At 44.7% G+C, this 57671-nt stretch carries 29 protein-coding genes (1 of these 29 running past the window's edge); 11 read left to right on the forward strand and 18 right to left on the reverse strand.

Translation table 11 applies throughout. The annotated features are described in order from the left end of the window. Positions 1-334 precede the first annotated feature (334 nt). The gene (locus D9603_RS13090) at positions 335-3013 is read left to right on the forward strand and encodes a leucine-rich repeat domain-containing protein (protein ID WP_128731640.1); all 2679 of its coding nucleotides are present in this window, start codon (positions 335-337) and stop codon (positions 3011-3013) included. A gap of 354 nt (positions 3014-3367) precedes the next feature. Then, positions 3368-3904: a YaeQ family protein gene (locus D9603_RS13095; protein ID WP_128731641.1), complete on the forward strand. Its 537-nt coding sequence runs from the start codon at positions 3368-3370 to the stop codon at positions 3902-3904. Between the two features lie 133 nt (positions 3905-4037). Here D9603_RS13095 and D9603_RS13100 read toward each other — a convergent pair whose 3' ends face one another. From D9603_RS13100 to D9603_RS22145, 4 genes are all read right to left on the reverse strand, one after another. Next, a complete protein-coding gene (locus D9603_RS13100; RefSeq protein WP_128731642.1) occupies positions 4038-5315 on the reverse strand; it encodes a hypothetical protein in 1278 nt (425 codons plus the stop codon). 12 nt (positions 5316-5327) lie between these two features. Next, positions 5328-5822: a hypothetical protein gene (locus D9603_RS13105; protein WP_128731643.1), complete on the reverse strand. Its 495-nt coding sequence runs from the start codon at positions 5820-5822 to the stop codon at positions 5328-5330. A gap of 406 nt (positions 5823-6228) precedes the next feature. After that, a complete protein-coding gene (locus tag D9603_RS22300; protein ID WP_277750222.1) occupies positions 6229-6363 on the reverse strand; it encodes a hypothetical protein in 135 nt (44 codons plus the stop codon). A 48-nt stretch (positions 6364-6411) separates the two neighbouring features. Beyond that, positions 6412-6504, reverse strand: a complete 93-nt coding sequence (locus tag D9603_RS22145) for a carbohydrate-binding protein (RefSeq protein WP_241651657.1) — start codon at positions 6502-6504, stop codon at positions 6412-6414. Positions 6505-7397: 893 nt separating this feature from the next. Between D9603_RS22145 and D9603_RS13115 the strand changes: the two genes are divergently transcribed. From D9603_RS13115 to D9603_RS13125, 3 genes are all read left to right on the forward strand, one after another. Continuing rightward, on the forward strand, positions 7398-7874 hold the full coding sequence (locus D9603_RS13115) for a DM13 domain-containing protein (RefSeq protein ID WP_128731644.1): 477 nt from the start codon (positions 7398-7400) through the stop codon (positions 7872-7874). Between the two features lie 424 nt (positions 7875-8298). Next, positions 8299-8673, forward strand: coding sequence for a winged helix-turn-helix domain-containing protein (locus D9603_RS13120; protein WP_128731645.1), 375 nt, complete (start codon positions 8299-8301; stop codon positions 8671-8673). A 232-nt stretch (positions 8674-8905) separates the two neighbouring features. Beyond that, positions 8906-9106, forward strand: coding sequence for an MbtH family NRPS accessory protein (locus D9603_RS13125; protein WP_128731646.1), 201 nt, complete (start codon positions 8906-8908; stop codon positions 9104-9106). A 120-nt stretch (positions 9107-9226) separates the two neighbouring features. On the opposite strand, the gene D9603_RS13130 is transcribed toward D9603_RS13125, so the two are convergent. From D9603_RS13130 to ahpC, 13 genes are all read right to left on the reverse strand, one after another. Continuing rightward, complete coding sequence (locus tag D9603_RS13130) at positions 9227-10165, reverse strand: CPBP family intramembrane glutamic endopeptidase (RefSeq protein WP_128731647.1); 939 nt, start codon at positions 10163-10165, stop codon at positions 9227-9229. Positions 10166-10278: 113 nt separating this feature from the next. Next, entirely contained in the window at positions 10279-11148 is an 870-nt protein-coding gene (locus D9603_RS13135; RefSeq protein ID WP_128731648.1) for a cupin-like domain-containing protein, read from the reverse strand. 12 nt (positions 11149-11160) lie between these two features. After that, positions 11161-14286: an efflux RND transporter permease subunit gene (locus D9603_RS13140; protein ID WP_128731649.1), complete on the reverse strand. Its 3126-nt coding sequence runs from the start codon at positions 14284-14286 to the stop codon at positions 11161-11163. Next, the gene (locus D9603_RS13145; RefSeq protein ID WP_161972743.1) at positions 14247-15407 is read right to left on the reverse strand and encodes an efflux RND transporter periplasmic adaptor subunit; all 1161 of its coding nucleotides are present in this window, start codon (positions 15405-15407) and stop codon (positions 14247-14249) included. The genes D9603_RS13140 and D9603_RS13145 overlap by 40 nt, the downstream gene beginning before the upstream one ends. Next, a complete protein-coding gene (locus D9603_RS21660; protein WP_161972744.1) occupies positions 15400-16485 on the reverse strand; it encodes a hypothetical protein in 1086 nt (361 codons plus the stop codon). Before D9603_RS21660 ends, D9603_RS13145 begins: the two co-directional genes overlap by 8 nt. Continuing rightward, positions 16485-17795, reverse strand: coding sequence for an MFS transporter (locus D9603_RS13150; protein ID WP_128731651.1), 1311 nt, complete (start codon positions 17793-17795; stop codon positions 16485-16487). Before D9603_RS13150 ends, D9603_RS21660 begins: the two co-directional genes overlap by 1 nt. Continuing rightward, positions 17795-21880, reverse strand: coding sequence for a type I polyketide synthase (locus tag D9603_RS13155; RefSeq protein WP_128731652.1), 4086 nt, complete (start codon positions 21878-21880; stop codon positions 17795-17797). The genes D9603_RS13150 and D9603_RS13155 overlap by 1 nt, the downstream gene beginning before the upstream one ends. After that, on the reverse strand, positions 21874-43035 hold the full coding sequence (locus D9603_RS13160) for a non-ribosomal peptide synthase/polyketide synthase (protein ID WP_128731653.1): 21162 nt from the start codon (positions 43033-43035) through the stop codon (positions 21874-21876). Before D9603_RS13160 ends, D9603_RS13155 begins: the two co-directional genes overlap by 7 nt. 36 nt (positions 43036-43071) lie before the next feature. After that, entirely contained in the window at positions 43072-44220 is a 1149-nt protein-coding gene (locus D9603_RS13165) for a retropepsin-like aspartic protease (RefSeq protein WP_161972745.1), read from the reverse strand. A gap of 40 nt (positions 44221-44260) precedes the next feature. After that, positions 44261-45559 carry a hypothetical protein gene (locus D9603_RS13170; RefSeq protein ID WP_128731655.1) on the reverse strand — a complete coding sequence of 433 codons (1299 nt, stop codon included), beginning with the start codon at positions 45557-45559 and terminating at the stop codon, positions 44261-44263. Between the two features lie 5 nt (positions 45560-45564). Next, positions 45565-46938: a diaminobutyrate--2-oxoglutarate transaminase family protein gene (locus D9603_RS13175; RefSeq protein WP_128731656.1), complete on the reverse strand. Its 1374-nt coding sequence runs from the start codon at positions 46936-46938 to the stop codon at positions 45565-45567. Positions 46939-47436: 498 nt separating this feature from the next. Next, a complete protein-coding gene (gene ahpF / locus D9603_RS13180; protein ID WP_128731657.1) occupies positions 47437-49005 on the reverse strand; it encodes an alkyl hydroperoxide reductase subunit F in 1569 nt (522 codons plus the stop codon). Between the two features lie 106 nt (positions 49006-49111). Next, entirely contained in the window at positions 49112-49681 is a 570-nt protein-coding gene (gene ahpC, locus D9603_RS13185; protein WP_125251725.1) for an alkyl hydroperoxide reductase subunit C, read from the reverse strand. A gap of 228 nt (positions 49682-49909) precedes the next feature. Here ahpC and D9603_RS13190 point away from each other — a divergent pair, with 228 nt between their 5' ends. The 5 genes from D9603_RS13190 (at position 49910) to D9603_RS13210 (ending at position 54550) form a co-directional block, all read left to right on the forward strand. Then, a complete protein-coding gene (locus tag D9603_RS13190) occupies positions 49910-50332 on the forward strand; it encodes a DUF3429 domain-containing protein (RefSeq protein WP_125251726.1) in 423 nt (140 codons plus the stop codon). 67 nt (positions 50333-50399) lie between these two features. Continuing rightward, entirely contained in the window at positions 50400-51242 is an 843-nt protein-coding gene (locus D9603_RS13195) for a GGDEF domain-containing protein (protein ID WP_241651658.1), read from the forward strand. 148 nt (positions 51243-51390) lie between these two features. Then, entirely contained in the window at positions 51391-52473 is a 1083-nt protein-coding gene (locus D9603_RS13200) for a methyl-accepting chemotaxis protein (protein ID WP_128731658.1), read from the forward strand. 261 nt (positions 52474-52734) lie between these two features. Then, a complete protein-coding gene (locus D9603_RS13205; protein WP_128731659.1) occupies positions 52735-53523 on the forward strand; it encodes a class I SAM-dependent methyltransferase in 789 nt (262 codons plus the stop codon). Positions 53524-53701: 178 nt separating this feature from the next. Continuing rightward, a complete protein-coding gene (locus D9603_RS13210; RefSeq protein WP_128731660.1) occupies positions 53702-54550 on the forward strand; it encodes a DMT family transporter in 849 nt (282 codons plus the stop codon). A 320-nt stretch (positions 54551-54870) separates the two neighbouring features. On the opposite strand, the gene D9603_RS13215 is transcribed toward D9603_RS13210, so the two are convergent. Next, positions 54871-57321, reverse strand: a complete 2451-nt coding sequence (locus D9603_RS13215; protein ID WP_194086968.1) for a prolyl oligopeptidase family serine peptidase — start codon at positions 57319-57321, stop codon at positions 54871-54873. A gap of 303 nt (positions 57322-57624) precedes the next feature. Between D9603_RS13215 and D9603_RS13220 the strand changes: the two genes are divergently transcribed. Further along, positions 57625-57671: the start of a LacI family DNA-binding transcriptional regulator gene (locus tag D9603_RS13220; RefSeq protein ID WP_128731662.1), read on the forward strand. The gene runs 982 nt beyond the window's last position; the window shows 47 of its 1029 coding nt (coding positions 1-47); it begins with the start codon at positions 57625-57627; the stop codon falls past the right edge of the window.

Raw genomic sequence — 57671 nt, forward strand, 5'->3', positions numbered from 1 at the left:
TTCTCGCCTCAAAATAGACCACGTCATTAAGCAAATTGGTATTAGCTGAACAAACAGAGCAGCTAAAAATCCTCAAAAAGGTGGCCACCTATTTCGAGAAAAACCAAAAGTAGCTATATAGAAGACCTCAGAGATGAACATTTAAACATTTTAAAATACGAAGTCGAAAGCCATGAGGATTCCGGCCACTATGACCCGGCTAACACTGGCCAAATAAGCCTCACTTCCTCTTGATGGCCCTCATTAAATTGTGCACTTATTGGAAACATTTACCCTAATCAAGTACACTACGCCGGATAAACAATTTAACAATAACACTAAGTAAGATATCAAGATGATAAAAAGCTCTATATACAAAGGGATCTTCGCTTCTCTCCTAGCATCTACTCTCGCAGCCTGTGGCGGGGGCAGTAGCGATAAAAATAATGCAGATACCACTGTACCTCCGCCAACAAACAAAGCCCCTGTTATTGCAAGTCTAGCCCCAGTCACCGCCATGGAACGAGACAATATCACCGTTGTAGCGAGTGCAAATGACGAAGATGGCAGTATTGCAACATTTCTATGGGAACAAACAGCAGGTACAACTGTTGAGCTAGAAAACAACAATAGTGAGACGTTAGAATTTAGAGCTCCTGATATTGATGAATCAACTACGCTCACGTTTAAGCTAACAGCTACCGACGATAAAGGAAGCGCAAGCTCACAAGAATTAACGGTCAACCTAAGTGCGTACGCTCCACTTTCAAGCTTAACGATTTCAGACGCAGCGCTGGCGCAATGTTTATCAGATACACATCAAGACGTGGGTATTTCTGTTGTTGATTGTACAGACTACCCAATTGCAACATTAGTAGGGCTCTCTGGTATTAGTGGTTTATCTAAGGTGGCGATTAAAAACGCAGAGCTGAATAATCTTGAAGAGTTAGCTGAAATTTCTACGCTCACCACGTTAAAGCTCGATAACGCGTTTGCCGCGCCCCAGCACAGCTCAAATAATGATGCACATTTAGAACAAATTAGTAAGCTCAATAAACTTGAGTCATTGTCTATTGTTGAAGCTCAAGGAAGTGATAATTATAGTAAACGCCTAGATTTTTCTTTGTTAGATTTATCAGGCTTTGCACAGCTTCATACGCTTGAAATAGACAACGACAGTAACCAATATGAAACGATACAGCTTAGTCAACTTCCAAGTGATAAGCTCACTCGTTTGGCATTACGTACTCTAGACATTGATGATAAAAATACTCTAAAACGCTTTAGTAACTTGCAAAGTTTATCTTTGACATATATACACGATCTGAGCTCGCTGTCATTTTTAAACTCTATACCTAACCTCACAGCATTAACACTTAATAATATCGAAGCCGCTGACTCAACGGCAATAGAAGCTAAAACAAATCTGACAACTCTTGAACTCAACAGGACGCAGATTGAAGATTTCTCATTCTTAGAAAAGTTTAGTGAGTTGGAAAAACTAGATCTTCGTACTTATTCCGACAATGTTAAGCTTGATATCGCGGACATCAGTGGTAATGCGAAGCTGACATCTCTGTCATTAGGCAATTTAACCGTTGATAATGCCGGCAAGCTTTCAACTTTTACGGAACTACAATCCTTATCTTTGGAGAGCCTGAACCTTTCTTCTCTTCGGTTTTTGCAAATGATGCCGAAGCTAACATCATTGAAGCTCAATCAGTTACACAGTGTTAATGACCTAGGCTGGCTAAGTTTCACACCAAACCTAATCGAACTGTACATTCGTAGACTGGATAATAACACAGATTTTAGCGCATTATCTGAGCTTGAAAATATGCGCGACCTGACCGTCTACAACGATTACTCAAGCTTTGCACTAGATACGTTAAGTAAAATGCAAGCATTGGAGAAGGTTAACCTGAACGTTAGTTTCGTTGAGGCTTCAAATGCGGCAACATTACCGAACTTAAAGACATTAAACGTAAAAGGTAACAGCTATTCAAACATGGTCAACTTGGCTAACTTTCCTGCGCTCGAATCAGCTGAGTTATTAAAAGTATACCATTATAGTAATAAAACCAAAATCACAACACTTGACGCTTTAGGTGTAAACACAAGTCTGAAATCGCTAAAGATCGGCGGCTTTACAGAACTAGAAGATATAACCCATGTATCTCAATTTGAAAATTTAGACACTCTCTTTATTGACTATGCTCAAGCGGCTGATATCTCAGAAATAGCATCACTAACTAAACTTAAGTCATTAACACTAAGCAACTTTTCTACGTTTTTTAGAGCTGACATGCTTGCCAGTTTAAACACACTGGAAAGACTTGAAATAAACAGTAGTGCCATTTATTGTGATGATCAGGAGCTATTAAAATCTCTTGATGGTGTCACAGCAAGTGTTTCTAACTATAACTGTATTATGAAGCCGGTCGATTTGAGCTTAATTACCGATGAAGCATTTAAGCAATGTATTGAAAAGCGCGGATACCAAGATGCTGTACGTAATACCTCACTCTCTTGTGATGGTTCAGCAATTGAATCATTAAATGGAATTACACAGTTTGAAGCTATTAATAGTTTAACACTAAGTGGCTCCGTGAACAGTGCGTTGTTGCGGGATCCTAGCTTAGCTCAGCTACACACCTTAAAAAGTCTAGATATCTACAGACTCACGGGTGAACTAACGGCTAAGGCTACACTCCCTCCATCATTGACCTCCTTTGAGTTAAATACAAATCGCCAAACCGTATATGACTTCGCGCTTTTTGGCTTGCCTACTACCTTAATTTATTTAGACTTGGATAGCACCAAGCTGACAAACTATGGCTCACTTAAAGATTATGCCGAACTTACCCGCTTAGAGTTGAACTATACCAACGTTTCAGATCTGTCGCCGCTATTCAAGTTGACCAATCTGAATTATTTAAGTCTATATGGAAACCCAAATATCGACTGTGCTCAAGTAAGCACACTAAAAGCGTCGTTACCCAATATTTGGAATATCTCAAGTAGCTGTAATTAACTGCTAGGACGTTAGGTAATTCAAACAAACACAGTCTCATTGCGAGGCTGTGTTTCATATCCACAATCGCATTCTGTAGTGTTGTTATTTCGAGCCCAGATTAAATACCAATTGAATTAATTCTCTAATCAATTTGAAGGGTTAAATACCCTCTTAGCTTCGTTAAAATTGCTCATTTGGAACAACTAAACAGCAAAATTTTTACCTTGCCTATATGGATATAAGTAACTTGGCGATAGCAGGACGCGAGAGCGGTGCTACTTAAGCTATTGCCCTGCCTCAAAATAACGCATTTACTTAATACAACTGGTATAAAATCCGCTATACTGGCGCAAAAATTTTTTAAGCAAGTTTATGGCGCTCAAATCTACAATTATCAAAGCCCAACTATCTCTCAGTGATATGGACAGGCATGTTTACCAAGATGTTAATTTAACACTGGCTCAACACCCCTCTGAAAACGAGCAACGTTTAATGATCAGGCTACTTGCTTATGCACTAAATGCCTGTGAAGGACTTGAGTTTACAAAGGGCTTATGTGCTGATGATGAACCTGAGCTATGGGTTAAGAATTACAGCGAAGAGATTGAGCTTTGGGTTGAACTAGGGCTACCTGATGAAAAACGCCTTAAAAAAGCGTGCAATAAATCAAAGCGAGTGATCCTTTATACTTATGGTGAGAACAATCAAGCAATTTGGTGGCAAAAACATCAGCCTAAGTTATACGACTTCAACAATCTGAGTATTTTCAGCTTGGATTATAGTGCGACTCAGGCTTTAGCCCAGTTAGCAGATCGCAGCATTAAGCTTACTATTACCATTCAAGATGGCGAGGTATGGGTAAGCTCTGATAGCGCTAATATTGAAATCAAACCACAGCAGTTAATGTAAGCTCCGGCCACAAAATTACGACTAAGAATATGTGGTGCTGACATTTGTACCTGAATTTTATGCTGGGTTTGCACAAGTAAAAATCCTCCCTCATCAAGCCAAAGGTGACATTTGATGAGGGAAAAATCAGCACTTACAACTGCTTAGCAACGTCTCTTAACAAGCTTGAGTAAACAGAGCTATCACCCAAGCGTTTCGCCTCTGCTCGCAAACGCTCACTGATCTGCAACCGGGTATATTCATCAGGTAACAATGTGTTTAATTCATAAGGTGAGCGGCTTAATAGAATAGCTTGCTCAAGTAGGTTAGTGGTATTATTTATTTGCTTTTTGTATAAGCTCTCACTGCTATGTAAGTCGTTTCCTTGCAACTTTGCCATGGCTATTGATAAATCTGCATATAGCATAACCGCATCGTAATTAAACTCAGTACTTTCAACTTCAATCTTTGGTAATTCGGCCACTAAGAAATCTTTTACCGTATTTTTAAACTCTTGTGGTGCTTTAGCAATAAATCTATCTATTTTAATAATATTAAATAAATCCTGACGTAAAGCTTCCTTTTCTATCGCCTTTTTAGGGTCTGCACTTAACGATTCAATATATTGCGGTAAAAACTCATTGCGAGAAACAGGGTTAGCCAAAGCGAGTCGATTGTAAATTCCAGCTTTTGTTGCTCGTGAGGTTTCACCCTGTTCACCTGATAAAGTCATAAAGTGGTCATCAATCAGTAATTTGGCTTGGTCAAATGGAAGATATCCAACCACAGTTTCTAAAATTGAAAAACCGAGTTCAACATTATTGTCTACATTGACTAATTGAGCACTGATAGTATCGAGCATTTGCTGCTTAGCTTGGTCTAAATGTTCAGCAGAGACTTTTGCTGCAGTGTTGTCCAAACGTAAAATGGACTCCATCACGTAAAGAAGGCCTAGCTTTGCTCGCGCAGAGGCATTTGTGAATAGCACCGCAAGCTCTTCGGACAACTCAATTGGCGCTAACGTAGCCATATATTCAAGTACATATAGACCTTGTTCTGTTTCCACTCCGAGCTGGTGAACCATCATCCACAAAAGGTTTATTTTATCTTGTCGAGATATTGTCGGATCTTTCAAAATTGCAATGAGCTCAGCTTCAAAATCAAGCATGTCTTTTTTCCCGAAGCTTTGCTTAATCTTAGATACTAAATTATTTGCCAATATTTCTTTATTTTTGTCGCCATCACTTATTTCTCTATCCATTACATAAAAGTCAGGTAAAGTTTCAATAAGCTCAGACTGGCTTATAAAAGGAGTAGTCGGCTTATCTAGCGAATTTATATTGTTCTCATCAGTTGATGTAGATATGAAATAAAGGACAACCAAAATAACAGCCAGAGATATACCTAGTAACAATCTTGCATTTAATTTCATATCCACTCTCACTTATCGACTGCTAGGGAAACTATTATATAGATTTCTAGGAGTGAAGACGGTAACCAAATTACTACCAGTTACCTTTTTAAAAGAATAGTTCACAAATGTATCACAGCGGAACTTTGCTTTTATTTTAACTAGGCGACCATTTACTTCATCCCATTCACCTTCTCTATATTGTGCAGTGATAGTGTATTCAGGATCGAAATCTTTTTGAGCCCACCCAGCATTAATTATTTTATCATGCTGAGAGCCACGACCATATTTTGCTCCCCAGTATGATGAAGCGCTTTTAAAGCTACTCAATGTATTTTTATGAATCACTTTGTCATCATTCAATACTTCCAATACTTTTGAACCATCCCAAATGCCAACATGCCCAGCCCAGCCTAAGCCACTAATTGACAAGTCTCTTGCTACAACATCTCCAACACTCTTCGGGTTACCTGCAAACGCAGAGCTGCTTGCCACTAAAAGCAAGGTACTAAGTGATACTAATTTCATAAAATTTCCTTTTATTAGAAAAACCAACAAAATAATAACACCAAAACAAAAACGTTCAATAACTATATAAACCATGAAATTTAAGATACAAAAAAACAGAGATTCAACATTGTGAAATATTAAAAAATAAAATAAGAAAATACATAAAATATAGATTTTTATTTTATTTTTTATTTTATTTTTTTTTGATGGTGACTTGCTTGATTAAAAATTAATTTTTTATTCACACCAAGTGACTGATATTTTTAAGACTTTAATTACGTACTAGATGTTTCGCGCCAAGCACTCGCCCATGGTGCCTAAAGCAGCATTTCTAAAATACTCGCTCAGAATTACACTAAGTGTAATCAATCATGTTTTACTCTATTTGAACTGGCAGGATATTTTCATGACACCCAGTCTGCATTCAAGATACTGATAGCACACCTACCAGTACCTTAAATACCACCAATTGGTTACAGTTTACGCCAAACAACTTAGTGCCTAGCTGCTGACCACACGTCCACCAGTGAGCTTGGTATTCAGCGCCTTGATAAGTCACTTTACCTCCGCCGGTATACGCCTTATTGGCATTTCATTCGTTACTTACCTATGACTTATCAACTAACTCCCACGCATCACTTTGATCAGGCTTCTGGTCTTTTACCCACCATTTAGCGCAATAGCTTTTACCTTGATACACCGCCGTATCGCCAGCTGTATATATTCGCTCGGCACGTCATATGCCACCATTTGGTGATGTGCTTTGATTGGTAACTGTAATGGTGAAGCTCACTGCTTTGTCAAGTGAGCCATCAGAGACGGTTACTTGCCCTTGATAGTCGATATTTTACTGAACCTCAGACGCAGTCAACGTGATAGTTGTACCGCTACCGCTGTTGATCAGTGGCGCAGGGATCTGCCATGCAAAGGTGAGCGGTCTTGTGGTTTAGCTAAAATGAAAAAAGTGACGTGTGTTGGGGCTCACTGACAATTAGCTGATTAGTAGCTAGTTGTACAGCATCGAATACAATACTATCGTCACTTTGTTGTAAGCCACTCAGATTTAGATTAGGGTTGGCGAATGTTGTCTATCGATGCTTCCCACTAGAAAGTTACTCCTGTCTTACGAATTCCAATGCAATAAACACAAGCTCGATAGGCCATTGCACGCCTATGGCACACTCGCCTTCATCTTTGTGTAATAAAAAAGTATCTAGGTTAATTAAACTGTGCATTTTGGAGGGGTTTTATCCACAGAAAAAACAATAACAATAGCCGAGATTATTAGTTACATTTAGTACTTTAAAACTAACTTAAAGGTATCTCTGATCACAATGATGGCTATAGTCAGCTGATTACTATAACTATTACAATAAAACAAATAATTAAAATATTTTATTCTAGAATGGTTAACAATTAGAAAAACCAACCGTTTGTAAACATTTTTATGCATAAAGAACTAGATTACATTCAGTAAAAATCCTTTAAACAATCAATAAATATAGAAATTAAAACTTTTTAATTAGATACAGCCAATAGCTAAGTATCGCTATTTGACTATACTTCTGGTTTACGATTCATTTGGAGACGACTTTGCGAGCATTTCTTACCCTACTATTACTCATTGTGGTGTTTGTCACCGGCTTTGTTGCTGGTGTGTATACCTTACCGATAATGACGCAACCTCCAGCAGCCAGCAACGCTGAAATTCAGGCAATTAGTAAAGCCGCGACTCATAAAGGCCAATTTATGAAAGCACTTAAAGACTCTGATGCGTTGCACTATGCCATCGGTGAAATATATTTCTCAGACAAGCATATTGCCTTTGCAGGTGAAATAGCCCCTGGTCCAGATTATCGGCTATACCTTGCCAAGACTTTTATTGAAACTGAAGCAGACTTTAAAATGCAAAAGCACACGATGCTCGAAGTTGCAAGAATAAATCAATTTTCACAATTTGTGCTACCAAGATATCTGCAGGCAGACTTAGCAGAGTTTCAAAGTGCTGTTATTTGGTGTGAACATTTTGAACAATTTATTTCAGCAGCACCGTTAAACGCTCTAAAATGAATGCAGTAACCTACTCTTTTTTAAACTTATATCTAGGAACTTTGTGACAGCAAGAAGGCACAAGATAGCAATAAGGTTCACGAATAATATTCATATCACACCTGTTACATTACTAATGCAGCTAAAACCACCACGCTAAAAAATTAACTTATGTTGCTTAAATGAGAAAAACAAACTTGTAGATTATTTCATTTCGTCGCATATCTGTTGTATTAATTTTGATACAGCAGTATTATAAAACCACTACTTTATGGAGTGGTTCGTGTTTTTGGTCAGCCATTGTTATCTCACTTTTCACACAGAATAAGTAACACAATTTGTTTACATAACGAAGCGATACAAACTATAAAAGGGTATGATCCTAAATCTGTTCCCCATCAATAAAGTAGATGCTGGAAGTCGTTTTCAAAGAAGGAGTTAATAGATGAATACGGTAGCCGCAAATTCGTCTGACAACGCGATGGAATTAAACAAAGGATTCATTTTTTATCATGGTGAGGATTATATTCTCTCTGAGAACCAAGAAGTCGTTAAACTTGAACCTTTAGCATCCAAAGCTTTGCTTTATTTAATAGAGCATTCAGAGCGCGCAGTATCAGTCGAAGAGTTGTTGGTCAAAGTTTGGGGAAGTAAATTTAAATCGATGAAAGTCGTAAACCGCTGTGTGTGTTTGGCACGAAAAGCGTTAGCAGATGATATGCGTAATCCTAAATTTATAAAAACGATCCCAAAACGAGGGTATAAATTTGTTGGACACTGCATGATTAAAAATCATTGTTTAGAACTAACGGCCCATTAATACCAATTTTTCTTAATACTTGCTCAATTTGAAGAAGTACACCTGACGCTAACTCCGTTAGAAATTACTTATTTAGAACAACTAAATAGCAAAATTTTGGCTTGCCGATATGACCGTTAGTACCTTAGCGTGCATAAGATGCAGTAGTGGTGTTATCAACAAGGTTTTTTGCTTCAAAATAGATCACTTAATTAAGCAAATTGATATAACAAGCAATAGATAAGGAGACACGATGCTAAACACAATAGAAACGTATACGGTACTCATTAATGCTGAAAAGCAATATTCAGTTTGGTCCGCAACCAAAGCAATACCAAAGGGGTGGAGCCAAATTGATATTCAAGGCAGCTTAGAAGAGTGTAATGCCTATATTAACGAGCATTGGAAAGATATGCGTCCAGAAAGCCTACGAAAAGAAATGGAAAATAGTTAATAGCAAACCGCTCAAAAGTTACCATTAACAATAACCATATAACCTTATGTTGGCAGGTTAACTACGAAAGCAAAAAGCAGAATATCAACATTTTGCTTTTTGCTTTTTATTATTTCGCTCCTAAAATTGCATATTTACTTGCAACAACGGCACACTACCACCATGTTCTAACTCAGCTATTCCAGCAATAACATTTATCCAATAATGAACAGCAACTGATTGTTCTAGGTCATAGTTATTACGTTGATGTAGCCAGCCCAGATAACCACCGATCGCCGTCGCAGCACCAAAGCTTGCTTGGTTACCACTGCCGCTGTGCAAAGCACCAAATAAAAGGGATGACACAACGAGGCCTGAGCGTTGTCCCAGTTGATGGCTTAGTTCAGTGTTGAGGTAACCACGGAAAAACGCTTCTTCGCCCACCGCAGTAAACAGGTTGCCAGCAAGATTTGCACTGTGTGCCTCAAACAAACTAACACTATCATCTCTTTCTATGGCATAGACGTTATCGCGTGAAGAAACATAAGCCGCAACCAATAACAATGGAATATAAGTACTTGGTTTGGATAGATTCTCCCACTTGAATGGGGCTTTCCATAATTGTGATACTGGCGTGGCTGACACGGTGACGTCATGATCAAATTGCCGGTATTTGGCTCGACTTTGATACGCGTCGTAAGATGACATAAACATGCTGTTTAATGCCACATTTGAGGTGAAATCGGCCTTTAGCGTAGTGGCATTTAAATATTCAATGTCTAATACGTCGTTATCTCGATCATCATCATCGATATAATCATCTTGATCAGAGTAGTGGCCATATCCCGCAAAACCGACCAAAGTCGACGTGGCATACCATGTGGTTTTTTGGTATTGCCCATCCAAACCTTGGATCACTCCTGGAAGGACAAATCCTGATAGTGCCCCTAAATTAGGGCTATCACTTAATATATTCGGCTTAAAATCAAAATCATAGGGGTCATTATCAGAGACTTCAGCATTTGCTGTATAAGAAAATAGCCATAACACAATGACCCCACCAATGGTCGAAAACTTCATGCTCTTATTCCTTTAACGTTAACTAGTTGCGCCACTTGCTTAGAATAAAAATTGCGCAAGTGGTGCTGCTCCCAATGCCACTTTTAGGTAGATTGGCAGTCCCTCTTGACTACCTAAGAGACATAATTGAGGTAGCCTTTGTACAATCGGAAAAACACCCGCTCTGGTAACAGCTTCATCAACCTTAATAAACATAAAAAGTTGTAATAAAAGTTAGTTACTGGTATGCCCTCATATAGCGCTTTAACACCACGCCACGCGCTATGTTGATTATGAAAATCAATATTAAAAGACACGCAGGTATCCATAGAGCGAACATGATGCAAAGTACCGCTTGGCATAAACAAAATATCACCGGCTTCCACGTCGACGACTACCGCTTTGTCCTTATCGTACTGAGCATATTGCTGTAGATCAGGTTGCTCGGGGTCAAGTTTGAACCAACGCCAGCCATATCTGCCACAATGACGACTATCTTCATATGGCAGTAGCGTAAAGCGTTTAGTCCCCTTTATTTGGAAGAACAAATTGTGCGTCAGTAAGCAGTCAAAATGTAGCGGTGTGACACTTTGCGAGGGGCCAAGAAAAAATTGGCAATATTTCCACCAATTACTATAAGCAATTGGCATAAAATTACTAGGAAAATCATTTATATCCTGTTTCAATTCCGGTAAGGCATGAAATATTGGAATATCGTGACAATAAGCTGGAAACTCCCCTTCACCTCGCTCATACGCATCTAATTGGTCGCAATAATCTCCAAGCGGCATTGCCTCTTTAATAATATTGCCTTTTTCAAACCGCTTTACTGGTACTTGCTGATCTGGAAAATGCTGCTTGAAATAGTGGGTACCCCACCCTTGGGTTGCTTGCCAATGTTTGATGGCCCCCTTAATCAGTACAGGGCGGCCTGGTTTTAAATAATTGCGCTTAAACTCAGAAGCTGTCAGCGAATCTACAATGTCAACTTTATACTTATCCATGAATTTTCCTTATTAACCCAAGTCAAAATTTGCAGCAGCGATAGTCGATTTATTGTGTTTTACTGCCGCGCTTTTTAGTAGTACAGGCAACATAAATAATGTTGCAAAAGAACTGGCTATCACCCCAAATGCTAAAGACACCGCCATTGGGATCACCATGTGTGCTTGTAAATCTGTCTCAAACATTAACGGCAATAGGCCGATAAATGTCGTCAACGACGTTAAGGTAATGGCCATAAAACGCTGACTAGCCACTTGCACAATGCGACTACCCGGTTTTGAATGGGCCACCAACAAAATTAAGGCATCATTGACCGCGACACCAAGTGCTGCAATCACGCCAAATAGCGACATCACGCTCATACCTAGTCCCATTATCCAATGCCCAAATACGGCACCAACGAAGCAAAATGGCAAGACACTCAAAATCAGTAGAGGCTTTTTGTAGGAGCGCAGTGGAATGGCCAATAATGCGTAAATACCAAAAAGCGATAATAGGAATAGCACCGCTTGACGAGACATTCTGCCTTGTTGCTCTTTGAGCTCACCGTTTAGGTTAAATGTCAGCCCTGGAAACTCAGCTGATAGCTCAGCGAGAATGCTCTGCTCTAACAAATCAGAGATATCATCAGGGTCCGCAAGCAGCGGGTCCACTGACGCCATTAAGACAACATTTTGTCTACCATTATCGGAGCGAATTTCTGTGGGCGCTTGGATCAACTGATAGGTGGCTACGTCCGTAAACAACAATTCAGTCCCATCATCTAGGTGAATATATATGTTATCGAGCTGATGTAGTTGAGCACGATAGTCTTGCGGATACTTGAGCATCACCTTGACTTCAAAGCTATCTCTTAGTACTCGCTGTACCTCAATACCATAAATTGCTGTGGTAACCTGAGACATCAACATCTCTGGTGTGAGACCTAGGTTCTGTCCCATTTCATTTAATGCTAACCGAACCTCTATATCCATGTTGCTCTGACTGTTTGTCACATCATAAACCGCAGACAAGGCGTTTAGCTTTTGCTCTAGTTGCTTAGCGGCAGCATCAACTTGTAAAGGGACTTCCCCCACTACATTGATCTGAATATCTCGCGATTCAGGGTCACCATCTAGTGTTTCTTGGATCCGATACTCTTTTAACCCTGGCATGTTAGGAAGCGCTTGCCTCCAAAGCTTTGCCAATGCAAAAGTGTCTAATTTTCTCGCCTCATCATCTACCAACTTAACGTATAACTCCGCATTTTGCGGACCATCAAGGATCACCGCAGTGTGGGCAACCATACCTTGGCCATATTGTGAAGCCAGCGATTTATCAACATCTAACACGCTTTGTTCAAAAGCTCGTATCGCCTCTACCGTCATGGCTTCAGAGGCTGTACTTTCCATCCGAAGTTGAATTGAAGGGAAATCATGAGGAACACGGGCATCTCCAATCCACTTTACATGACCACCTGAGAGCATACCCATTGCAACCATAAATAACGCAAAAAATGCACTGACTACTGGCCAACGTTTTGGTAGCAAAGTTCGCAGCACAGGTTCATATACGCCACGAATAAACGACTGCATACCAAGCGCAATGGTGTTGCGTAGTTTATCTAGCACAGGAGTCACCCGCTTCTTTGGGCCTATCGCAGCAAGGTGAGCCGGTAAGATCAATTTAGATTCGATGATTGAAAACAACATCGCGAACACCACAACAAACCCAATACTGCGAAATAACTCTCTTGATTCCCCTTCTACAAACAGCAGCGGTAAAAATGCAGTAACTGTGGTGAGTACGCCAAATACCGTCGCGACTGACACTTTTTCAACTCCTTTTATTACGCTGGCTTGTTGATAGCCTGTACGCTCACACTCATGATAGACACTTTCTGACACCACGATGGCGTCGTCTACTACGATACCCAGCACCAAAATAAAGCCAAACATGCTCATTAAATTAAGCGTTACCGATACACTTTCCATGGGCAGCAGCATCATAGTGCCAAGATAGCTAATGGGGATCCCAGCCATTACCCACATGGCAATACGAGGACGTAAAAATAAACTCAGAACCACAAAAACTAACAAAGCACCTGCAAACAGGTTTTCCATCATCATGTCCAAGCGCCCTTCAACATAGTAATTAAAGTCGAGCCAAGCGGTCGCCGTTAAGCCAGCTTCTAATGACGCTGAATGCGTAGCTAGATAGCGTTCAACCGCCTCTGATACGACCGCGATATCTTGCTCAGGGGCGGCACTGATTTGGAAAATACGAGCCGGTTTACCATCAAAGCTTGAAAAGAAAGCCCCATCCGCCAAGGTGTCGTTTACAGTGGCAACTTCCCCAAGCAGTACCGTAGCACCGTTGGATAAAGTAAGTACTGGGATCGTCGCAAATTCACCTGAGCGGTATGCCTGATTCTCCATTCGCACAGTGATTTCACCTTGCTCATTTCGGATAAAACCACCCGTTTGGTTTATTGAGTAAGCATTGATCCGTTCGCTCAATTGCGTCATGGTTAGGCCATAACGCCTCAGTGCATCAGGGTCTACTTCAATACTGACCTCAAAATCGCGACCACTGTCATGATCAACATATTGCACCTCAGGTAACAGTAAGAGTTCCCGTTGTAGCTTGGCTGCCGCCATTTTTAGATTTTTTTGATCTGCACTGCCGTACAAGGCTAGAAACATTACAGTATGGCGTGGCGGTATATATTCAATCACAGGACGTTCAATGCCGACGGGGAGTGTTGATAACGCGTCAATTTCACGCTTCACACGGGCTAACAATTGTTGCGCATCACTATCGTCACTCAAGGTCAAACGAACTCGGGCCAACTCCTTGTTGCTGAGCCCCACCATACGGCGCACCTCAGGTAACCCTTGCAGTGCATTCTCTATTTTTTCGGTCACCCCAATTTTTACTTCAGCAGCCGATGCTCCTGGATACTCAACGATGACCTCAATTTGCTGATTGGGCTCAAGTGGCAATAACTGCTTATTAATAGACAAAAACGATAACACACCGCCAATCAATAAAAACAACATCAGTAAATTGACGGCGATAGGGTTTTTAATAAACCAAGCAATCACGTTACGAAGCATCACTGCATCTCCTTGTTCGGTGTAGCCGTCTGTACCCACTGTTCACCTGATGAGATGTGTCTGACTTCAACTTGCATCCCAGCAACTGGGTTTTGCAGTGGAGTCACTATCAAGCGATCACCCGCTTCCAACCCAGCCGAAATTAATGCCTGATCTTCATAAAAGCTTTTAACGGTTAATTGCCTGTGGTGTAAGCGGCCCTCGCCATCTACAACCCACGCGCTGCCTTGACGTAAAAATTTAGCTGGGATCGCTGTGTGACGGACACTCTGCTCAAGCTCTACCTTTGCTATTACATAATCACCAAATCGCAGCGCATCTAGGTCTGAATGTAAGGCTAACGGATCCATAACACGGACAACCACGTGATTTACCGCATGTTCACCCGTGGTGTTTTCAATACGTACAATTTCGCCATAGCGTTTTTTACTCAGCGATGAAGTAAGTTCAACTCGCTTTCCAATGAGTGATGGTGCGCGCTTTAGCTGAGCAACACTTAGTGGTAGTCGGATCTGTGCGATATCTGTGCTCATTAACTGCCCTAACACCTCTCCTTGTTCGACGTATTGACCCAGTCCCACCGAGCGCGTGGCTACAACGGCATTAAATGGTGCTCTAATCACCGTTTTGTTTAAGTCTCTTTGGGCAATCAGCAAGTCCGCCTTAGCAGCTTCAATGTTTGCCAGCTCTCTGGCTAGTTGTGGCTTATAAAGCGCAAGATCGGAAGGTGTTTGATCTGTGACACCTTGCCATTCTTGCTCTGCGACCTTGGCTTGCGCTTCGATCAAAGTGTACTCAGCTTGAGTGCGGCTAAGTTCAGCTTTTGCTTTTAACAGTGCGGCATGATAACTGTGCTGTTCAATACGGAGTAACGGGCCTTGATTACTGACCAAGTCGCCGTCGTTAAATTCGGTAGCCACTTCTTCGATCCGACCACTCACCTCCGCCGCCAGCTGAGTGTGATACAAAGGTTCAACTCGACCTCGAGTCGTTAGGGTGATCGGTGCTTCCACTTCTTGCACTGTGATGGCACTTACGACGGGCAGCTGTTGCTGTGGTTCAATGACATCCGGCTCATCTTGGGCGCTTAGTCCAACAAAAGCGACCACACCAAAAACCAAAATTGCACCTGACAAGGCAACCGTTTTCAGCTTATTCATGGTGCGCCTCCAGCAGTAATACCGACAGCGCTTGTAATTGATTAAGTAACGCAGGGATCCGAGCGCTAGCCTCGTGAACTGAACCAAGTACGGTGTCGGAACCTTGCTCCGAACGACCACAGGCATACTCTTGGTGACGCCATAAAAGATATAACTGACGTAAGAACGCCTCAGCATAAAACGCAGTTTTTGGTACATGTTGGGTGATGCAGGTTTGCAAAAACCCTTCCCCTAATGGCGCTAAGTTCGTGACCCAAGCTCGCTCATCGTGCTGTGTCATGTTGCCGCCTAGAAGGAGCGGCCAAAAGTATACACAGTTAAGCCAAAAGTGCGCTAAAAATCGCAGTCCTGAATCGATAGATACTTGCGGGTCCATTACCGCAAGTTGTCCATTGTGCTGCAATACCAAGTTTTCTGGATGAATATCTTCATTTACCAATGTAAGTGGCCATTCATGTAACGATTGCAGCTCATAACTCAGCGTTAGCGCGTCAATTAATGCCGTCGCTTCTGTTTCTATGCTTATTTCTTTAATAAGATTGATAAAGCGTCGTTTTTCAAATTGGTATTGAAGCTGTTGTGCGGTTTCATTTTGGCCCTTCAAACCGCCTTCAGTGGTCAAAAGTAACTTGCCCATACCGTCACAAGGCGCTGGCTTTTTATAAGCACTGAGTAAAGCTCTCGCCAACGTGCAACCTGCCTGATGAGCTTGCTCAGAAGTAAAATCGGCAAAGGCCACTGCCTGTTCTAATTTTGACTCTATGACCCAAAATTGACCATCTAACTGGCCACTTTGATATTGCTGAGGGACTGCCAACTCACTACCTGCAAGCGCTTGGTAAAACAATTGCGTGCCTTTATATTCTCCGGCAATCAGCGACGCTGAATGGCTCTCTACTTCGCCATATGGAAAGCGCTTTCTAAACTTAACCACCATTGCGGGCTGTTGTGGCGATGTCACTTCATACGCAACGTGAATGTCCCCGTTTCCAAGCTCTTGGTACTGTATTCCTTCATGGCTTACAAACTGAGCAGCAATGAGGTGATTAAGCTGAGTTTGACGACGTACTGATAACATTAGATACCTCCTGCTTTAACGGCTTTATCCAATGCGGGATAGCTGGTTTTTAAAAAGTCACCCGCCTGTTCGGCTTCTAGGCGCATAAAGGTTTTAAAATGCGGCAATAAATACAGGCAAGGTGCAACCACTAATGCAACAGCTCCTAACACCAATAATGTAGTTGAAAAGCCCACTTTATCTACACTTATCCCGACCGCAGACATGCTGACAGGCTCAATCCCTTTACCCATAAATCCAAGTGTTGCACCAATTCTTGAACGCAAAATATCTGGCACGGAAGCCATCACTTGCGAAGACAGAACTACGTTTGCCCATACGGTTGCCAAACCAATTAGCGTCAATGAAACAAGTACTTGGTAAATGTGAATGTTAAATGCCATGGAGCCGATACATACACCAAGGAGTAGAAATGCAAAAAGCATGATGCGGTCTAACGACACTTTTTGGGCAATAAAACCGAACAACACCACACCTAAAATACTGCCGATTGCCAGTCCTGATTCAAGCAAACCTACGTACCAAGCAGGCAATTGCTCCACTTCTTTCACAAGGTAAGGAACCAGTACTTCCAATGGCGCAACGGTGAAATTGATAAACATGACAATCAATGACAAACCAAGCAGTATGCGTACTTGAAAAACCACTCTGAATCCCTCTAATACTGCATTCCACCAAGTTTTCACTCCCATCACACCACTACTCTCGCTGGCTTTTGTGTTAGCGCGGATCAGCAATGAGCAAATCATCGCCACCAAGAAAGTCGCCGTATTGACCCAAAACGCCACCATCACACCAAACACAGATACTAATGCACCACCGAGCAGGCCACCAACGATCCCCGCCATCGCGTTGATACCCTCTGTTTTATTGATGGCCTCTTTGAGTAACGCTTTATCGACTAGCTGAGCAACAATACTGCGAGACGAGCTGCTAAAGAGCGCCCCAGCGGTGGTGTTCACAGTGAACAAGGCAACTAACAGTGCTTTATCAAAGTGGTCAAACATCACACAGGCCGCCAAAGCGACAAACACTATCGCGCGAATGATGTCACTCAAGGCAATCACATGCTTACGACTGTAACGGTCTCCGATGGGACCAAATAGTGGGGTTAGGACAACCCCTATCGCCATAGGAATGGCCAACATTGTACCCATCACAGCAGCCGATCCGGTTTTTTCTAGGATCCACCAACCTAACGCCAGCATGCCCACGGCATCACCAACTAATGATAGGCTTTGTCCCAATCGGTAAATCCAAAAGTCTCTACCTAATCCTTGCTTTTTTGTGGTGCTTTTTTGCTCGCCCATTATTCTTCCTCAGTCAGTACTGCTGCACTTTTTTCTTGATTGTTAAGTTCAGTTACACAGGGTAAAAATCCACGTTCCATCAGTCTTTGGATGTAACGGTTTACCGTACCTGCGCTAATTTCTGGTAGACTGTGATGCTCCTTTTGTAACGTTTCACAGAGCAAGTCGTTATTAAAACGAAGCTGCTTATTGACCTCTGCTTCCCCCTCTTGCGCCTGCAACATACGATATAGCGGACGCTGCTGCGCTTCTGTCAGCATCTGGGTTACCCGTTTCGCCCAAAGTGTGTCATCGAGAATTTGCAGTGGATAACCTAATGATCTGGCTTGCTCGGCTAGGTCGTGGAAGGTCAATAAATTATGTGGTACTAAATGATATACCGAGCCTACAGGTGCATGTTCGGCCAATGTATGAGTGATAGCGCAAGCTTGGTCAACCGGTAACATGTCAACATATAATCCTGCCGCTGAACGAGGATAAGCCGACACTTGAATACAACCTTTTACCAGTGCCCAAATCGCATCTTTTTCATTGCATTGTCCGCTTTCTTGAGGACCGGTAATGTTACCTGCTCGCAAGACAAGCGTATCAAATCCACGTGCTTTGGCCTGCCAGATCAGCTGCTCTGCCGCCCACTTGCTGTGCCCATATCCAGAACTAAATTCGCCAGTTAACAGTTCAGGTTGCTCGGTAACTTGCGTTTCGCCCACATAAGCCGTGTTAGAGTAGACTGAAATGGAAGAGGCGAAAATAAGCCGCTTTTTCGGCCCTTGTGCGGCCAATTGCAAGCAAGTTGTTACGCTATCAATATTTGCAGCACGCAATGACTCAACACCATAGAAATGGTTAACTGAAGCTGCCAGATGGTATATTTTGCTCACTTGCTGGCCTAATGCCTCAAACGCCTCTGACGGCAGACCAAATAAAGGCTCACAGATATCACCGATGATGACCTTGATCCGCGAGCTGGCGATCTGTAGCGGCAATCCATAATGCCGAGCAGTTTGATACAACCTTTGCCTTGCGGCACTTTCGTCTTCAGCTCGGACTAAGCAATATAAAGTACTATCACTCGAATCTAGCAATTGCTGCAGCAGGTGGATCCCCCAAAACCCAGTACACCCAGTGATCAAAGCAGCGTCAACCTGAACATCGGTATTATTAGGTTGCAGTGTTTCACTCAGAGTGAGCGCGAGTTCAGTTCCATTCTTTTGCTCAGATTGCGAGGTAACAAATTGACTCAATTGACTGGCCGTAGGAGCTTGCAAGAACTGATCGAGTGTTAAGCTGGTACCGAGTTTACTGTTGATGTCTTTCAACACACTCACCAACAGTAGAGAGTCACCACCCAGACTAAAGTAGTCGTCCTCCACGGTAAGGTCATCACGGTCAAAGTAGGATGAAAAGACACTTAGGATCTGTGCTTCAGGGCTGAGTCCATGGGCTTGAGGTTCAGACTCTGGCGTGACAGAAGCAGCAACTTCCGTGTGGCTTAAGCGTTTTTCTCCCCACCAATAGGTTTTACGCTCAAACGGATAGGTTGGCATTACTTGACGTTGATAAGCGCCTTCTCCCAACATGGCGTCCCAATTAGGTTCAACCCCGCACGTCCATAGTTGAGCTATCGCTCGCAGCAACGACTGCTGTTCATGACCAAGCTGTTTTGCATTGCCAATGGTTGCCACGCCATAATGATAATCTTGTCGCTTCAATAACTGTGTGAACAGCTGCCCAGGACCTACTTCTACGCAAATATACTGCTGTGATTTTAGCAAGGCTAAACCATCAGCGAACTTCACTGTATGCCTTACATGCTCACTCCAATACTGGGGCGTTGCAGCTTTTACAAAATCGACCCACTCGCCGCTTCTATTTGAAATCCAAGGCGTACTAGGTTGAGTAAACTTAAGTTTCGTCAAATAACGCTCAAATTCACTTAACATGGGAGCCATTTGTTGACTGTGATAAGCATGAGAAGTCTTTAGGCGTTTTGGTGACAGCCCTTCTTCAGATAGGATTAACTCGGCTTCCTGAATTGCCTCAAAACTGCCCGCAATAACACATGTGTCGTGACTGTTTTCAACGGCTAATTCAATACCGTTTGGCATCAAATCAGCTATACTTTGCCAACTTTTCGAGACACTTAGCATCGCTCCTGTGGGCATGCTATCCATTAATCTCGCCCGTTCAATAACGGCACCAAGGGCATCTTCTAGCGACAATAACCCACTAAGACAAGCCGCGACCCACTCTCCTAAGCTATGCCCAAGATAAGCATCTGCTTGAATACCATAATAAGCCAGCAGCTTAGCTAAACTGTATTCCACAGCAAACAATACTGGCTGAGTGTTTTTGGTGATGGCCAGCTGAGCGTCATCACTGTGTAATAGCTGAATAATGTCTACACCGCGATTTAACGCATAGGCTGCGACTTGGTCTAAGTGACGACGATATTCAGGCTCACTGCGATATAACGCCATCCCCATTTGTACAAATTGGGTTCCTTGCCCAGGGAAGATAAACGCCACTTTGGCTTGATGTTGCGCTTGATGCTCACCAACCTGTCCGTACACTTCGCCTTGATGCAATAACACTGCACGCCTCAGCGGATAACGCTCGCGACCATGTACCATGGTTTTTACGCAATCTCGAGACAGATTGCCTCGGCGCTCAGCTTCCGCCAAAATGGCTTGGTTATAATCGCTCAACGATTTCGTTGATTTTGCGCTCAATGGTACAAAACTCCACGGATTAAGCTGCGCTGTTGCTTGCGTTTTAGCAGGCATATTCTGCAGCACCACGTGAGCATTGGTGCCACCAATACCAAACGAGCTAACTCCCGCCAATAGCGTTTCTTGCTGATTTAACGCAACCGCTTGCTGGTTTACTCTCAGTGGACTGGCCTGCATTGCAAAGGCAGGATTGGGCTGTTCAAAATGTGGCATCGGTGGAATAACGCCTTTATCCAATACCAGTGCCGCTTTGATGACTCCCGCGATCCCCGCAGCCGCATCCAAGTGGCCATAATTCGTTTTTAGCGACCCCACATAGGTTTGCTGCGCCGTCGCACCAAGCTCTTCATAGGCGCGACTCAAAGCATTGAGTTCAATTGGATCCCCCAACTTGGTGGCTGTTCCATGTGCTTCTACAAATTTAACTTGCTCAACGGGTAAATCCGCGGCAGTCATGGCTTCAATTACCAATTCTGCCTGTGCATTTTCGCTGGGCGCGGTATAACCGACCTTCTCATTGCCATCATTATTTAGCGCTGTGGAGCGGATCACCGCGATAATGTTGTCGCCATCTTCAAGGGCCTCTTTGGTGCGTTTGAGCACCACCGCAGCAACGCCACTGCCGGTCAAAGTACCTGACGCTTTTTCATCAAATGGTCGGCAAATTCCATCTTCCGAAAAGATAGCGCCTTCTATGTATTGGTAGCCCTTTTCATCTCCTAACTGAAGCGAACTGCCCCCCACCAGCGCCATATCACAATGGAAGCTTTCAAGGTGTTGCACTGCCACAGACAAAGCGGTAAGCGAAGTTGAGCAGGCCGTTGCCAGCGTCATTGCTGGCCCCCGGAGGTTTAAATGCCACGCTACGCGAGTTGCTAGTTGGTCTGGCAAGCTACCAGAAAACAAGCTCATGGCGTTGTGACTGTCGACATGATGGATCACATTTTCAATAAAGTATTGGCTTGGACTGACTCCCGCAAATACGCCAACCTTGCCGTCGACTTGGCTCGGTGCATATCCGGCGTGTTCTATAGCGGTTTGGCACACTTCCAAAAAGCAACGTTGTTGCGGGTCAATCATGGCCGCTTCACGAGCCGACAAATTATATAAATTAGCATCAAAGTCAGCGGCGCCCTCTAAATTCAGTGTTACTGGCACCCAATCCTTTGGCAATTGCGCTTGCTCTTCTGCACTCAGTTGATGCACTGTCATGCCACTTTGACCTGCACATAAGGTTTGCCAAAAGGCGTCGATATTTTCAGCTTTAGGAAAACGTCCAGCCATACCTATGATGGCAATGCTGTCTTCCAATTCTTCTGCCAGCTCAGTTATTGTTGTTGGTTCGCTTAGCATGTTTCTTTCCCTCTACGTTGACGTTGACGCGCTTGGCGTCGTTTATTACCAGCTTGACTACCTAGCTTGGGCTTAGCTGCAACTGTCTCATCACTTAAGCAGCTGGCTTGTGCCGAAATTGTGGTGTGTTTGAATAAAGCCAATAATTCAACTTCTTTTTCGAATGCTTGATTTATCGCCGCTTGTAATCGCGTGGCGAGAATCGATTGGCCTCCAACATCAAAGAAATTGTCGGTTACTCCAAAGTCGCTATGACCCAAAATTTCCTGCCAGAGTGTCATTAAGGTTTGTTGTACCTGACCACTCGCTTGTTGCCTTGGGCCAGAACTCACCACCTCAGCAGCGGGTAAGGCTGAGCGCTTGATCTTACCGTTGACGTCGGTGGGTAAAGCTGCAAGTTCACACCACAACTGAGGCACCATGTAACTCGGTACTAGTGATTGCAATTGCGCTTTGACTTGTGCGGCTGGAGCTGTGGTTACAATATATGCAGCGAGTGCTGTGACGGTTTCGCCTTCGTACTGCGGCACCACCGCGGCTTGGCTTACTTCGGCAAAGTTGCACAGTACCGCCTCAACTTCTTCAAGCTCAACACGGTGACCACGCAGCTTTATCTGATTATCGGCGCGGCCAATAAACACCAAGTTACCGTCGCCGTCATAGCGCACGAGGTCGCCAGAGTTATACAAACGGCCATGGCTTGGATGCGTGGTAAACCGCGCGTCTGTCACGTCTGGCTTGCGCCAATAACCTAACCCCACACATGGACCGCCGATGTATAGCGTACCAACAGCCCCAGGTGGCACTGGTTGTAATTGGTCATCCAATACAAACAACTTACTGCCTGGGCGTGGGACCCCCATGTGCGGTTTGCGATTGCGACTAATATCAAAATCCCCCAATGACACACCTACCCCCGTTTCACTCGGGCCGTAGGCATTAATAATGCGGCGCGTTGGTGCACTCCAAGATTGCAACAGTGCATAGGAAGGCGCTTCACCTGCCGTTAAAATGGTGTGCAGTGCTGGATACGCATGAACAGGAGTATTGGCTAATACCGATGGGAATAGGATGGCAAAATTTACCTGCATGGTTTCAAGGGTTTGGGCCAAAGCAATGCCCGGCATAACAGCCATTTTGTCTGCTAACAGTAAAGTTGCACCATTCATTAACGCCGCCCAAAACTCTAATACGGCAGAGTCGAAGGCGATGGAAGCAAATTGCAACACCCGAGTACCCACTTGAATATCCAGTAAATTATCTGAATTACGGGCAAAGCCCATGACTGCACTATGCTGTAACAATGTGCCTTTAGGACGCCCAGTAGTACCCGAGGTATAGATCACATAAGCCAGTTGATCGCAACGAACCTTGATTTGAGGGTTTGTCCGCTCTATAGACGCGATAATATGCTCAAAGTCATCCAAAAATAAGTATTCCCCTTGCACTGACTGAGCAGTTTCTTGGGTACACAGCAACAAGTCAGCATCACTGTCTGATAAAATATAATCTCTACGTTCGGCTGGTAACTCAGGGTCTAACCCAATGTAAGCGGCACCCGCTTTCAACACAGCAAGGGCAGCAATCACACTGAGTTCATTACGCGGCAGGCACAGCGCCACCCTCGAACCTACTTGCACGCCTCTAGCTAATAGAACACGTGCTAAGCCATTGGCCTTTTCGTCGAGCATGCAATATGTCAGCGAAGTGCCATTTAACACCTCAACAGCAACGGCATCGGGATAAGCTTCTGCGCGGCGTTCAAACTCTCCGTGTAAGGTAGCGGTTTGCGGCCACTGACCATCAACTTGACTCCAATGACTAAGTTTTTGCTGTTGCTTAGGAGAAACTACACTTAGCTCATTGATAGGCATTGCTAACCAACTCGACAGTTGCGTTAAGGCATATTCATAGCTACCAATTAAGCTATCAATCAGTCCGGCTTCAAACAAATCAACATCATACTCAAGTTGGATCACCATGCCGTCGTCGCTATGCTGAACAAACCAGCATAAGTCGAGTTTTACACTCTCAGGTTCACTTTCAACTGGAGTGATAGTTAACCCGTCTAATGTGACCGAATCCGAAGGCAAGTTGTGCAACGAGAAAGTGATCTGAAACAGTGGATTCATCCCAGCTAAGCGGTTGGGCGCAACAGCTTCAACAATTTGGCTCAGTGGTATGGTTTGATGATCTAGCGCATCAAATGCACTATCACGTACCTGTGACAAGAATTGCTGGAGCGTCTGCTGAGGATCCAACTGACCGCGCAGTGGTAACGTATTCACAAACAAACCAACCGTGCGCTCAAACGCCACGTCATCTCGTCCCGACACAGGGAAACCTGTCACTAAGTCCGTTTCTCCGGTGAATTTATGCTGTACCAACTGCCAAGCTGCCAGCAGTAACATAAAGCTAGACATGCCTTGAGATTGTGCCAGTTGGGTCAAATCGTCAGTGACATCCTGAGTTAATACCACCTCTCGTCTTGCGCCTTGTTGACGGCTCAACTCTCGCTCCATTTGTAGCGACAATTGGTGACTTTGCGGTGCAGCAGCCAAATGACCTCGCCACCAGTCTAAGCCTTCTTCAAGCTGCGTTTGCGGCAATGCCTGATACTGCCAGTAGTCTGAGCCACTGATCATGGTTGTGTTTTTGGCTTGGTATAAAGCCATAAACTCTTCAGCTAAAATGGTCAGTGACCAACCATCGGCGATTAAATGCGAGACGACAAACTGTAAGCACGCCTGCGCACCTTTGGTCAGCAATACCACTTTAAATAACGTATCTCCATCAAAGCTAAAGGGTTCTGCACCAAGTTGTTGCGCATGTTCGATTAATGATTCATTTGGCCCTAAATTGATGACTTCAAAGGGCGCAGGCGCGGTCGCTTCACGAGCATGCTGCCAAAGACCTTGGGTGTCTTGTTTTAGATACACACGTAAGGCTTTGTGACCCTGCCAAAGCGCAGTAACCGCGTGCTCGATACGAGCAAGGTCATAGGTTCCATCAATCAATAACGCCAGCGGCATGTTGTAAGCACTCTTATCACCTAGCAAACTCTGTGCAATCCAAAAGCTTTGCTGCATCAAAGTCGCGGCTTTACGCTCCACCTGAGGTAACTCTGCCAACTCGGTTTTTTCTTGCGTAAGCGGTTCGTCAGGACCAACCAAAGCAGCCAGTTCGCGAACGGTTGCCATTTGGAAAAAGTCACGCATGGCAATTTTGTAATTGAACTGCTTTTGTAAGCGCGATATGACACGAGTTGCTAACAGTGAGTGTCCACCAATTTCAAAGAAGTTGTCGTCTCGGTAAACCACTTCTAAGTCGAGTAATTCAGCAAATACTTGGGCGACAAACTGCTCAGAATTGGTTTGTGGCAATTCGCCCACTCGAGCTTGCAATGCAGCCTTAGGTTCAGGCAATGCACGGCGGTCGACCTTACCGTTGGCAGTCAGAGGGAAAGCTTCCATCATCACAAAATAAGCAGGCACCATATATTCAGGAAGACGCTGTTGTAACGCGGCTCGAAGTTGCTGTTCACTCGCACGACCTTGACTGTCCATGATATACGCCACCAAAGCAGTACCTCCCTGAGGCTCTTTGTGCGCCATGACCAACGCTTCATCGACGCCTGACATGTCACTTAGCAAGGCTTCGATTTCACCAAGCTCAATTCTAAAACCACGAATTTTCACTTGGTTATCGCAACGGCCGAGATATTCTAAATCGCCATCAACCGTTACCCGTGCCAAATCACCCGAGCGGTAGAGGCGATCTCCATTGACTGTAATAAAGCGATCTGCGGTTTGCTCTGGTAAGTTGAGATACCCACGAGCCAGACCAGCACCTGCAACATAGATCTCTCCTGCTACGCCCACAGGAACTAGGTGTTGATGTTCATCTAAAATCAAAATATCAAGATCAGCGATACCATCACCAATTAAGCTGGCAGTGGCTGTCTGCTCAAGTACATCACTAGCTTGAATACGGCGGTGGGTTGCATGTACAGTGATCTCGGTGATCCCGTACATATTGATAATTTCAATTTCATCTTGATAACGCTCAAACCAGCCCCGAAGCGCCGTAAAATCGATTTCCTCCCCCCCAAGTACCACGCGGCGCACTGGCAGTTGCTGACTACTTTGTAGGTTTTCTCGAACCACTTGTAAAAATGCCGATGGAGTTTGACTTAACTGAGTGACGCCTTGCTCACACAACAGTTGATGGAACGCTTCGCTGTTGCGTGTTGTTTCATAAGGCACCACCACCAATTTACCACCATGTAATAATGCCCCCCAGATCTCCCATACCGAGAAATCAAAAGTGCATGATGAGAACAGACTCCACACATCGTTTTCAGTAATTGGGATCCGTGTAGCGGTCGCATCAAACAGACGCACCACATTGCGGTGCTCTAGTAACACGCCCTTAGGCGTCCCGGTAGAACCTGAGGTATAAATTACATAGGTTAAATCCTCAGGTTGACAACGCACCGGCGGGTTATCGCTGTTGTGGCTAGACATCATGGTCATTGCCGTATCGAGATACTCGACCGTGCTAAATTGCCCGCTGTACTGAGTATCACCAATCACCAACGTAAGGTCAGCGTCATTAACAATATAATCAATACGCTGCTGCGGATGAGTTGGGTCTAGCGGCACATAAGCACCACCGGCCTTCATCACACCTAAGATTGCAATCAGCATATTAATTGAGCGATCTACACAGACACCCACTAAACTCCCCGCCGTAACGCCTCGTTCAATTAACTGCCAAGCAATACGGTTAGCGTGTTGATTGAGCATTTGATAGCGGATTGATTGTCCTTCACACACAATCGCAATGTGTTGCGGATATTGCGCAGCGATCCGTTCGAATCGGGCATGGGTCGTTTCATCGCACATAAAGTCCTGACGCGGTCGCTGGTAAAGCTCACACACCTTACTCGCCACCTCATCACTAAGTAGTGGTAAGCTATCAAGCTGTGCCGTTGGCTGCGCCAACATGCGCGCTAGTATCGCGGTAAAGTTAGACATCATGTCAGCAATTGTGCTTTCATCGAATAAGGCACTGCTATATTCCATTGTCAGCCATGTCCCCTCAGATTGAGGCGTAACATTGAGCAGCAAGTCGTACTTAGCTACGTCCAATTGTGGGTCGATGGCGCTTACCTCAAGACCATCAAGCTCCAAGCCGTCATAGGCTAAGTCTTGATAGGACAGTACCGCTTGGAATACAGGCGTGCGGCTAGTATCTCTAACCTTTACGACCTCTTGCACAATGCGCTCAAATGGAACTTGTTGATTCGCCATCGCCGCTGCCAATTGACGTTGTACAAGAACCAGCAGTTGCTCGAAGCTCTGCTGCGCATCGAATTGCAAGCGCAGTGGCAGCATATTGACGAAGAAACCCACTAATTGCTCAAGTTGCGTCGTCGCTCGGCCCGCCACTGGAGTACCAATAACAATGTCATCTTGGCCGGAGTAACGTCTCAACACAGTGGCAAAGGTCGCCATCATCACCATAAAGCCGGAATAACCTTGGCGTTCATAGCTATTCAATGTTGTCACCAGCGATTGCGGCAATAGGCAGCTATACGTCGCTCCAGCTTCACTGCGGGTCTGCGTGCGAGGTCTGTCGGTATATAATTGCAGATCGGGAGCATCGGCCAATGTATCACGCCAGTAATCCAGCTGTGCGGTAAACGCATGATCATCAAAATGTGATCTTTGCCACTGAGCAAAATCACCATACTGACAGCTTAGTACCGGCAACTCTGGTGTTTGCTGGTCACAATAAGCACGATAGGCCTGTCGTAATTCATCAGCAATAATGGCCAAGGACCAGCCATCCGCCATGGCGTGATGTACATTGATAAGTAGTGCTAAATCCTCGCTATCTAGCATAAAGACATCAGCACGAAATACTGGTCCTTGGCGTAAATCAAATGGCGTCGCGGATACCTTAGCCATCATAGCTTCAAGCTCATCCTCAGCGCAGTAGTGCAGATTAAAAGGCACTTTGGCGCTGGGGTCGGCTTGCTGGTAGGCTTGCTCATTGTCTAAAACAACACGGCTTTTTAGCACTACATGACGATTAGCAACCAATTCAATGGCTTTACTTAATGCGTCTAGCCTTACCTTACCGCGCATTCGGTAAGCAAGCGGGAGGTGGTACGCTAAGCTTTCTGGTTCCATATCGTGTAAGAACCACAGTCTTTCTTGAGCAAACGATAAGGGGTGTATCGCGTCAATAGCAGCGGCTTGGATGCGTTCTTGTTGCCCTGCCGCGCCATCGTTTTGAGCTTGTTGTAGCAGCGCTAGCTGATCCCCTAACCGCTGTTTTAGGAACACTTCAGCAATGGGCAGTTCGATATCAAATTCATCTTTTACTCGGTTTACAAGCTGCATAGCAAGTAACGAGTTACCACCTAAGGTAAAGAAACTATCTTGTAACGAGGGCTGTTTACCTAAAAGCTCTTGCCAGATATCAGCAAGCTGTGCAGCTTGACCTTCCAAGACACCGCTACTTGCCAATTGTCCCCAATCTTCTGCACTTGGCGTTGGCAATACTTTGCTGTCTATCTTGCCGTTTGCATTCAACTTAAAGCGCTCAACAAAGGTAATCGTCGACGGCAACAAATAGTGCGCCACTTTATCTGAGAGCCACTGCTGAAGAGATTGGCGAGTTAACGCATGACCTGGTTTTAGCTGCACATAAGCGGCTAAATAAACCTGCTCTTCGTCTTGACGAACTTGAACATAGCTAAGCTCTACGGCGTCATGTTGGTTCACCCGAACTTGCAGTTCTTCAGGTTCGATGCGGTGTCCACGAATTTTCACCTGATTATCAGTACGACCAATAAAGTGCAGTACACCATCGCTATCTTGACTCACTCTATCTCCAGAACGATAGAGTTTTTCTTCACTGTATGGGGTGAAAACAAACGCCTGCTCAGTTAAGTCTGGACGGTTTAAGTAGCCGTGGGCGACACCTGCCCCACCGAGATACAGCTCACCAGGTACGCCCAATGGTAACAGGCTACCGTGGTCATCCATTACTAAGTGATAACTCCAAGCACAGGCACGGCCAAGTGGCACATCTTGACCAGCAAGAACACTTGGTGTCAGCGCAAATGTGGTTGAGAAAATCGTATTCTCTGTCGGTCCATAGGCACTACACAATTGCCCCTGATAGCCACTAGCTAGTAAGTCACGGCAATAGCGGATTGGGATCACTTCACCGCCAGTCCAAAGTACCCGATAGTGATGTAATATTGTCGGGTCGGTTTGCACATATTGATTAAACAAGGCCACCGTCATAAAGCCATAGTCAACGCCATAATTCGCTAAAGCCTGCCCAAAGTCAGCGGGCGACAATACTTGCGAATGGGAGATCACGGCTAAGCATGCGCCACTTAGGAGCGCAGACCAAATTTCGAAGCTTGCGCCATCAAAAGCAGGGTTATTCATAAAGCTAACCACATTATTTTGGGTTAACTCACCTTGCTCTGGGTTAAGCACCAAGCGGCTGATCCCACGATGAGGAGTGATCACGCCTTTCGGCTTTCCGGTAGAGCCTGAGGTATAAATAACATGGGCAACGGTCTCTGATGAGACACTCTTAAACGGCGCAAGGGTAGAATAATGAGTGAGCGCTAAGTCCCTACTATCAATTGAGGTTAACTGGTTACTACTGAGCGTTGCTTTACTGTGCTTATCAACAAATACCAACTGCATTGCTGCTTGCTCGGCCACAAAATCTATTCGCTCTTGCGGCCAAGCTGGGTCTAACGGCACATAACCTGCGCCAGCTTTTATGATAGCCAAGGCATTGATAATCCAGTCTACCGAGCGAGACATCGCGATTGCAACCAGCGTATTTTGTTGCACACCTTGCTCAATAAGATAGTGTGCCAGCTGGTTAGCCTGCTCGTCTAATTGTCGGTAACTCAGTGCGCTATCTTGTTGTTTTACCGCTATGCGCTCGCCGTGCTCGGCAACCACATGCGCAAAACCAGAGACGAGATCACTAGGTTCAGCCTGCGCCTCAAAATCGGCTTGTCCCAGCGCCATTAATTGCTCAGTTTGTGCTGCGGACACCAAAGAAAGTGATGCAATGGGTGCCGATTGCGCTAAAACAAGCTCTCCAAGAAAATGGATAAAGCCATTAACTAGTTGGTCGCCTAGCGCTTTAGGGAAGACATCCAGTGCAAATTCAAATTCACCAAACACCTGTCCTTCACGTTCAGCCATCGCGAGCAAGAGATCGAATTTAGCGGTGTCATGACTCATTTCAAGCTCGGAAAATTGCACCGTCTCAAGCTCAGCTCCCCCTCCTTGTTGGTCAAGCGTAAACAAAGTCTGTACTAAGGGGTTAACACCAGCGATCCGTTCTTGTTCAAGAGCGTCTACTAAATGTTCAAATGGCACATCTTGATGTGCAAGTACTCCTAACCACTGCGATTTAACCTGGGCAAGATAGTCTGTGAACGCAGCTTGATGCTGACACTGACTACGCAGAGGTAAAGTGTTAACAAATAACCCAACTACCCGTTCAAGTTCTGAATGTTCACGACCAGAAACAGGCACTCCAACTATCAGATCTTGTTGCCCAGTTAAACGCGATAAATAGGCATTATATGCAGCTAACAAGACCATAAATAATGATGCATCTTGCTGCTGGGCGAGCTTACTTAACCCAAGGCTAGTAGCATCATCCAAAGTAAATGCAATACTATAGCCAACAAACGAGCGCTGTTGTGGACGGCGATGTGGGGTTGGCAAGCTTAGCACCGTTGTCGCATCACCCAGCGTTTCTTGCCACCAATTGAGCTGCTCGGCAAGCTGCTGCTGATAACTATCACTCAGTTGCCAGTGGACAACATCACTGAAGGTGATTGCGCTTGGGTTTTGCACGGCTTCACCGCTTAACAGCACCCGTAAGTCATCAAGTAGTAACTGACTGGACCATGCATCCGTGATCACATGGTGCATCATTAGCATCAGCACTTGCTCACCTTGCTTTGAACGCAACAAGTAAGGTACAAACAAACTAGCAGCAAAGTCAAAGCTTTGCTCCGCTCGGTCGCGGCACCAAGTCATGAGTGCCGCATCGGTATCAAATGTTTTAAGTTCAAGTGCTTGAATATCATCGCTGATATACTGTTGTTGCTGTGCCAGTTGCACCCTTGCTCTTAACATCGGATGTTGCTGCTGCAACTGCTCCATCGCGAGGTTAAGCTGTGCCTCATCCAAGTGTCCATGCACGCGCCACAACGTTGGCATATTGTACAGTGGCGTGCCCGGCTGTAAGGTCTCAAACCACACCATTTGCTGTTGTATCGCACTGAGTGGGAAATGCTGCAGTGGCATGAGTTCATGATGACTGATCTGCGCACGCGCCTCGGGCTGTAACTGAGTGATATATTGTGCCAATGCCTGTGGACTCGGCTGTTCAAATAGGTCTTTAACGGTAAGCGCATTACCTACTTCCAATACACGGCGTAATGTTGAGATCAGGCGCATTGCAAGTAGTGAGTGTCCTCCTAATTGGAAGAAGTCAGACAGCCTACCGATCCGATCGACATCAATTTTTAGTAAGGTCGCCATATGCGCCGCAAGTTCAGACTCCAGTCCCGGTTGCGGCGCTTCACCACGCTCGTCAATTCCCGCCTCAGCTAAATTGGGGAGAGATTTGCGATCCACTTTACCGTTGGCAGTAACAGGGATCTGAGCCATCAAGATATAATGGGTTGGCACCATAAAGTCCGGTAACCAAGCGGCAGCATGACGTTTTAATTCAGCCAATTCAGCGCGGCTTTCTAAATAAGCAATGAGTACCCCGTTTTCGACACTGACGACACAGCGTTTTGTCTCTGAAGCTTGTTCCATCACAGATTCAATTTCGCCCATCTCAATCCGCATTCCTCGGATCTTAATCTGGAAGTCGCGGCGCCCCAGGAACTCAAGCTCGCCAAGATGGTTATAGCGTCCTAAATCTCCTGTTTTATAGAGTCGGCTGCCCGGTTCTCCAAATGGATTGGCAACAAATGCATTGGCGGTTAATGATGGTGCATTTAAATAGCCTCGACCTAATACCACCTCACCTGCAACACAGATCTCCCCTACCGCGCCTTGCGGAACAGGCAGCAGATCGGCATCGAGTAAATAGATGGCCGACTGATACACGGGCTTGCCAATAGGAAGTTGCGCGTAGAACGCCGCCGGTGTTTCTTTCATCACATGCAACGTCACATCATCACTACATTCCGCAGGGCCATAGGCATTCATCATAGGAATATGGGGGTAACGCTTAAACCACCTTCTTGCCATTTCTGGCGGCAGTGCCTCACCGGTAGGAATAAGATGGCGCAAATCACCTAAGCTGTCATAGGCGCCTGCAGCAACTTCATCCATCAGTTGCTGAAGCTGAACTGGCACTGTTTGTAATACCGATACTTGATGACGTGTTAGAGCCTGTAAAAACAGCAATGGGTCAAGCACAGTTTCATCACTGAAAATTGCCACGCAGCCCCCTTTCATCAAAGCGCCAAGGTACTGCCAAACACTGATATCAAACGACAATGCTGCGGTCTGTGCAAAGGTATCGACAGCGCTAAATTTAAGGGTATCTAGCGCCGCCCAATTATGGTTTACCATGCCCTGATGGGTGGTCATCGCCCCTTTAGGTTTGCCCGTTGTACCTGAGGTGAATAACACATAGGCAAGCTGCTCTGGATGTCGCACTACAGCGCTAAGATCAACGTTTTGCGTCGCTCGGTCATTTGGGTGTACCACACAAACGTCATCAAATGGGCCAGCTCTATCTGTGATCACTTGTTTTATATGATGCTCGTCTAACAACATGCGAATTCGCTCGGTTGGTAAACGCGTATCCAGCGGTAGGTAACATCCACCAGCTTTAAATATTGCCAACATCGCAATCATCACGTGGCAACTACGAGTGAGGTGAACTGCAACCGGATGATCCGCCACAGCATCTTGTTGTAATAACACAGCGGCCAGTCGATTGGCTTCGCTGTCTAGCTCTCGGTAGGTCAGGCTACGCTGGCCATCATCAACAGCAATTTTATCACCATATTGTGCGACGACTTCATCGAAGACATCCAAGTAATGTGCATTACGATGTTGAGTCGCGGGCAACGTTGCAAAGTCGTGCCAAATGCTGTTGTCGCCTTGATCGAGTAGCTCAAATTCTGCAATCACCTGTTCTGGCTTAGCACTCGCTTGCTGCAATAGCGTTAGGTACTTGTGTGCAAATCGGGCGATGGTTTCAGGTTCGTATAAGGTAGCGTCATATTCAAAGCGCAAACGTGTACCTTGCGGTAACGACTCAAGCACCACAGTCATGTCAAATTGTGGCTGATCCGCTGGCAAATCGAGTAATGTCAGTGGCTGTCCAGCTAACTGAAGAGAATCACTTGAGAAACTATTTTGCAGATCGAACATCACATTAAATAGCGGTGACTGTCCGCCACGAGAGAGCGCACTCATTACCTCATCATAAGGCAACATTTGGTTTGCCATCATGGCACCAAATTCATGACCCGATTGCTTGATAAGGTCAACAAAGCGCATTTGTGGTGAGTAACGTTGCCGATAAGAAAGCGTATTAACGAACATCCCTAATGTTTGCTCAAAGCCACTTTGCGTGCGACCAGCTGATACTGTGCCAATCACCAAATCTCGCTCACCGCTTGCATGGCTGAGCGCCAAACTAAAGGCACACAAATAAAGGTTAAATGGTGTAACAGCATATCGACTAGCCAGTTGCTCAATTTGAGCCACGACACTCGCTTCCAGATTAATATCATAATAAGCAGCGACAGGGTTACGCTCTGGACGCTTTTGGTGGTCAACCGGTAAGCTAACCCCTTCATTGGCTTGCTCTAAATATGCTTGCCAAAAGGCGCGTTGCGCTTGTGCTTCGGCGCTTTGCATCCAGTTCGTTTGTTGATAGCAATAGTCGTTATAATCCAATGCAAATGGTTCTGCTACAGCAAGTTCACCACCTTCATACGCTACAGCTAAATCGTTGAATAACTTGTTTAGTGACCATCCATCCAAGGCAATGTGGTGTGCACTCAACGCTATAAAGTGTCGAGATTGGCTGTTGATTAACGTAACACGTAAAGGACAGTCGCAGGCCAAATCAAAGGCTTTGCTAACACATTGCGCTGCATATCGCTCGACCTCATGTTGATCATCACTATCAAGCTCAACCACTTCAAGCTGGCATGGGTTTCCTGCAATGCGTTGGATCACACCCGCTTGCTCTTCAAACCGTTGACATAGCACCGGATGCATATCGCTCAGCGCTATCAAGGCTTGCTGTAGTTGCTTCGCGTCAAGCGCTGCACATTCAGCCACAAGATTGATGTTGTAAGCTGTACTTGTGGGCTCCAACTGCTGCATAAAATACATACGAGTTTGTGCAGGACTTGCTTGTGAGAATGATTCAGGTGTGGATATTGCAGCAACTTGAGACCGTTCAGCTTGCGTAAGTAACTCGGCTTGCTCTTCGAGCGTTTGCGCCATAAACAACTCAGCAATGCTTAGGTCTGTTGCTAATGCCATCTTCACTTCACTGACCAACTGCATCAGCAAAATAGAGTTACCACCAAGCGCAAAGAAGTTGTCTTTTGCGGTGGGTGTCACCTTTAATAGTTTATGCCAAATGGCGGCTAGTTTTTGCTGCTGTTGGGTCAGTGGCATGTCATCTATCACTTTGCCCCAATCAGCTTCAGTTGGCTCAGGTAAGGCCCGCGCATCTACTTTGCCATTGTGCGTAAGCGTAAATTGCTCAACTAGAGTAACAGTAGATGGAAGCAAATAATGGGCGACACGAGATTTCAGCCAAGTTAGCACTGACCCACGGTTTATCTGCGCTTGAGGTGTTACTTTGATATACGCAGCCAAATACGCCAGCTCACCGCGTTGTTTCACGACAACAACGCTATTTTCAATGTCTGGGTGCTGATCTAACTGATTTTTTAGCTCTTCAGGTTCTATTCGATGACCACGGATCTTAACCTGATTATCGATGCGCCCAAGGAAATGTATAGTGCCATCAGCTGCCATATACACCTGATCTCCTGAGCGATACAAGTTCCCTTCACCATAAGGGTTTTGAATAAATGCTTGAGCCGTTAGTTCAGGACGAGCAAGATAACCGTGCGCCAATCCTTCACCGGCTAAACATAGCTCACCCGGCGTGCCCAATGGCACTAATTGTCCTGCGGCGTTTAGTATAAGGTGGCTACCCCAAGCACAAGCATGCCCAAGTGGCACATCTGTCCCTTGCACCATCGCTAAGGTGATCTCACAGGTTACAGAGAAAATCGTATTTTCCGTAGGGCCATAACCATTACACAATTTGCCTTTAAAACCACTTTCAAGCAGTGCCTTACAGCTCGGAGAAGACACCGCTTCACCGCCAATCCAAAGACGTCGATAGCTGTGTAGCATGCGCGGTTCGGTTTTCACATATTGATTGAATAACGCAACGGTCATAAAGCCATAGTTAATTCCCGTTTGTTCAACCACTTTGGCAAATTCAGTTGGCGCAAGCACTTGCTGCTCTGTCACCACAGCCAAGCAACCGCCGCTTAGCAGCGCCGACCAAATTTCAAATGTCGCGCCATCAAACGCTGGGTTATTCATAAAACTGACCACACAATGTGAATCTAACCCACCTTCTGCTGGGTTCAGTACCAGCCTGGTGATCCCACGGTGTGGCGTCACAACCCCTTTAGGTTGACCCGTTGACCCTGAGGTATAAATAATATTGGCAACACTGTCAGCAGTTACGCTCTTAATTGGCGCCGTGATTGCATAGTCATTTAACTGAGGAAGCAGAGTGGGCAAAGAAAGTGAAGAGACTTGCTCAGACAACGACTGCTCAGCAAATGCAATATTGATATTGGCCTGTTGTAAAACAAAGTGAATGCGCTCTTGCGGCCAGCGCGGATCAATAGGCACATAAGCCGCACCTGTTTTGATTATGGCTACTGCTGCAAGGATCCAATCCATTGAACGAGGCATAACAATAGCAACATTACCTCCTGCCTGAACCCCACTTTCAATCAAGTAATGAGCTAATTGGTTAGTCACTCGATCAAGCGCTTGATAACTTAGAGTTTTATCTCCTTCACGCACGGCAATTCGCTGTGGATACGCGGTGGCGCTGGACATAAAACTGCTGATAAGATCGCATGAAGTATGCTGAGGAGATACCAAAGACTGACCAAGCTTAAGCACTTGCTGTTGCTGCGCCGTATCAATAAGTGGTATCGCCGCTAATGGTTTGTCTGCATCTTGAACCACTTGCTCAACAAAATAAGCAAAGCCATTAACAAGTGCCTGCGCTTGAGCGTCATGGTAAAGATCGCTAGGAAGCTCAAAGCTCCCCTGACACAGCTGACCATCATAAGACATCGATAACAGGCAATCGAATTTGGCGGTATCGTGATCTGTGACTATTTCAGTGCAAGTCAATCCACCAAAAGTTTGCGATGCGCCACCTTGTTCAAAGTTGAACATCAGCTGCACAAGAGGGTTAATACCCGCGCTTCGCTCAACACCTAAACCATCAATAATAGCTTCCAGTGGGGCTTGTTGATGCGCAAGTATCTCTAACCATTGTTGCTGTGTTTTTGCCAAGTATGCTGTAAAACTGAGCTCAGGCTGGCACTGGGCTTTGAATGGCAGCGTATTCACAAACAAGCCAACTACCTCATCAAATTCAGTGCGGTCACGGCCTGCAACAGGCACCCCAGTTATTAATTGTTCAGCCCCTGTCAACAGCGACATATAAGCCGTATAACAGCTTAGCAATAAGGTAAATAAGCTAACTTCAGCATCCTGCGCCAACTCAGCAACCGCGCTAGATGCCTCAGAAGACAGACTGAAACTCCACGTTTGGCCTTGGAACGTACGTTGCGGTGGACGCTTTTGAGCCGTAGGTAACGCCGACACATGCGGTGCATCATGTAAGTAGTCGCACCACCAAGATACCGCTTCTTGAACCTCTTGCTGATAGCTCGCTTGCTGCTGCCAATTCACCAAATCAGCGTAATGATAGGAGCTTGTGTCTTGCACTGGCTGATTGCTGTAAAACGCCATCAAATCCGCCAACATCACTTGGCTTGACCAAGCATCCGAGATCAAATGATGCATGTTAAATACTAATACCTGCTCACCACTTGGCCAGCAAAGTAAAATGGGCTCGAACAAGCCAGCTGACAGATCAAATGGCTGCTTGGCTATCAACTTAACTGCTTGCGACATAGAGGTGGTTTTGGGCACTTGAGTCACTGTCAGTGGTTGATTGTGTTCAGAGATAAACTGTAGGTTATGGGCCTCATCAATACGTGCGCGCAACATCGGGTGTTTGCGTTGTAAAAATGTCACCGCAGCCTCTAGTTTGGCACTCTCTAGCTCGCCATGAATTTGCCAAGCATTAGGCATATTATAAAGCGCGGTGCCCGGCTGCAGTTTCTCAAACCACAACATTTGCTGCTGCGTTTGTGTTAATGCAAAATGCTGGTTATCGGCAAGCGTTACTTGGGCCAGTACCTCACCCGGTGCAATAGTCGATTGGGCAACAAACGTGGCCAGTTCGCTTAAGTTAGGATAATCAAAAATCGCCTTAACGGTTGCTTTTTCGTTGAGTGAATAGTGCTTACGTAAGGCAGAAATTAGCTTCATCGCCAACAGTGAGTGTCCACCTAAGCGAAAGAAATGCGCATCGCGGTACACTTGGCTTACTTCTAAATCAAGCAGTTGCGCGTATTGCTTTGCCAAATACAGCTCAATTTCCCCGCAAGGTGACTCACCCACTTCCGTTGTTCTAACTTGTGCCAATGTTGGGAGTGCTTTTCTGTCTACTTTGCCGTTGGCAGTCACAGGCAAATTATCCATCACCACAAAGTAGCTCGGCACCATATGCTCTGGCAGTTGCTCCTGTGCATGTAGGCGCAGTGTATCGACGCTTAATTCACTTTCCAGATATGCTAATAAGAGCCCTTGTTCAGCACATACGATACAACGAGCTGTGTTAGGTGCCATTTCCATCACAGACTCAATCTCACCAATTTCAATCCGCATACCACGGATCTTAATCTGGAAGTCGCGACGACCAACAAACTCCAATTCGCCTGCAAAATTAAAGCGACCTAAATCACCGGTTTTATACATTCTGCTGCCAGGCGCGCCAAACGGGTTTGCCACAAAAGCATTGGCGGTCAGTGCTGGAGCATTCAAATAACCGCGTCCAAGTACCACTTCTCCTGCAATACAAATTTCACCGATAGCGCCAACAGGTACCGGCTGCAGTGCTTCATCTAAAAGATATACACCACACTCAGTAATGGGTTTCCCAATAGGTAAAACGCTTTGATGAGCAGGAGGCGCTACAGATAAATGATGCAACGTCACATCATCACTACATTCTGCGGGGCCGTATGCGTTAAACATTGGAATGGAATAATTATCAAACCAAGTTCTCGCAAGACTTGGAGGCAGCGCTTCTCCGGTTGGGATCAAAATGCGTAAGGCAGCAAGCGGGTCATGTGCCAATTGCGCTGCTTGATCTATAAGTTGTTGCAGCTGCGCAGGCACCACCTGCAACACACTCGCGTTATAATGTGCTAGCGCTTGCAAGAATAACAAAGGGTCGAGCACTTCTTGGTCGCTTAAAATAGCCACCCGAGCACCACACATTAATGGTGCTAAATGCTGCCACACGCTAATGTCAAAAGATAATGCAGCCGTTTGCACAAAACAGTCAGAAGTTGAGAATGACAGTTCGTCAAGCAGTGCATAATTGTGGTTCACCATACCTTGATGGGTTGTCATTGCCCCTTTTGGTTTGCCCGTGGTACCAGAAGTAAATAGCGTGTACGCCAATTGAGCAGCAAAGCGTGGGATCTGTGTTAACTCTATGGTGTCACAACCAACTGCGTCCGAATCCACAACAGTAACGCCAGTAAACGGACCTTCACTGTCGCTAATCACAAACTCTATGCTTTGATCTTCGATGAGACTGCGGATCCGCTGCGCAGGTAAGCGCATATCAAATGGTAAATAACTGCCACCCGCTTTAGCAATGGCTAACATTGCCACCAGCACTTTATGACCGCGCGCTAGATGGACCGCAACGGGTTGCTCTAGCTTCACTCCAGCCTCAACTAAAGCCCTAGCTAATGCGCAAGCCTGTTGGTCTAGCTGAGTGTAAGTCAGTGTTGTATGACTGTCTTGAACCGCGATAGCATCAGCAAACTCAGCTACACTGGCGTCAAAGGCGTCGAGATAGTGCTGATGGGGATACGAATTAGCTCGAACCGATGCATAGTTATCTACAAGCTGCTGCTCTTGGCTAGTAAGCGCCATTAGCTCGTATAGGGGTTGTTCTGGATGTTCGCATGCTCTGCCGATTAGCTCACGATAAGCGGAAATAAAACGCACAATCGTGGCTTCTTGATAGAGGCTCGCATCATACTCACAAATAATGTTAAGACCGTCATGCTGAGATTCTAAAGTGACCGTCAAATCAAACTGGGGGTCATCAACACGCATCCGCGTGCTAGACCAGTTCCCTTCACTGTTGCCGCCCCAAGTGATTGCGTTTTGCATATCAAACATCACGTTAAACAGGCTTTCACTGCCACTAATGCTATGCTGCACTCGCTCATAGGGTAGCTGTTGCTGTGCAAATGCTTGCTGATTTTCGGTGCCGACTTGTTTGCAGATTGCTTGAAAACTATTGCTAAGATCAACACTGAAGTTTAGCGCTAGCGTGTTGACGAACATGCCCACAGTATCAGCAAACCCGCCCCACTCACGACCAGCAACAGCAGTACCTAAAGTAAGCTGCCTTTCACCATTTTGATAGCCTAGTTGCGCATAAAAAGCACTGAGGAAAACGTTAAATGGCGTTAGCTGCCAGCGCTTAGCCAGCTCAGTTACCCGCAGATTAATATCGTTACTGATCACTTGTTTATGCACAGCTGCACGCGCCTTATGATCTGCTTTTTTCGCAAAATCAAACGGCAATGCACTGCTAGGGTTATGCTCAGCTAAGTATCGAGACCAAAAGTCGGTACTCAACTCGGCCTGCTCACTGGTTAACCATTGCTGCTCTAGTTGGCAATAGTCGTCAAAAGCGCGGGCTTCTTCGTTGTGTTCAGCACCATGATAAAGGCTATGTAGTGTCCGTAAAATAATATCTAGTGACCAGCCATCCACGATGCTGTGGTGTGCACCAATATATAACGTGGCACTATTATTATGAGTTAACAAAGCAACCCTAAAGAGACAATCTGTGTTTAAGTCATACACCTGCTGATTAAGTAAGTGCAGCTGTGTATTTACGTCTTGCTCGCTAGTACAGGCATGCTCTGTTACGCCATCAAAACGACGTGTTTCGCGCCATAATTTACCATCATAAGCAAAGCCTTGTGTCAGCACTTCATGTTGATGAATTAACTCGTTTACCGCGACAGCTAACCGTTTTGCATCAATGGGTGTCTGGCTCGTTAATGTTACTCCTAGGTTATAGGCAACACTATGAGGGTCTAATTGCTGCATAAAGTACATCCGCTGCTGCGCCGCTGATGCGAGCTTTTTACCGGTAGCACAAGCGGCTTGAAGCTCGACGTTACGCAATGGCTGCAGATGTACGGCCATTTCATGTAACCTTGGGTGTCTGCTAATACAAGCAGGGTCTAATTCAAAGCCGTGTAAATAAGCATGATGAACAAGCTTCATTGCAGCGATGGAATCACCACCCAAGTGATAAAAGTTGTCGGTTCTGCCTACCTTCACCTCGAGCACGGTTTGCCATAACGTCGCCATCGCAGCTTCTAACTCACCTTGTGGGGCGATGTATTCAGATTGCTCGCCACGATCAGCTGCGCTCGGCTCAGGCAAAGCTGCTTTATCAATCTTGCCGTTGGCATTTAAAGTAAAGCCAGAAACTTGAGTAATACTAGACGGTAACATGTATGGTGGAAGACGCTCAGCAAGCCAAGATAACAGCTCGGCTCGGCGCTCCGCCGACAATGTCGTCGTATTGGTAAAACATATAAATGCGGCTAGATACTTTTGGCCGTTGCGCGTCATAACACGAACATGACTTTGGGCAATATCAGGGTGTTGACCGAGTTGCACCTGTACTTCCTCAGGTTCAATACGATGTCCCCGGATTTTTACTTGGTTGTCAGCACGTCCAACAAAGTGCAGTACGGCATGTTCATCCATCCACACCAAGTCACCAGAGCGATACATAGTACCTAAGTTAAATGGATCACTCACGAATGCTTGTTCTGTTAATGTTGGTGCGGCTAGATACCCTTCCGCTAATCCATCACCCGCTAAGTAAAGTTCGCCGGTGACACCAAGTGGAAGTAGCTGCCCCTGAGGATCCAGCACATAATGATTGGAATAGGCACAGGCGCGTCCCAATGCAACCGAGTTTTGCTCCAGCGCTAACTCATCAAGCAGATGCGTGGTAGAAAACACCGAGTTTTCTGTGGGTCCGTAGCAGGCAATCAGTTTCCCTGAAAATGAATGTTGTAATAGGCGACGACAGGTTTCGACAGGGATCACTTCTCCACCGAACCACAAAGCCTCGAGACCACATAAGATGCTCGGATCAACTTGCACATACAAATTCACCAGCGCTACGGTTAAAAAACTATGCGTGACACCATGCTGAGTAAGTGCATTACCAAAACGCCTTGGATCTTGAACCTGCTCTTGTGAAATAACGGCCAACGATGCCCCATTTAATAGCGCCAGCCACATCTCAAAGCTACAAGCATCAAATGCGGTATTATTACAAAAGGCAACCACACTGCTTTGGTCGGTATCAACATGCTCTAAGTTGAGTGCAATACGATTGAGGCCTCCGTGCTTTAATATCACACCTTTTGGCTTCCCCGTAGAGCCCGAAGTATACAAAATACAAGCTCGAGTACTCGGGTCCAACTCACTTATCACAGGTTCAATAGCCGCTTCACTTAACGCTGTTTTATCAAGGTTTATCACCGCAACGTCGGGCACTCGCAGAGTAAAGCTTTCCCCGCACACAAGAGCGGCAAATTGACACTGTTCATGCAATAAAGTCAGGCGCTCTATGGGAGTATTTAACGCAATCGGTACGTAGGCGGCGCCCAGTTTAACGATTGCCAAGCACGTCTCAACCAGTGCAACTGAACGTGGTAGCGCCACCGCTACGGTATCTCCACTAGAAACACCAAGCCCCTGTAAGATGTGCGCCAATTGTTCACTGCGCTTGTCCAACTGCTCATAGGTAAGGTGAAGCGCTTCCTCTCGTACTGCTATTTGCTGCGGATGAGCTGCGACTCTTGCCCGAAAGACACTGACTAAGTCGCTGATCTCAGCTTTTGCCTGGTAGCTTGGCTGTCCAAGCTCTAGCAATGTTTCTGCTTGCTCTCCAACCAGGGCTAAGGTGTTTAATGGCGCTTGCGGTGTCGAGGTTGCAGCCTCTAAAAAACCTAAAAAGCCGCTAAATAGGCTATGAGCAATCGCTTCACTGTAAAGTGCGGTTGCAAATGACATCTCACAGCTATATCCAGATTCGGTATGGCGCAAACATAATAATATCGCCATTTGTGACAAGTTGACTTCAGCGCTTTGGCTGCAACTGGCAAATCCAAGTTGTGTAAATGCAGCGCAACCGGCATGACTTTCTAGTTCATGTTGCTGCGCCATCTGGCTAAGCGCTTCATTTGATACGGGCGCAGCAGAGGCTAAAGTGGTCTCACATTCTCTAATTGCCTGAGAGAAGTCTGACGTAAAGTCAATATTGAACAACGCTATTTGCTGCGATAGAGGTGCAGCCTGTACTGCAAGCACTTGCTCAGAATGCAGGGTAAGTCTTGCTAAATAAGCGATAAACGCGGTGAGCAAAGTACTGCTGGCGGATGCTTCAGTTGCACTTAGTAAGCTTGAAACATCGGCTACATAGTGCGTATGCTCATGATTTGCCGAATGCTGTGTATTTTCTGAGGCCGGTATCGCTGAGCGAAACCCACGTTTCGCTTGACTTTCGAACCAGCGCGCTGCTGTCGATAATTGCATTGAAGTCTTAGAATTATTGTTCATTTTTGTATTCCGTGAGTAAAACGTTCCTAGGGAAGCTCAGTGTTTATGGCGAATGTCAAAACTGGCGGCGTGAAAATTAATATGCATGCGAAGGCTGTCTGCGGTGTCGACACCCAATCGACCATCGCAACGACTATGGCTGCAATCTTGATGGTCGGCACGTACCGTCAGTTTTTTAAAATGCTGTGTGATCGATGGAAAATGGATGCTGATAGGGCCAAATTTAGCGGTTTTCTCCACCGCCCCTTTTCCCCCTAACCCATTAAACTTTCGCTCTTTCCACGTAATGGATTGGTATTGTTCGGGACTTAAGTAATCTCTGGTGATTTGACTCTCCATTGCGCCGGTATCTAAAAACCAGAGTTGATTTGTATTGTTTGCCTTGGTGATCACCATAGGGTCGTCAAACAGCCAGACGAGATTTCCGCTTTTCTCTTGCTGCAGCGCAGGCTTTTTGATTTCAGCGATTTGTTCTTCAAAATCAAGCGTTAAATCCAATGCTTTTATAATTGGCCAGCCGATAATGCCATCAAGTTGATACCAATTAATCCCCAAAAACCGCTGTTCGAGTTCAGTGTGATCAACAACGAGCGCAAGCTGATCTTGGGCTTTAACCGGACCGAGCTGAAACGGTGGCAAGCGCACTAAGTCAGCCTTGACTGTATTTGCAGTTGCAGTATCGATTTCGACTTGCTGCTGTGAGGCAATATCAAGTTGTAATTGCTTCACCACTTTGTCTGTCACTAGACTTTGAGAAGCACCGGTATCGAGCACAAAGTAGAATTCATGTCCATTTAGCCTCAGCTTTACTCTTGGCAGAGGCACTAACCAGTGGCCTTGCAACGGGATGGAGGCTTGTGATTGTTCGAAGTAAAGTTGTGGTAAAGAGCCAGAAGCGAGCGTGTTGGCTATCACAGCACTACTATGCGTAGGGGAGACAATTCCCTCGTCAACTAACTTGCGGATCTTTTCGTATTGCTGTTGCTCAGTCAGCAACGCAAGCCACTGCGGTAATACTTGCGGGACTTCCTTATATAGCTTTGCCAACTCGGTTTCAGCCAACGTAAAGTTGCCAGCTAACATATGACGATAAATGTCGTTTAAAGTGCTTTGCTGCTTCTCGGTGATGGCTTCTAGTTTCGGTGCCCAAGCGTTTATCGCTGGGTCAACTTGTGCTTGGCTCATTGATATACCTAGGAATAAAATCAAAATAAAAAACAAGGTTCTATACTGCATCGTTCACTTCTATACATTGACTTTGTGTAATTTGCTGGCGTAACTGGGCATGCGCAATCCGCATTGCTTGCGCTTTTTCTTCCGCGACAATAACGAGATTCACGCATTCGTTGGCACCATCGGAACACACTGCCAATACCGATATCCCGTGCTTGGATAGCTGACTTTTTAACGCCTGAATATCAATAGCAAACTGATTGCTGAATAACGTAAGCAGCAACAGGCTTTGACTTTTCTGTATCTTTTGAAGAGCATGTAATATTTTGTTTTGTAGGAATAATTCCATAACAAAACGCAGTTCAGCGGCACCTTTATCAACACAAAATAGTCCTAGGTGTTCGCCATGGGGCAAGACTTGCACGCCACTCAATAGTGCTAATGCACTTACAGGGGGGCGCTCGCCACCAAAATGAATATGAGTGGCTTTTGGCGTGTTTGGATTTTTTGGACACTTTAGCGAAAGTATTAAGCGCTGTTGTCGCAATAATTGTAACGCGGGGTAATGGATCACAGATGCACCAAATTGTGATAAAACACACAGATCGTCAAACGCAATATCGGTGATTAAATTGGCTTCTGGAATAATGTTAGGATCGGCATTACATAACCCTTTTACTTCTTTCCAAATTTCAAGGCGACTTGCATTTAACGCAACAGCCCAGATTGCTGCAGTTGTATCTGAGCCATTGCGACCTAATGTGGCGATTTGTCCATCTTCCGCGCGAGCAATAAAGCCTTCACTGACATTAACGTGCTTGGCTTGTCTCGCAACCTGTTGCAACAAACGACTGATCTTCTCAATGGCTGGCTGATGTTCGGATTTTTCACCGCATAAATGAATAAACTCTGTGGCATCCAAATAGCCACAACTGAGCCCTAATACACGTAAAACACCGATCATGATCTGTGCGCTCAGCCGCTCGCCGAGTGTGAGTAAGTCATCATGAGCCACCTCCGGATAATCAAGCAGCTCAAGTGCGTGGTCACATAGATCATAAATCACATGTTGGGTGGCGGTGAGTTCAGGCTCTGCCTGTAAAGTTAGGGCGCATTGCCGAAGTAATTCACTGTGGAACAACTTGACTTGTTCTAATGCGCGTTTTTGGCTCGGTTTGTGTGGGTCAGCAAGAATGGTTTCAAGATCATTTGTCACGTTGCCACAGCCTGACACTATCACGATGACTCGAGTGTGCTTCTGCTGTTGCTGGATAAGCCTTGCGACACGTAATATCGATTCAGCACATCCCAATGATGCACCGCCAAACTTCATGACAACGGGACAATTCATCTTACTTACCCCTGCGCTAGTTGACTCATGCTAAGATCAAGCAGTTCAAGCGCACGCTCGAGCTCATCCATCGAGATAGTTAAAGCTGGTAATAAGCGCAATACAGCCCCAAAGCGACCACCAGTTTCTAAAATCAAGCCATTGGCAAAGCATTGTTTTTTGATTGCTGAAGCCAATGAGCCATCGCCCAAATCAGGGTGCTTTGGTGATCTGGCTGTGTTTGGGTGAATAATTTCAACTCCTAACATCAAGCCCCGCCCCCTAACATCCCCGATAAAGGTGTACTTTTGCTTCAGTTTTTCCAACTCGGCTTTAAGCCATGTCCCTTTTTTTTGAGCAGCTTCGGCCAATTTATCACGACGGATAATTTCCATACCTTTGCGACCTGCAATCATCGCCAACTGGTTTCCTCGGAAGGTGCCGGTGTGCGCACCAGGTTTCCAGTGATCATATTTTTCACGATACACAACAACTGACATTGGCATGCCGCCACCAAGTGCTTTTGATAGTAAAATCGCATCCGGCATGATGTCAGCACTTTGAAAGGCGAATAAATCACCAGAGCGAGCGAAACCGCACTGAATTTCATCGAAAATCAGCGGAATATCGTATTCATCACACAATTGACGTAAGCCTTTGAGCCACTTGGCAGGGGCAGGAATACAGCCACCTTCCCCCTGGATTGCCTCTAATATCACAGCAGCAGGCTTGGTTATACCGCTTTCTGGGTCGCTAAAGACGGTTTCAATATGGTGTAAAGAAGTCTCTATTAACTCGTCACCTTGTACCAAGTAAGGTGAGCGATAGTCATAAGGGAAAGGAAGATAATGCACATCAGGCATCAATGACGCTACAGCATCTTTGGCACTGAGATTACCGGTAAGTGATAATGCACCGGCTGTCATACCGTGATACCCACCATGAAACGCAAGTACCGTGCGACGTTTTGTTGCAGTTTTGAATAGCTTAACCGCAGCTTCAGTGGCATCTGCGCCAGATGGGCCGCAAAATTGGATACGTGCTTCATCACGAAACTTTTCTGGCAGTAAACCCAATAACTCTTTAGTAAACGCATATTTTGCGGGTGTTAAAATATCCAATCCTTGCATCACTTCATCTGTATGAAGGTACTTAATTAGCTCTTGTTTAATTTCTGGATTGTTATGACCCAGTGCTAATGTCCCTGCACAAGCTAAAAGATCGACATATTCTTTTCCATCAGCATCGGTAAGGATTGAACCTTTACCAGAGACGATGACTTTATCGATAACTCGCGAATACGTTCTTGCACTTGACTCTACGTAGCTTTGATAGGTGTACCAGCTTGCTGTATCTTGTGATTCAGTGTAGTTGCTTGTTAATTCCTGTGTTCTATCCATTGTGTTATCCCCCTCATTGTTACATTGAAGTTTCATTCACATTACAATTAAGGCTGGTCAAGATATAGAAACATTCACACCACAGCAACGGTTGTGAAATAATTTAAAATAAAACAAACCTTAAAATTAACACTACAAAAACAAAACCAAACCTTTTCATAAACAATAAATCCATATTAATCATACGGTTATAAGTTATTTAAACTAAAAATTCGATTGAGTTGCTTTATTTTTGCTATTTACTAAAAGACTGTTGGAGCATAGAAAAGCCATTTCACAGCGGAAAAACAGACACATTGATGCAAATATAGGGATAAAAATCACTTTTAGTCGTGCTGCGATGACTGCTCTTATCATTTCGCTACCCTATGTGTAAAACAAATGCTGACAGCTTAAGCTGGGAGGAGGGATAAATAAAAAAGCCACACTGCTGGAGTGTGGCTTGGGAGCATTGCATGGGTGTATAGTTGCAATGATTCTTTGTGATAATGCAAATACTTAAGCAGCTTGCTCGTCGTCTTGTCCTAACCGAATTAGATAATCAAAAGCGCCTAAACTTGCTGTCGCTCCCCCACCCATCGCAATAATAATTTGCTTAAACGGTGTGGTGGTTGCATCGCCTGCCGCGTAAACGCCCGCTAAACTTGTCGCCCCTTTGCTGTCAATTTCAATTTCACCAAAGCGACCAAGTTCGACTTCACTCGATTTTAACCATTCAGTATTTGGCACCAGCCCAATTTGTACAAAGATGCCAGCGAGTGCTAACGAATGAGTGTCACCGCTTACCCTGTCTATATAGTTAAGACCGGTTACTTTGTTACCATCTCCAACGACTTCAGTGGTTTGTGCGTTTTTGATAATGGTAATATTCGTAAGGCTGTTAGCTTTTTTGATCAGCACTTCGTCAGCTCTAAGTGTATCGGCAAACTCTAATACCGTGACATGCTCAACAATATTTGCCAAGTCGATGGCAGCTTCTATACCCGAATTACCGCCACCAATTACCGCTACAGGTTTCCCCTTAAATAACGGACCATCACAGTGCGGACAATAGGCAACCCCTCTTCCTTTATATTCGGATTCACCAGGTACATTCATACTTCTCCAACGCGCTCCCGTTGCCACTACCACCGATTTAGCTTTTAACACTGCACCGCTTTCAAGAGTGATATCAATGGTTTCGCCTTTGTTAATCGCCGCTGCACGCTGGTTCTTCATCACATCAACGCCATATTGGTTAACATGCTCTTCTAACTGTGCAACCAGTTTAGGGCCTTCGGTTTTTTGTACAGAGATAAAGTTCTCAATGCCTAAAGTATCCGCAACTTGACCACCAAAGCGTTCAGCCACAACACCGGTATTTAGTCCTTTACGAGCGGCATAAATAGCAGCTGATGCGCCAGCAGGGCCGCCACCAACAACGAGCACATCAAACACGTCCTTGTTGTTAAGTACAGCTGCTTGTTTTTCGCCAGCTTTGCTATCAAGTTTAAGTAAAATATCGCTTAGGCTTACTGCGCCTTGACTGAATTGCTCACCATTTAAGTATACGGTTGGCACAGCCATGATGTTGCGTGATTCGACTTCCTCTTGGAACAAAGCACCATCAATCATGGTAGTGGTAATATTTGGATTAACAGCCGCCATGAGATTCAATGCCTGCACGACTTGTGGACAGGTTTGGCAGCTCAGTGAAATGTACATCTCAAAGTTCAATGGGTTATCAATACTCTTGATCAGTTCGAGATCGTCTGCCGATGCTTTAGTGGCATGCCCGCCTGAGTGCAATAATGCAAGAACCAAGCTAGTAAATTCATGCCCCATAGGTACGCCTGCAAACGTAATTTCACTCTTTGTGTCTACGCCGCGAACTGACATTTGTGGTACGCGCTCGCCTTCACTCGATTCAGATAGTGAAATTTTATCGCTCAGAGACGCTAAATCTTGCGCTAACTCTTTTAGCTCTTGCGATTTTTTACTGTCATCAAGACTAATGACGAGTTCAATCGGACGTTGTAGAGAGCTAAAGTGGCTTTGTAGTTGAGTTTTAATTTGGTTGTCTAACATAAATGGTAACCCTCTGCAGAAACTACAGTAAAAATTCGCAAAAACAATGAACTCTGTTCATCTGGATGGTTGATTTGGGAGTGCACACTGCACTCCCTATGACAATTTAGATTTTGCCAACTAGGTCTAGTGAAGGTGCTAATGTTTCTTCACCTGGCTGCCAAGACGCTGGACATACTTCTCCATCATGAGATGCGATGTATTGAGCAGCTTGTACTTTACGTACTAGCTCTTTAGCGCTGCGACCGATACCTAGGTCATGCGTTTCAATAACTTTGATTTCACCCTCAGGGTTGATTACAAAAGTACCACGAAGCGCTAACCCTTCCTCTTCGATCATTACACCGAAGTTACGAGTAATGCGGCCTGTTGGGTCGCCAATCATAGGAAACTGGATTTTCTTAATTGTTTCTGACGCGTCATGCCACGCTTTGTGTGTGAAGTGTGTGTCTGTTGATACTGAATACACTTCAACACCCATTTCTTGAAGCTGTGCGTAATAATCAGCTAAATCACCAAGCTCTGTCGGACATACAAAAGTGAAATCCGCTGGGTAGAAGAATACGATTGACCATTTACCTAATAGGTCTTGCTCAGAAACTTCTACGAAGTCGCCACCATGGTATGCTGTTGCGTTAAAAGGTTTAATTTTTGTGTTGATTAATGAAGTGCTCATCGCTTTCCTCACTGTTGTTTAGTTTGAATTAATGTTGGCGATTGCTATTCGCCTTGGCTTGAGTACAAAGATAAGGGGAAGTGATATTTAAATAAAATGGATTGTTTGAATCACTGTAATCGAAAAAACTGATAATAGCTTTTTGAGTGATCAACTAATTTAGCATAAGAGTATAAAAGTACTGTAAATACGGTATGATCCAATCATCAGATATAACAGAGCGTTACTATGCACCCCTATTTTAATCATATCCAACTTGGCTACCTTGGTTTTGTTCCCTTTCTTGCCTGTATTGCATGGACCTTAATGACCGGCGCATCAGCTAACACAGTACAAGCGTTTCAATTTTATAGTTTTGGTATTTTAGCCTTTATGGCTGGCAGTTTATGGCGTGCAGGTCAACAAACGCAAAGCCAAGCAATACTGGCTGTTGTTGTTGTGATCCCCTATCCGCTACTGAGTTTTCTAACGCTCGAGTGGTCATTGGTATACTTATCCGTGGCTTACTGGCTGGTCTATCTGATTGAACGTTTATCCCCAATGTGGAAAGAATACCATAAGGATTACCAGAAAATGCGCACCGTGCTAAGCGCAATGGTTTTCGTCGGGCACCTATTTATGATTTCTCAAGCCCTTGAACTCAGCGCTTAGGAAACTTGCGTCCCATGACCCATTAACTATAACTAACTGTAGGCGAACCATAGCGAGCTAAATTACTTTGATAAAAACGGCAGTTCCATTGCTACTGTTCTGGATAGTGAATATCGCGTTAGCGGTGTTTATGTACACCAATGGTCACACAGATTACGAGAGTTTCGAGGAGCTTTTTTGGTTTGCTGTTTCGTTCACGTTATTTTTTATCATTACCAAAGAAGTCGTCAATAAACTATTACGTATAGCATTACTTGTTTATTCCGTTGGCTTACTACTGGATATTTTTGACAGCTTTATCGGCAACACTAATCTGCCTATTTTAGGCTTAGATACATCTTTGAAAAATCTAGGTTTTTTATTAATAAGTGTCGGCTTTTATCGCATGATCAAAGAAAAGCGTAAAGACGTTTACAAGCTAAAAGCAGAAGTGGAAAGAAGAAGGCAGCTCGAACAGCAGATGCGTTACGAAGCAAATCACGACTCGATGACCGGAGTGGGCAGTCGCAAAGCTTGCTTCGAAGGGCTACAAGCACATAAGTTTGCGGGTCTATGGTTACTCTATCTCGATGTCGATAACTTTAAACAAGTAAATGACACGTATGGGCATCACGTTGGAGACAAGGTACTCATTAGCTTCACACAAAATATGCAGCAATACTTTGGTTTGTCACATTGCTTTCGGATAGGAGGGGATGAATTCATTGCTTATGTGGATTGTGAGCTGCCTAACCTAGATGAAATCAGAAGTGCATTACTAAACGGGCTGCTTGAATACAATATCAATGTCAGTATAGGACAGGTTATGGTCGACCCTGCAAAGCAAGCTGATTTACTTATCCATGAAGCAGATAAACAAATGTATGGTGATAAGAAAGGTAAATCTCTTCGTTCCAGCTCTAGAGGCTAAAAGACCCAAAAGCGGTAAATTTGTAAACAAGAACTGACTTTTTTGCAGTAAGAATCATCAGTTGACTTGCTGCCCTCACTAAATTTGTAGCACTAATACACAATAATTGCTAAGCTATCGTTAATATTAAGTTATAGGGGAATGTGCAGTGTTTGCAAAGCTATTTACAAACAACGAGACCCAGCAAGCGCTCGAAAAAGCGCAACAAGAACTGCTCCAACTGAAACAACAAAATGAACAGTTAAGTGCCGAAAATGAATCACTCAAAGCAGAGGTGGTCAGCGCTCAGGTGTCTCTGAATGACAACACAGATAATCAATTACTGCAATGTGCGCTGACTGGACTTGGTCAAGTGCAGGGGATCCGCGAAACAGTACTCGCAAGCTTTATGGGGATCGAAGAAGAAAGCCATTCTATAGAGAAAGTAAACGCTGCCTTTTCTAAGTCGGAAACGGCATTACGAAAAATACTCGTAGGCATGGATCAGCTTGGAACAAATATGGACAAAATGACGGCCAACATCTCTGGCTTGTCGCAAATGGCTGATAGTATAAATACGTTTGTAACCACGATTTCTAAGATTTCAGATCAAACTAACTTACTGGCGCTTAACGCCGCCATAGAGGCGGCGAGAGCTGGCGAAGCTGGCAGAGGGTTTTCTGTTGTAGCTGATGAAGTAAGAGCACTTGCCACCAACACGAATGAATCAGCGAATGAAGTTTCAGATCTCGTCAAGAAAATCATCGACACGACGCACACAACCGTGAATGCTGTAGAGGAAATTCAAGCCTCCAATATTACCCTGTCCGACAGTATTGGACATTTAAATAATGAATATGAAGGGATTGTTGCATGCTGTGATTCAATGAAAGACACAATTTTAGTGTCTACAACACAGACATTTATCCAAACAGTGAAGCTTGACCATGTGGTGTGGAAGGGGGATGTTTACAACGTGATTATCGGTAATAGTCACAAGGGAGTAAATGATTTTGCCGACCATACAATGTGCCGACTAGGAAAGTGGTGGAGCGGCGAAGGCGCTGACAAATTTGGAGCTCACAATGCCTTTAAACGTTTAGATGCGCCACATAAAGAGGTACACCGTGCAGGCGTGGAAGCAATTAGAAAATTCCAATCCGGTGATCCTCAAGGCGCAGTTAAGCAGCTTAATCAAATGGAACGAGCAAGTGTCGAAGTAATGGACTTACTTGACCAGCTAGGGCATTGATAAGTAAAGCGATACACTGTTTTATCGGATACCCGCTTTAACACTAAGGGAAATTATACGACGCCATAGTAAATGACCTATAGGCTGTATGTTTCTTTGTGTATTTTGCGGGTATTGCAACATTTGCTGCCGCGGCGATTTTATCTAATTTATACGAATTATATTCATTAATTGGTATTAATCCCCCCAGACAAGAGCCAACCGCTACAAGATACCAGCCTAATTTGGTAAACTCTCCGTTTTGCTGATTTAGACAGTTCCATGATCCTTGATAAAAACTGGCGTATTCTCACTGTTGGCGATGGTGATTTAAGCTTTTCTTACTCTCTAGCAAAGTACCTAAAGCCAATTCATCTCACTGCCAGTATTTATGACAGCGAAAGTGCGCTTAAACATAAATACCAAGACAACGCATTTGATAAACTTGCAAATATTGGTATTGATATTATCACCGAGTTTGATGTTACCAAGGCGAGCTGCTGGCATAGGCTCTCTAAGCAAAGCTTTGATGCGGTGATATTTCAGTTTCCATTGATCCCGGCATTTGCCTCTTATGAAAGCTTCCAGCAGCAAACACTGAGCGTAAACACGTTAAATCGCCAGTTGCTAAGAAAGTTTTTACTCAACGCAACAAAGTATGCGTTAGACCCAGCAGGTGTAAACCTTGGGATAATCACCTCTAAAGACGTCAAGCCCTATATTGAGTGGAATATAGAGCAGAGCCTGATAACAAACACAGACTTGTGTTACCTCGGTCAGTCTACTTTTGATATTTCACAATTCCCTGAGTATCTTATCCGTAATGTAGATCGAGATAAACATGTAAAGGATACTAGTGGCGTCAGCTATTACTGGTCGATAAATCACTCGCACCCGATAACCTCAAAACTGCAAATGCCACATTACTTAGCGCCAAATCACTGTACTATTTGTAGAGCAGGCCCATTTGTCAGCGAAGTTGATGCGCTATCACATCAAGAATCGAAAAAACATAAAAGTATGCAGAAACACGAAGACCAGTGGCAATTATATTTACAGCAACACAAGTAAAATAAAGGTAAAAAATAAAACGTAAACCTCAATTAAAAGCAGCCTAGAGGTAACGTTTAGAGAGTATGAAAAATAAAAAGAATAAAATATACAAAAATATTTGAGCCGCTCACTACAGAAGATTAGACTAACGCCATCTGCAAACTCTTTACCTGCTTTTTTATCTACAGGGGGCATAATGCCACTCATTAACCGTGACTTTATCATCGCGATTTTATGTCTACTGTGCGCTATGATAACAATCCAATCAGGTGCTTCTATTGCCAAGCAGCTGTTCCCATTCGTAGGCCCTGAAGGAACAACCGCATATCGCCTTGGCTTTTCAGCGTTAATTTTATGTTTGGTATTCAAACCTTGGCGACACTTACCATCAAATTGGCGGCCGCTTATTGTATATGGTCTGTGCTTGGGCGGCATGAATATCACTTTTTATTATGCTATAGAGCGTATTCCAATAGGCATTGGAGTTGCTTTAGAGTTCACCGGACCACTCGCGGTCGCGCTATTTTCTTCTAAACGTAAACGTGATTATTTGTGGGTAGCCTTTGCGATTGCGGGCATTTTATTGCTATTGCCTGATCTGGGTGATGTAAATGGACTTGACCCAATAGGCGTCGTATTGGCGTTAATTGCTGGCGCATGCTGGGCGGGGTACATTTTATATGGTAAGCGCTCAGGCAGTGAGAGTTCTGGTGGGGCAACAGTTGCCATTGGTATGAGTATAGCCGCGCTCGCGATTGTGCCATTTGGCGTGATCTCCCAAGGTACCGCTTTACTAGATTGGTCAATTATCCCGTTAGGGATTGCCATCGGCCTGCTTTCAAGCGCCCTACCCTACAGTTTAGAGATGGTCGCACTGCGAAAAATGCCAGCACAAGGTTTTAGCATCTTAATGAGTGTGGAGCCTGCAGTTGCTGCATTGGCTGGTTTTTTAATTTTGGGAGAGTTACTCACTGTATGGCAATGGCTGGCAATATTGATGGTTATCACTGCATCTGTTGGCAGCTCAGTATCGAGCAAAGAGTAATACCAATTAGACTTAATACTTGCTCAATTTGAAGGTGTAAATCTGACGCTAACCGCGTTAAAGATTTCCTATTTAGAACAACTAAATAGGAAATTTTTGCCTTGCCTACGGGACGTAGGTACCTCGGCGTGAGCAGGACGCGGAAGCGGTGTTATCGACAAGGTTTTCTCACCTCAAAATAGACCACTTAATTAAGGAAATTGGTATAAACTCACATAAAAAGGCTTCAATAGCGAAGCCTTCTATACACTCAAAACAATAATTATCTCGAATTTTTAGTTTTCATCTAAGCGCAGTACTGCGCTTAGATGAAAGTATGTTTACTGCTCAACAATAGCCTGTGTTGCAATAGCGGCCGGTTCATTAGGCAACATTTCTATCTCTTCTTGCGCTTTTTCTGGAAACAAATAGGTATCGAGCCACTGCTCTTGCTCCCAAAGAACATGTAGGATGCTCTCTCGTGCTTTATAGCCATGACCTTCCTCAGGTAACATGACTAACCTTGCATTACCACCCAAGCCATTCATTGCAGCAAACATCCGCTTAGACTGCATTGGGAAAGTGCCTGAATTTGGGTCTTCCTCACCATGGATCATTAACATAGGCTCGTTAATCTTTTCCGCGTGGAAGAAAGGTGACATATTGGCATACACATCTTGTGCCTCCCAAAAACTACGAGGCTCACCTTGGAAACCAAATGGAGTCAGTGTCCGGTTATACGCACCACTGCGTGCGATACCGGTAACAAATAAATCACTGTGCGCTAAGAGATTCGCAACCATAAATGCACCGTATGAATGACCTGCAATCGCGATACGCTCAGGGTCAGCAATCCCTTTCTCAACTAACGTATCCACCGCAGCTTGAGCACTTGCCACCAGCTGCTTTCTGAAAGTGTCATTCGGCTCGGAGTCTCCGGTTCCCACTATAGGCATAGTTGGATCATCAAAAATAGCGATACCTTTGGCAAGGTAAGGCATGGGTCCCCAATAACCAATATAAGGAAATTGATAAGGTGACTCTCGTACCTGAGAAGCAACCGCTTTATCTTTATATTCAAGTGGGTATGCCCACATTAATACCGGTATTCTGCCTTTAGAGGGATCATAGTTGGTTGGCAAATACAAATTACCCGATAGTTCAACACCATCATCGCGCTTATATTTGATTTGCTCTTTCACAACTCCTTTAAATGCAGGATATGGGTGTGGAAACTTTGTTAACTGTTCTAGCGTATCAAATTGTAAATCACGGACAAAAAAGTTAGGCTGCTCTTGACGTGACTCACGTACAGTAACAAACCGCATTCCTTCGTCATCGAGTAATGCCCGAACTCTTTCATAATAAGGTGCACTAGATTGCCATAGCCGAGTCGATGTATTCGTTTTTACGTCAAATCGATCTAGAAATGGGATATTGCCTTGATCAGATGCGCCATTGCCGGTTAAAAATAAATAGCGACCACCAACTAGCTTCAGTACACGAGAGCCTAAATCACTGTTTTCATAAATAAAATTACCAGGGTCTTTGTAGGCATCATTATAACTTCGCTCTGAAAACACCACGCGGTTCATATCCGGGTTGCGAGGCGAGAATATCGAAGCGCGCACACTACGATCTGAAAAGCGCCACTCATTTAAAATAGCGACATTATTATCAGCCCACTGAATACTTGCAAAGCGTCGTTCAACTTTTGCAAATAATTCAGGCTCTTTTTTGAAAGGTGCACTAATTGTGTACAAATAGTCATGATATTCAACATCTTTGCTCATATCACCACCATCCTGCGCCTCAGCCCAGATAAGAGTTGCCCCTTTGTCGTCCCGCCACTGGATTTTACGAGGCCCTTCTCTCACACTGTCAAAGCCCGCGGGTAAGGCGTCTGCAACAGGTTGCCTTGCTACTTCAAATAGCGGGAACCCTCTCATGCCCCACACCTGCCATACCGCAGGGAAACGGCTATACGGTACTTGGTAAGAAAATGGGTCATCCATCATGCCTACAATTAGATTGGTTGAGTCAGGAGAGATTGAAAAGTCTTTCAAGTAGGTGGGGTTACCAATTTTTTGGGCACCTGAATTAAGGTTAATTTTTATCAGTTGGCCTTCAGCATAAAATTTAAACAACTGAATATCATAAGGGCTTGATAATAAGTTTTGATAAGTTCTGGTCGATGCTTTTTTACCAGATGTTGTCTGCACGATTGGCGCCAACTGCGACCTATCACGCTCGCTCGGTTGTTTGCCATGGTTAACCGCAATGTTTGCAACAATTGCAGTGCTGTCAGGCAGCCATTGATAAGGGGTTGAGGTCACTATTCCATTTAAAGTCGATTGCGTTAATTGCTTCAGAGCGCGCTTTTCTATATCAAATGCCCACAGCGTAGAGCTGTTCGCTTGCTCAAGAATAAACGCCAGATAACGGCTATCTGCACTCCAGCTAGGTGCCTTTATTTTACCCTCAGGTAGACCCTGTACTTTGATCAGCGCCCCAGTATCCACATGTTTAAATTCAATTGAGCTATATTGTCGACTGGACGTTCTCATAAAGCTCTCAGGATTAAATTTAATGCCTGCTAATGCTTTTTCCGGTGTACCTAGCTCTTCAAGAGAAAGGACTCGATTACGCTGCATTAGCGCAAGCCATTTTCCGTTAGCGCTCAACTTTGAAGCTGGAATGAGAGGAGCATCAACTAACTTAGCAAGTTCTGAAGAAGGCCTCATATAGCCTTGTTCATTTGCAAATACCGTTTGTGATACGGCAGTTATCATTATGATAAATGCAACTTTTTTTAATAATTTCACTGTATTCACCTATCTTGGGCGTTCATTGTGCGATCATATAATGATTTTTGGAAAATGTGCACAGATTTGCGATGTTATGTAAAGAAAACTTGCGGTACCATTAACCCTGAAAAGTCGCAGTAGGTGAGTCTGGTCGATCTGAAAATTTTGATACAGATAATACCAGTTTGACTTAATACTTGCTCAATTTGAAGGAGTAAATTCAGCGCCGTTAGCATCACATCTAGATGTTAGAAAAGTATTCATGATCCGAAGTTCAGGTTAATTAGCATGAAAAATGATAAAAAACGCGCTAATGTCACCATCTTTGATGTTGC

Origin of the sequence: Pseudoalteromonas sp. PS5 (assembly GCF_004103255.1) — a bacterium.
Lineage (GTDB): Bacteria > Pseudomonadota > Gammaproteobacteria > Enterobacterales > Alteromonadaceae > Pseudoalteromonas > Pseudoalteromonas peptidolytica.

Excerpts from the sequence above, each read along its gene's own strand:
- D9603_RS13090 (WP_128731640.1), top strand. The coding sequence starts at position 335 with ATGATAAAAAGCTCTATATACAAAGGGATCTTCGCTTCTCTCCTAGCA.
- D9603_RS13095 (WP_128731641.1), top strand. The coding sequence starts at position 3,368 with ATGGCGCTCAAATCTACAATTATCAAAGCCCAACTATCTCTCAGTGAT.
- D9603_RS13100 (WP_128731642.1), bottom strand. The coding sequence starts at position 5,315 with ATGAAATTAAATGCAAGATTGTTACTAGGTATATCTCTGGCTGTTATT.
- D9603_RS13105 (WP_128731643.1), bottom strand. The coding sequence starts at position 5,822 with ATGAAATTAGTATCACTTAGTACCTTGCTTTTAGTGGCAAGCAGCTCT.
- D9603_RS13120 (WP_128731645.1), top strand. The coding sequence starts at position 8,299 with ATGAATACGGTAGCCGCAAATTCGTCTGACAACGCGATGGAATTAAAC.
- D9603_RS13125 (WP_128731646.1), top strand. The coding sequence starts at position 8,906 with ATGCTAAACACAATAGAAACGTATACGGTACTCATTAATGCTGAAAAG.
- D9603_RS13130 (WP_128731647.1), bottom strand. The coding sequence starts at position 10,165 with ATGAAGTTTTCGACCATTGGTGGGGTCATTGTGTTATGGCTATTTTCT.
- D9603_RS13135 (WP_128731648.1), bottom strand. The coding sequence starts at position 11,148 with ATGGATAAGTATAAAGTTGACATTGTAGATTCGCTGACAGCTTCTGAG.
- D9603_RS13145 (WP_161972743.1), bottom strand. The coding sequence starts at position 15,407 with ATGAATAAGCTGAAAACGGTTGCCTTGTCAGGTGCAATTTTGGTTTTT.
- D9603_RS21660 (WP_161972744.1), bottom strand. The coding sequence starts at position 16,485 with ATGTTATCAGTACGTCGTCAAACTCAGCTTAATCACCTCATTGCTGCT.
- D9603_RS13150 (WP_128731651.1), bottom strand. The coding sequence starts at position 17,795 with ATGGGCGAGCAAAAAAGCACCACAAAAAAGCAAGGATTAGGTAGAGAC.
- D9603_RS13155 (WP_128731652.1), bottom strand. The coding sequence starts at position 21,880 with ATGCTAAGCGAACCAACAACAATAACTGAGCTGGCAGAAGAATTGGAA.
- D9603_RS13160 (WP_128731653.1), bottom strand. The coding sequence starts at position 43,035 with ATGAACAATAATTCTAAGACTTCAATGCAATTATCGACAGCAGCGCGC.
- D9603_RS13165 (WP_161972745.1), bottom strand. The coding sequence starts at position 44,220 with ATGAGCCAAGCACAAGTTGACCCAGCGATAAACGCTTGGGCACCGAAA.
- D9603_RS13170 (WP_128731655.1), bottom strand. The coding sequence starts at position 45,559 with ATGAATTGTCCCGTTGTCATGAAGTTTGGCGGTGCATCATTGGGATGT.
- D9603_RS13175 (WP_128731656.1), bottom strand. The coding sequence starts at position 46,938 with ATGGATAGAACACAGGAATTAACAAGCAACTACACTGAATCACAAGAT.
- ahpF (WP_128731657.1), bottom strand. The coding sequence starts at position 49,005 with ATGTTAGACAACCAAATTAAAACTCAACTACAAAGCCACTTTAGCTCT.
- ahpC (WP_125251725.1), bottom strand. The coding sequence starts at position 49,681 with ATGAGCACTTCATTAATCAACACAAAAATTAAACCTTTTAACGCAACA.
- D9603_RS13190 (WP_125251726.1), top strand. The coding sequence starts at position 49,910 with ATGCACCCCTATTTTAATCATATCCAACTTGGCTACCTTGGTTTTGTT.
- D9603_RS13205 (WP_128731659.1), top strand. The coding sequence starts at position 52,735 with ATGATCCTTGATAAAAACTGGCGTATTCTCACTGTTGGCGATGGTGAT.
- D9603_RS13210 (WP_128731660.1), top strand. The coding sequence starts at position 53,702 with ATGCCACTCATTAACCGTGACTTTATCATCGCGATTTTATGTCTACTG.
- D9603_RS13215 (WP_194086968.1), bottom strand. The coding sequence starts at position 57,321 with ATGATAACTGCCGTATCACAAACGGTATTTGCAAATGAACAAGGCTAT.